Annotated in this window: 44 protein-coding genes and 1 pseudogene (1 of these 45 only partly in view); 20 read left to right on the top strand and 25 right to left on the bottom strand. The window is 52.2% G+C overall.

The window, feature by feature from the left end; translation table 11 throughout:
* The first annotated feature begins 203 nt into the window (after nt 1-203).
* Together J2Y43_RS10345 and J2Y43_RS10340 are read left to right on the top strand one after the other, a co-directional pair.
* Nucleotides 204-1271, top strand: a complete 1068-nt coding sequence (locus J2Y43_RS10345) for a hypothetical protein (RefSeq protein WP_309982113.1) — start codon at nt 204-206, stop codon at nt 1269-1271.
* Between the two features lie 143 nt (nt 1272-1414).
* Nucleotides 1415-1882 carry a hypothetical protein gene (locus J2Y43_RS10340; RefSeq protein ID WP_309982112.1) on the top strand — a complete coding sequence of 156 codons (468 nt, stop codon included), beginning with the start codon at nt 1415-1417 and terminating at the stop codon, nt 1880-1882.
* A gap of 6 nt (nt 1883-1888) precedes the next feature.
* On the opposite strand, the gene J2Y43_RS10335 is transcribed toward J2Y43_RS10340, so the two are convergent.
* Together J2Y43_RS10335 and J2Y43_RS10330 are read right to left on the bottom strand one after the other, a co-directional pair.
* A complete protein-coding gene (locus J2Y43_RS10335; protein ID WP_309982111.1) occupies nt 1889-3346 on the bottom strand; it encodes a DUF1501 domain-containing protein in 1458 nt (485 codons plus the stop codon).
* A gap of 133 nt (nt 3347-3479) precedes the next feature.
* Nucleotides 3480-5798 carry a PSD1 and planctomycete cytochrome C domain-containing protein gene (locus J2Y43_RS10330; protein WP_309982110.1) on the bottom strand — a complete coding sequence of 773 codons (2319 nt, stop codon included), beginning with the start codon at nt 5796-5798 and terminating at the stop codon, nt 3480-3482.
* A 215-nt stretch (nt 5799-6013) separates the two neighbouring features.
* Here J2Y43_RS10330 and J2Y43_RS10325 point away from each other — a divergent pair, with 215 nt between their 5' ends.
* Genes J2Y43_RS10325 through J2Y43_RS10315 form a run of 3 tightly spaced genes read left to right on the top strand, consistent with a single transcriptional unit; the run spans nt 6014 to nt 7807 of the window.
* Complete coding sequence (locus tag J2Y43_RS10325; RefSeq protein ID WP_309982109.1) at nt 6014-6169, top strand: hypothetical protein; 156 nt, start codon at nt 6014-6016, stop codon at nt 6167-6169.
* A 12-nt stretch (nt 6170-6181) separates the two neighbouring features.
* Nucleotides 6182-7315, top strand: coding sequence for a DUF692 family multinuclear iron-containing protein (locus J2Y43_RS10320; protein WP_309982108.1), 1134 nt, complete (start codon nt 6182-6184; stop codon nt 7313-7315).
* A gap of 33 nt (nt 7316-7348) precedes the next feature.
* Nucleotides 7349-7807 carry a VOC family protein gene (locus J2Y43_RS10315; protein ID WP_309982107.1) on the top strand — a complete coding sequence of 153 codons (459 nt, stop codon included), beginning with the start codon at nt 7349-7351 and terminating at the stop codon, nt 7805-7807.
* 89 nt (nt 7808-7896) lie between these two features.
* On the opposite strand, the gene J2Y43_RS10310 is transcribed toward J2Y43_RS10315, so the two are convergent.
* The 4 genes from J2Y43_RS10310 to J2Y43_RS10295 form a co-directional block, all read right to left on the bottom strand.
* Nucleotides 7897-9444: a RagB/SusD family nutrient uptake outer membrane protein gene (locus J2Y43_RS10310; protein ID WP_309982106.1), complete on the bottom strand. Its 1548-nt coding sequence runs from the start codon at nt 9442-9444 to the stop codon at nt 7897-7899.
* 21 nt (nt 9445-9465) lie between these two features.
* Entirely contained in the window at nt 9466-12504 is a 3039-nt protein-coding gene (locus tag J2Y43_RS10305) for a SusC/RagA family TonB-linked outer membrane protein (RefSeq protein WP_309982105.1), read from the bottom strand.
* 515 nt (nt 12505-13019) lie between these two features.
* Nucleotides 13020-14261, bottom strand: a complete 1242-nt coding sequence (locus J2Y43_RS10300) for a HAMP domain-containing sensor histidine kinase (protein ID WP_309982104.1) — start codon at nt 14259-14261, stop codon at nt 13020-13022.
* Nucleotides 14262-14379: 118 nt separating this feature from the next.
* Complete coding sequence (locus tag J2Y43_RS10295; RefSeq protein WP_309982103.1) at nt 14380-16791, bottom strand: ABC transporter permease; 2412 nt, start codon at nt 16789-16791, stop codon at nt 14380-14382.
* A gap of 216 nt (nt 16792-17007) precedes the next feature.
* On the opposite strand from J2Y43_RS10295, the gene J2Y43_RS10290 reads away from it, so the two are divergent.
* From J2Y43_RS10290 to J2Y43_RS10275, 4 genes are all read left to right on the top strand, one after another.
* Entirely contained in the window at nt 17008-17340 is a 333-nt protein-coding gene (locus J2Y43_RS10290; RefSeq protein WP_309982102.1) for a metalloregulator ArsR/SmtB family transcription factor, read from the top strand.
* 31 nt (nt 17341-17371) lie between these two features.
* Entirely contained in the window at nt 17372-17941 is a 570-nt protein-coding gene (locus J2Y43_RS10285) for a PhnA domain-containing protein (RefSeq protein WP_309982101.1), read from the top strand.
* 237 nt (nt 17942-18178) lie between these two features.
* Entirely contained in the window at nt 18179-18997 is an 819-nt protein-coding gene (locus J2Y43_RS10280) for an AraC family transcriptional regulator (RefSeq protein WP_309982100.1), read from the top strand.
* Between the two features lie 15 nt (nt 18998-19012).
* Nucleotides 19013-19666: a hypothetical protein gene (locus tag J2Y43_RS10275; RefSeq protein ID WP_309982099.1), complete on the top strand. Its 654-nt coding sequence runs from the start codon at nt 19013-19015 to the stop codon at nt 19664-19666.
* A gap of 215 nt (nt 19667-19881) precedes the next feature.
* On the opposite strand, the gene J2Y43_RS10270 is transcribed toward J2Y43_RS10275, so the two are convergent.
* The 14 genes and pseudogenes from J2Y43_RS10270 to J2Y43_RS10205 all read right to left on the bottom strand — a co-directional run bounded on the left by J2Y43_RS10270 (nt 19882) and on the right by J2Y43_RS10205 (nt 31585).
* Entirely contained in the window at nt 19882-20319 is a 438-nt protein-coding gene (locus J2Y43_RS10270; protein ID WP_309982098.1) for a GNAT family N-acetyltransferase, read from the bottom strand.
* A 114-nt stretch (nt 20320-20433) separates the two neighbouring features.
* Entirely contained in the window at nt 20434-21318 is an 885-nt protein-coding gene (locus J2Y43_RS10265; protein ID WP_309982097.1) for an AraC family transcriptional regulator, read from the bottom strand.
* A gap of 32 nt (nt 21319-21350) precedes the next feature.
* Nucleotides 21351-23417, bottom strand: coding sequence for a TonB-dependent receptor plug domain-containing protein (locus tag J2Y43_RS10260; RefSeq protein WP_309982096.1), 2067 nt, complete (start codon nt 23415-23417; stop codon nt 21351-21353).
* Between the two features lie 35 nt (nt 23418-23452).
* Complete coding sequence (locus tag J2Y43_RS10255; protein WP_309982095.1) at nt 23453-24361, bottom strand: urea transporter; 909 nt, start codon at nt 24359-24361, stop codon at nt 23453-23455.
* Nucleotides 24362-24393: 32 nt separating this feature from the next.
* On the bottom strand, nt 24394-25092 hold the full coding sequence (locus J2Y43_RS10250; protein WP_309982094.1) for a hypothetical protein: 699 nt from the start codon (nt 25090-25092) through the stop codon (nt 24394-24396).
* Entirely contained in the window at nt 25089-25886 is a 798-nt protein-coding gene (locus J2Y43_RS10245) for an urease accessory protein UreD (RefSeq protein WP_309982093.1), read from the bottom strand. Before J2Y43_RS10245 ends, J2Y43_RS10250 begins: the two co-directional genes overlap by 4 nt.
* Nucleotides 25886-26527 carry an urease accessory protein UreG gene (ureG, locus tag J2Y43_RS10240; RefSeq protein WP_309982092.1) on the bottom strand — a complete coding sequence of 214 codons (642 nt, stop codon included), beginning with the start codon at nt 26525-26527 and terminating at the stop codon, nt 25886-25888. Before ureG ends, J2Y43_RS10245 begins: the two co-directional genes overlap by 1 nt.
* 59 nt (nt 26528-26586) lie before the next feature.
* Entirely contained in the window at nt 26587-27288 is a 702-nt protein-coding gene (locus tag J2Y43_RS10235) for an urease accessory protein UreF (RefSeq protein WP_309982091.1), read from the bottom strand.
* A 5-nt stretch (nt 27289-27293) separates the two neighbouring features.
* The gene (gene ureE / locus J2Y43_RS10230) at nt 27294-27809 is read right to left on the bottom strand and encodes an urease accessory protein UreE (protein ID WP_309982090.1); all 516 of its coding nucleotides are present in this window, start codon (nt 27807-27809) and stop codon (nt 27294-27296) included.
* Nucleotides 27806-28438, bottom strand: a complete 633-nt coding sequence (locus J2Y43_RS10225; protein ID WP_309982089.1) for an outer membrane beta-barrel protein — start codon at nt 28436-28438, stop codon at nt 27806-27808. The genes ureE and J2Y43_RS10225 overlap by 4 nt, the downstream gene beginning before the upstream one ends.
* Before the next feature lie 66 nt (nt 28439-28504).
* Nucleotides 28505-30226, bottom strand: a complete 1722-nt coding sequence (gene ureC / locus J2Y43_RS10220; RefSeq protein ID WP_309982088.1) for an urease subunit alpha — start codon at nt 30224-30226, stop codon at nt 28505-28507.
* 70 nt (nt 30227-30296) lie between these two features.
* Nucleotides 30297-30596 (bottom strand): annotated as a pseudogene (gene ureB, locus J2Y43_RS10215) (urease subunit beta); the annotation flags it as partial.
* Nucleotides 30597-30614: 18 nt separating this feature from the next.
* Entirely contained in the window at nt 30615-30917 is a 303-nt protein-coding gene (gene ureA / locus J2Y43_RS10210) for an urease subunit gamma (RefSeq protein WP_106593510.1), read from the bottom strand.
* A 293-nt stretch (nt 30918-31210) separates the two neighbouring features.
* Entirely contained in the window at nt 31211-31585 is a 375-nt protein-coding gene (locus J2Y43_RS10205) for a hypothetical protein (protein WP_309982086.1), read from the bottom strand.
* Between the two features lie 179 nt (nt 31586-31764).
* Between J2Y43_RS10205 and J2Y43_RS10200 the strand changes: the two genes are divergently transcribed.
* Nucleotides 31765-32688 carry a Dyp-type peroxidase gene (locus tag J2Y43_RS10200; RefSeq protein WP_309982085.1) on the top strand — a complete coding sequence of 308 codons (924 nt, stop codon included), beginning with the start codon at nt 31765-31767 and terminating at the stop codon, nt 32686-32688.
* 46 nt (nt 32689-32734) lie between these two features.
* Nucleotides 32735-35110: an FdhF/YdeP family oxidoreductase gene (locus tag J2Y43_RS10195; RefSeq protein ID WP_309982084.1), complete on the top strand. Its 2376-nt coding sequence runs from the start codon at nt 32735-32737 to the stop codon at nt 35108-35110.
* 114 nt (nt 35111-35224) lie between these two features.
* Here J2Y43_RS10195 and J2Y43_RS10190 read toward each other — a convergent pair whose 3' ends face one another.
* From J2Y43_RS10190 to J2Y43_RS10175, 4 genes are all read right to left on the bottom strand, one after another.
* Complete coding sequence (locus J2Y43_RS10190; protein WP_309982083.1) at nt 35225-35974, bottom strand: glucose 1-dehydrogenase; 750 nt, start codon at nt 35972-35974, stop codon at nt 35225-35227.
* Nucleotides 35975-36082: 108 nt separating this feature from the next.
* Entirely contained in the window at nt 36083-38587 is a 2505-nt protein-coding gene (locus J2Y43_RS10185) for a cation-translocating P-type ATPase (RefSeq protein ID WP_309982082.1), read from the bottom strand.
* 100 nt (nt 38588-38687) lie between these two features.
* Nucleotides 38688-39623 (bottom strand): polysaccharide deacetylase family protein, encoded by a 936-nt coding sequence (locus J2Y43_RS10180; RefSeq protein WP_309982081.1) that lies wholly within the window; start codon nt 39621-39623, stop codon nt 38688-38690.
* Nucleotides 39624-39628: 5 nt separating this feature from the next.
* Nucleotides 39629-40024 carry a DoxX family membrane protein gene (locus J2Y43_RS10175; protein ID WP_309982080.1) on the bottom strand — a complete coding sequence of 132 codons (396 nt, stop codon included), beginning with the start codon at nt 40022-40024 and terminating at the stop codon, nt 39629-39631.
* Nucleotides 40025-40116: 92 nt separating this feature from the next.
* Between J2Y43_RS10175 and J2Y43_RS10170 the strand changes: the two genes are divergently transcribed.
* From J2Y43_RS10170 to J2Y43_RS10140, 7 genes are all read left to right on the top strand, one after another.
* Nucleotides 40117-40950: an AraC family transcriptional regulator gene (locus J2Y43_RS10170; protein WP_309982079.1), complete on the top strand. Its 834-nt coding sequence runs from the start codon at nt 40117-40119 to the stop codon at nt 40948-40950.
* Nucleotides 40951-41110: 160 nt separating this feature from the next.
* A complete protein-coding gene (locus tag J2Y43_RS10165) occupies nt 41111-42358 on the top strand; it encodes an MFS transporter (protein WP_309982078.1) in 1248 nt (415 codons plus the stop codon).
* 103 nt (nt 42359-42461) lie between these two features.
* Entirely contained in the window at nt 42462-43961 is a 1500-nt protein-coding gene (locus tag J2Y43_RS10160; protein WP_309982077.1) for an L-fucose/L-arabinose isomerase family protein, read from the top strand.
* Between the two features lie 108 nt (nt 43962-44069).
* Nucleotides 44070-47258, top strand: a complete 3189-nt coding sequence (locus J2Y43_RS10155) for a TonB-dependent receptor (protein WP_309982076.1) — start codon at nt 44070-44072, stop codon at nt 47256-47258.
* Between the two features lie 11 nt (nt 47259-47269).
* Nucleotides 47270-48703, top strand: coding sequence for a RagB/SusD family nutrient uptake outer membrane protein (locus J2Y43_RS10150; RefSeq protein WP_309982075.1), 1434 nt, complete (start codon nt 47270-47272; stop codon nt 48701-48703).
* Between the two features lie 12 nt (nt 48704-48715).
* Nucleotides 48716-51238: a hypothetical protein gene (locus tag J2Y43_RS10145; protein WP_309982074.1), complete on the top strand. Its 2523-nt coding sequence runs from the start codon at nt 48716-48718 to the stop codon at nt 51236-51238.
* Between the two features lie 161 nt (nt 51239-51399).
* A complete protein-coding gene (locus J2Y43_RS10140; protein WP_309982073.1) occupies nt 51400-52101 on the top strand; it encodes a GDSL-type esterase/lipase family protein in 702 nt (233 codons plus the stop codon).
* A gap of 6 nt (nt 52102-52107) precedes the next feature.
* Here the strand turns inward: J2Y43_RS10140 and J2Y43_RS10135 are convergent, their stop codons facing one another.
* A complete protein-coding gene (locus J2Y43_RS10135) occupies nt 52108-52854 on the bottom strand; it encodes a GntR family transcriptional regulator (RefSeq protein WP_223401072.1) in 747 nt (248 codons plus the stop codon).
* 583 nt (nt 52855-53437) lie between these two features.
* Here J2Y43_RS10135 and J2Y43_RS10130 point away from each other — a divergent pair.
* Both J2Y43_RS10130 and J2Y43_RS10125 read left to right on the top strand, forming a co-directional pair.
* Nucleotides 53438-56602 carry a SusC/RagA family TonB-linked outer membrane protein gene (locus J2Y43_RS10130; protein WP_309982072.1) on the top strand — a complete coding sequence of 1055 codons (3165 nt, stop codon included), beginning with the start codon at nt 53438-53440 and terminating at the stop codon, nt 56600-56602.
* A gap of 22 nt (nt 56603-56624) precedes the next feature.
* A protein-coding gene (locus tag J2Y43_RS10125; protein ID WP_309982071.1) for a SusD/RagB family nutrient-binding outer membrane lipoprotein crosses the window boundary here: on the top strand, nt 56625-57671 show its 5' portion. It continues 471 nt past the right edge of the window; the window shows 1047 of its 1518 coding nt (coding positions 1-1047); its start codon is at nt 56625-56627; its stop codon lies beyond the right edge, outside the window.

The following is a 57671-nucleotide window of genomic DNA, read 5'->3' as shown; positions in this document are numbered from 1 at the left end:
TGCAGCAAGCATTTCCGTTTCGTTCAGCCCCTGAAACCCTTCCGGTATCCGCCAGATCGTTCAAAAAACGAACGACTAATTATTCAATAAAACACCTCTTCAATAAAGACACTTTAATTAAATGCCTGAGTTCTGATCGCAGGATAATGATAACTTCGGTTATCCTATTTGGCATTGTATTACTATTCACCTATCCGAGGTATTTGGAATTGATATTTGACCACAACCTGGAAGTTAACTATGCCTATTTTTTCGATAAAATATCAGATCCTTTGTCAGCAGTACGAGCGGCCCAGGAAACACACGGCGGAAAGATAGATTTCAGATTCACGGTGCCGTTACTTGCCCGACTACTTGGCGTGACGGCTGGCTCAAACGGCCTGAGCGTAGTCATTATTTATTTGATCCAATCGGCGCTATTGGTTCCGTTCCTCTTTATGTTAACGAAGATACTTTTGAGGAGATTATCACCGATGGCAGTCTTGCTATTTATCGCGGGAAGCGCCACTATTTACCTTGCGAAGGCTTTCTTTTGGGACTATGATTTTTGGTTTGATGCCTTCGCCTATTTCTTCCTTACTCTTGGGATGTACCTTAAAAACCGCGTCGGGGTTTTTCTATCATTGACATTGGCATGCTGGACAGACGAGCGGGCTGTTATCGCGCTGGCTTCGATATACCTTTTCCACCTGCTTTCGGAGTCGGATTTTGAGCTGAATTCTTTCCCGCAATTTCATGGCAGGAAAAACTGGCTGCAAAAAACATCTTCGGTCGTCTTGCTTGTTGGCGTATTCTACCTGATAATCAGAATATTATTATCCGCCCAATTCAATCTACACACCCCCACCGGCGCCGGATCAGGCGTTGAGCTCGGACTCGTCCCCTACCAGTTTAAGCACAGGCTTTCCGGAATTTTCCTGACCTTCGAGGGCTTCTGGGTTTTATATCTTTTTGCCGTCGGATTGTTGATCAAAAAGGGAAATACATTTTTATCTTTGTTAATGCTGTTGCTCATGGCCGGCCACATACTGGTAGCATATGCCGTGTTCGATATATCACGCAGCCTTACTTACGCGTTTCCATTATTGATTATCTCAGCATTCATTATTGGTAAGCAAGAAGCTCGGAATACAAAGTATCTTTACCTGGCAGCCACAACAATTTGCGTTTTATTACCGACTCAATATGTGATATTTTATCCACGGCAAATACCCTGGACGATCCTGAGTTTTGAAGAGCTAAAACCCGTGATTAAGTTACTGTTTCTATAATAGTATTTCATTTTCAGTTCATTTCATTTCGTGAATGATAATATTGTCGACAATGGCAATATTATCGTTCATGATTTTGTTTTATAAAAACAAATCATGCATTCAAAATAAAACAGCTCTAAGACTAGCCAATCAAAGCATTGATGCGAAATTTAAAGGCTTTTACAATGTGCATTCTGATCATCCTTATTAACTCATGTAAGGAAGAAGAGCCATATGCATATCAATGCAAAGATGGTGCTGTGAAATTCGAATTGTTGAATGACGACTTAAATCCGATAGCCCGTTTGAAAGACCCCGGAAACTTCGATATAAACTATGAAATAATTCAGAGCGACGATGAATTATTCCAAAAACTTTTTATCCACTATTTAAAGAAAAAGGTTGATTTCAAAACCAAAAGTCTGATCGTAATCAGTGTCAATAATAGTACGCGCGCTTCTGTCATGACTCAAAGTGTAACGGCCAACTGCGCACGCAACAAACTAACCATTACCGCAGACCTTCGGTATTGGTCGGTGCCTGATAGTGGAATAGACTACGTTTTCGCCATCGTACCCAAAATCCCGTACGATACGGGGATTGAGTTTATCCCGAACTACATCAGATAACCGCGCTCAGGCGATGATCCCCTTCACCAGCTTGCCCGCCACGTCCGTCAGACGGTAACGCCGGCCCTGATGCTTGAAAACCAGTTTTTCGTGGTCTAGCCCCAGCTGGTTGAGAATGGTAGCATGCAAATCATGAACATGAACCGGATCTTTAATGATATTGTAGCCGAAATCGTCGGTCTCACCGTATGAAATCCCGGGCTTAATACCACCGCCTGCCATCCAGATCGTGAATGCCCTCGGGTGATGGTCACGGCCATAGTCTTCCCTCGAAAATTTGCCCTGGCAATAGTTAGTCCTTCCAAACTCCCCGCCCCAGATCACCAGGGTTTCGTCGAGTAGTCCCCGTTGTTTCAGGTCCGTTACCAATGCTGCCGACGCCCGGTCCACGTCCATCGACTGCGCCCTGATTTCCTTCGGCAGATTGGAATGCCCGTCCCATCCCTGGTGGTACAACTGAACGAACCGCACGCCTTGCTCGGATAGTTTCCGGGCCAGAAGGCAATTGGCCGCATAAGTGCCGGGCACCAGGCAGTCGGGGCCGTACAATTTGACGATCGACTCCGGCTCCTTGCTCATATCCGTAATTTCGGGAACGGCCGCCTGCATACGGAACGCCATTTCATATTGCTGGATTTTCGTAACAATCTCGGGATCCTGGTATTCGGCGAAGGTCCCTTCGTTCAGTGTGGCGAGCTTATCGAGCATTTCGCGCCGCTCGCTTCGGTCCATTCCGTCGGGATCGCCCAGGTAGAGCACCGGATTTTCACCGCTGCTGAACTGCACGCCCTGGTGCACCGAATCGAGAAAGCCGTTCGTCCACAACTTGGAATACACCCCTTGTCCATTACCAATGCCCCGCGACAGCAGCACGCAAAAGGCCGGCAGGTTCTGATTTTCGCTGCCAAGGCCGTAACTAAGCCAGGCGCCCATGCTTGGGCGGCTCCCTACTTGCGCCCCGCTCTGGAAAAATGTAAGCGCAGGGTCGTGGTTGATCGCATCGGTATTCATCGACTTAATAAAGCAGAGGTCGTCCGCGATCCTGGCCGTGTGCGGGAGCAATTCGCTTACCCACGCGCCCGAGTGACCATGCTGAGCAAAATTGAAAATCGATCCGGCCAACGGGAAACTGGTCTGATTGGCCGTCATGCCCGTCAGCCGCTGCCCTCCCCTCACCGACTCGGGTAGATTCTCCCCAAACATTTTATTGAGTAACGGCTTGTGATCGAACAGTTCATACTGAGAGGGGGCGCCATTTTGAAAGAGATAGATCACCCGTTTCGCTTTGGGCGCAAAATGCGGCAAACCGGATACGATGTCGTTGACGCTCGTTTCCTCACTTCCCTTGAAAATATCAGGTATTAAAAGGGAGCCCAGCGCCGCGCTTCCAAGGCCAAGACTCATCTTGGACAGGAAATGCCTGCGGTTGATATTCATTCCAAAATCAAAAATGGGCTTTTCCATACTTTATTGTTGTAAGCATTAGGCCTTAGGCCGTAAGCTTTTTATAATGTTTCATCTTTATAACCGGCTTTAAGCCCTAGGCTACGCTTACTGAACACCGCTTATAGCCTAGGGCTTACAGCTTAAAGCCTTTTCAACTCTTCGTAATCGTTTCTTCCATGTTGTAAATCGTGCTGATGACCCGCATCAATGCAGCGGCCTGATCCTTTCGTACTCCTTTTTCGTGTACGAAGTCTCCCACATTCAGTACCTTCACGGCCTTTTGCTGATCCTTCGAGAACTTGGCAAGTTCTGAATGGTAGTAGCCTACCAGCAGGTCAACTTCTTTGTCCGTCGGCCTGCGGCACACAATTCGCTGAAACAGCTGCCGTACTTTTTCCTCTACCGGCATTTTCCCGCCAGCGCTCCGCTCGGCTAGCACGCGGGAGGCTTCCAGCACCGCGGGGTCGTTCAGCATGATCAGCGCCTGCAACGGCGTATTGGTTTTTTGCCGTTTTACTTCACAATGGTCACGATTACTGGCGTCGAACACGATCATCGCAGGCGGCGGCAGCGTCACTTTGACAAACGTGTACAAGCCGCGCCGGTAGAGTTGCCCGGCCGTGTCCTGCACATATTTCGTGAGGTCGCCCCGGTTGGCTGTGCTGCCTTCCCAAAGGCCCTTGGGTTGGTATGGCTTCACACTCGGCCCGCCTATTTCAGGATTCAGCAAGCCGCTGGTCGACAACACAATGTCGCGTACCATCTCCGCAGGCACGCGATAGCGCGCCCCGCGCGACAGGTAAATATTATCGGGGTCTTTCTCCTTTTTTGCTTCGGTCAGTCTGGACGATTGCCGGTAGGTGGCGGAGGTAACGATTTGCTTTACCAGGCGCTTCACATTCCAGCCGTGGTTCATAAAATCCACCGCGAGCCAGTCGAGCAGTGCGGGATGCGAGGGCAGATCTCCCTGCATTCCAAAATCGCCGGCACTTTTGACGATCCCCCGCCCGAAAAACTCCTGCCAGATCCGGTTCACAAATACCCTCGCTGTGAGCGGATTATTTTTATTGAACATCCATCCGGCCAGGCCCAGACGGTTTCTTGCATACTTCGTGGTGTCAAACGGCATCACCGATTTCAGGCTACTCGCCGTCACAACCTTTCCCGGCGCATCGTACACACCCCTATTGAGCACGTGCGTGGGGCGGAGCGTATCATTTTCGCTCATTACCGAAAGCCAGATCGTGCTGGTGTCGGCGCTGTTGATGAAATTGAGCACGCTTTTTCGTTCCGCATCGGTCACTTCCAGGATGGGTGCCACGGCTACACCACCCTGGATTTTGTCCTGCCCCTTTTCTCTGGAGTTATTGAAAAAGGCAAACAACCGGTAATAATCTTCCTGGGAAATCGGGTCATACTTGTGGTCGTGGCACTGCGCACATTCCACCGTCAGGCCCATCAGCCCGGAGCTCACTGTCTTGGTTTTGTCGAGGTTGTATTCAATGCGGTACTCTTCGAGAATGATACCGGCTTCCTCGTTGTATTTGTGGTTCCGTAAGAAAGCGGTGGCCAGGATTTGCTCTTTTCCCGCATTCGGCAGCATATCGCCAGCCAGTTGCCAGGTTACAAACTGGTCGTAGGGCATATTCCTGTTGAACGCATTGATCACCCAGTCGCGCCACGGCCATTGCGTTCTGGAATGATCGTTCTGATAACCAAACGAATCCCCGTAACGCGCAATATCGAGCCAATGCACAGCCATTTTCTCTCCATAGGAAGGCTGTTTCAGGAGTTCGTCTACGATTTTTTCGTAACGCTGTTCCGCATCACCATCCCGGAATTTCTTCTGAAGCTCCGGGGACGGTGCCAAACCGGTAAGGTCCAGCGACAACCTCTTGATCAGCTGCTCTTGTCCCGCAGGTTCGTTAGGCTCCAACCCTACCTCCTCCATTCTGGCGAGGGTAAAGTAATCTATTTCATTGCTGGGCCAGCTTTCATCGCCTACTTCCGGTAATGCACTTTGTTTCGGGGCTACAAACGCCCAGTGCTTCTCGTATTTAGCGCCTTGCGAAATCCACTTTCTTAATACTTCGACTTCATCTTTCGTAAGCAGTCCCAAATGGGACTCCGGCGTAGGCATCTGATAATCCGCATCAACCGAAATAATCCTTTTGTAAACTTCCGACGCTTCCGCATTGCCGGGGACGATGGCAAATCCCTTCCCGTCCCGGAGCTTCGCATAGGCGCTTTCCGCAACGTCGAGCCGCAACCCTGCTTCGCGGTGTTTGGCATCGGGCCCGTGACATGCAAAGCACTTGTCGGAAAGAATAGGCCTTACCTGGAAACTGTACGAAACCTCGTCGGAGCGCTTTCCACCCTTTTTCGTATGGATGCACTGAAAGCAGGAAATAGCCGAACCTACCAGTATCGCAACCCCGAAAAAATACTTCGTAAAGTTCTGCAAGCTCATATCCCCTTTTTGTCTGATTAACAGGCCAAAGATGCCATTATTCAACTCAACAAATAAGTAGCGAATTGACATTTTCTAACACCAGATTGGTGTTTTTGATCAGCAGGACGGGGATATTCGGAACAGAAGGATTTTAATCATCAGCGGTTACAACCAAATGCATTTCAATTACATCTTTTCCCTGTATTCCCTGATTCACCTTAACAAACTTCCTTATGAAAATCTCAAAATCAGTATTACAGGCAGTAGCTGTTGCGGTTACCGTTACTGCGCTTGCCACCGCCTGCACAGACAATGCCGTTGGTCCAAACGGCGAAAAAACGACCAAAACCAAAACTGTGGACCCTTGCCCGGCCTGCGGAATGGGGTAATGCCGCTTATCCATGGCTGAAATCTACTCATCGATCGCCTGCAACCTGGATACCCATATTTTGCAGGCGGCCTTGCCTTTGTTTGATCAGGAAAAAGTGGAGGCCATTGAGTGGTCTTTTGACACTCTTTACAAATTCCGGGAAATCCCCGCCTGGTTTACCGATCTCGTGAGCGAGTTCAGCAGCCATCGCCGGCTAATCGGGCATGGTGTATATTTTTCATTGTTTTCAGGCAAATGGTCGCCCGGGCAGGCTGAATGGCTGGCCAGGCTCGAAAAGCTATCCGGCGAATTTAATTTCGATCACATCACCGAGCATTTCGGTTTCATGACGGGCGAAGATTTCCACAAAGGCGCACCCATCAGCATTCCGCTTACTGCCCGGACATTAGCGCTCGGAAAAGACCGCCTGCAAAGGATCCAGGACGCATGCCAATGTCCGGTTGGGCTGGAAAACCTCGCTTTCTCCTATTCTATTGAAGAAGTGAAGAAACACGGAATCTTTTTAGACCAGCTGGTAGAGCGTGTCAACGGCTTCATCATTCTCGACTTGCACAACATTTACTGCCAGGTTCACAATTTCGGCATCAATTTTGCGGATATTTTGAGACTATACCCGCTCAAAAAAGTGCGGGAAATCCACATTTCGGGCGGTAGCTGGGACGATACGCTCACGCCCGCGCGCAAGCCCGTACGCCGCGATACACACGATGAAGCGGTACCCGAGGCGGTGTTTGATTTCCTGGCCGAAGCAATTCCCCAATGCCCCAATCTCAAATTTGTGGTGCTCGAACAAATGGGCACCGCGCTCGAAACGCAAGCCAGTCAGGCCGCTTTTCAGTCTGATTTTCTTCGCATGGACAGCATTGTCAAATCATTGGCACGAAAATCGCTCCCCATCCCTGCACACCTGTTTGCACCATTGGCGGGGCCTGCGCACCCTACGCCGCTGGAAGACCCCGATTTGTACAAACAGCAAATGCAATTATCGCATATCCTGGAAACAGCCGCCAACGTAAGCGAAGCCCACGCAATGCTGCGTTCCTCCGATCTGCACAACACCGCCTGGGAAGTTGAAAACTGGGCTCCGTATATGCTTGAAACCGCCATGGCGATTGCACAAAAGTGGAAAAATGGGTTTGTTTGAAAACCGTATTTCGATCTTTAAGCAGCTACACATATGAGCAACAAGTTATTGAGAATGGATAACATCGGCATCGTTGTGGAATCCCTCGACAATGCCATTTCGTTTTTTACAGAACTGGGTATGACTCTCGAAGGGCGCGCCACCATTGAAGGCGAATGGTCCGGGCGTGTTACCGGGCTGGCCTCGCAGCGCGTCGAGATTGCTATGATGGTTACCCCGGATGGTCATGGCCGGATCGAACTGTCGAGATTCCTCACGCCTCCCATTGCGTCCGACCACCGGAACGCACCGGTGAATGCACTGGGGTACCTGCGGGCGATGTTCGCTGTGGAAGACATTGACGAAATGGTAACCCGGCTTACGAGGCATGGTGCCCAGCTCGTAGGCGAAGTGGTTCAGTACCAGGATTCGTACCGGCTCTGCTACATCCGGGGAGTGGAAGGCATTCTCATCGGCCTGGCGGAAGAAATTGGAAAGAAAACGACGGCGTGATATTAAACGCCGAAGCCCGGCAAACACCAGGTTTGCCGGGCTTCGATGAAATGGGAGCGGGTATCAACGCCGCTCCTTTTTTTACAATATCAATACCCCGGATTTTGTTTGAGGTTATTGTTAACTGCGATTTGCGGGCTCGGGATTGCATAAACAAGCGTTTTCGGATCCGGATCCGCAGGTTTGATTTGCCCCGCCAGCAGGAACTTGCCGAAGCGGATCAGGTCCTGTCTTCTCCAACCTTCCCAGTACAATTCCCTGCCGCGTTCGTCCAGGAGATTATCCAAAGTCAATGCCGTGAGGTTGGCTGCGCCGCGGTTGGTACGGATCGAATTTACGATCGCCAGGGCGTCGGCTGCCCCACCCGGCGTGCCGCCACGCAGAATGGCCTCGGCTTTCATGAGCAGCACATCCGAATACCGGTACACTACCCAGTCGTTGTTACGCTGTCCTTTTGAAGCATAGTCGAACGGATATTTGATCACCCGTATCCCGGCGGTTTCCAAAGTAGCGCCGCTCGTACGGATCGTGATATCCCTTGAAAACACCAAAGGCTGAGTGGCCGGGTTCCTCGCATTAAGCGGCTTGTTGGTCACCCAGCTGTATTGCTGACCTTCCAGAAAACCTACGTTCTGGATCTTGTAATTTTTGGTGCGGTTGGAAGTCGTATCGGCCGGATAGTTGTAGTAGATACCCCTTCTTTCATCACCTGCCGCAAACTTATCGTAGAAGTTGGAAAGCGTCGCCCATCCATTCCATCCACCGGGAGTCATGTTGTAATGCGACACCGTCCAGTAAGCCCGGTCCACGCCGCCGCCACGTACGCCTTCTTCATTATAGAGCGTGAAAATGTTCTCGGTCGATTTCACATTGTTGTCCGGCGCAAAATTGTCAAAATACTTGCCCGGCGCCGAAATGGTATAACCGGTGATCTCGTTGGCGAGGGAGATAACCTTGCTCATATCAGCTGCATCGAACTTGGGGCTTTGTCGGTTCAAAAAAGCGCCCTTGTTCAGATATACTTTCATCAGCAATGTTCTCGCTGCATTCTTGTTGGCCACATACGCCTGACCCGCATCCGGCAGGTCTTTCATAATGGCATTCATTTCCGAAATGATGAAATCGATCGTTTCCTGTGAGGTGAGCGTTTTAGGTAACTCACGGAAATCTTCGAGGCTCTCGCGGTAAGGTACAACACCCCACAAATCCATCACATCGAACATCGCCAACGCACGGATAAATCTCGCCTCGGCCGCCTGCTGAGGCGAAGGAGAATAGCGCAATACGTTGGACGACTGATAGATCGCCGTCAGCAGCCCGCCGAATGTGTTGCTCATGTACGAGTTATCGGCGTTCCAGGTATGCAGGTGAATGGCCCGGTGGGTACCATTATCGTCCCAGTCGCCCCCGCGTGTGGGCGCAACCGCCGCGTCCGTGGAAAGCTCCTGCAAACACCAGCGGTTATCCTGCTGGTAAGGGCCGTTCAGTGAAGAATAGGCGCTGATCAGCAACTCGGCGGGATTGATGTTCCCCGTCGTACCTTTTTCCAATGCGCTGCCCAGTTTTTCGTCCAGATCTGTGCAGGAAAGCAGCATGCTGCAACTGAGAATTGCCGCACAATATGATTTGAGTTTCATAGATTCTTTGTTTTTGATGAATTACAGTGAAAAGTTTACGCCCAACAGGAACGTTCTTGCCGAAGGGTACGGAATGTACTCGATCCCCAGGGAAGGAATGCCTCCGCTGGAACCGTCGGTGTTCACCTCAGGATCGAAACCTTTGTAGCCTGTAAGTACAAAGAGGTTCTGGCCCGTCAACGAAATGTTCAGGTTCTTGAAAGCCTTTCCGATGTTGCCAACCCGGTAGCTGAGCGTAACGTTCGACATTTTCATGTAATCGCCTTTTTCAAGGTACCGGGTGGAAGGCGCCGCCGAGTTGGAAGTGGCTTCCTTGATATCCTTGTTAAAGAAGTCTTTCGCGATGTTTTTGGTAGACAGGTTGTTGATACCCAGCACCGTCGCAAAAGTGTTGTTGAACAGGTAATGCCCGAATGCCCCGTTCATGTTGACAACCGCCGAGAACTTCTTGTAAGTCACGTCCGTGGAGAAACCCAACAGGTATTTAGGATTAGGGCTATGCACGTAGAACTTGTTTTGGGCAGGGTCCACGGAAGTACCCACCTGGCCATCTGCACCTTCGTACATACTGGTGCCCGTGGTAGGGTCCAAACCGGCGAATTTCGCCAGGTACCAAACGTTCAGCGGCTGGCCGCTTACCATTCTTTGTCCCAAAACGCCCGAGAAGCCTTGTCCTCTCAATGCAGCAGTTTCATAGAACCCGGGCAGGCCTGAAACGCTGTTTTTGAGATAAGTAGCATTGGCCGAAATGTTCCAGGTCCAATCTTTGTTTTCCAGCACGGTACCGGTCAGCGCTACTTCCACACCTTTGTTCACTACCTCGCCATCCAGGTTCACCCAGATCTTCCCGCTTGGAGCAGGTTGAGCCAGGGTTCTTTCAAACAAGCCGTCGGTCGTCTTCTTGTTGAACACATCGATCGAACCCACGATTCTCGACTGGAACAGGCCAAAATCGATACCTCCGTTGAAAGTTTCGGAAGTCTCCCATTTCAGGTCGGGGTTTCCGAAGTTAGCCTGGCTGATGCTCTGCGTACCAAACACATACCGGTCACGCGAAGCACCTGAGTCAAACTCGCGGTTACCGGTTTTACCCCAGCCCAGCCGAAGTTTCAGGTTGTTTACAGTGCTGTTACCTTTCAGGAAAGCTTCATTTGAAATGTTCCACGCCAAGGCTACCGCAGGGAAATTGGCATATTTGTTGTTTTCCCCGAATTTGGTAGAGCCGTCCCTCCTCACAGTTCCGGTGAAGAGGTACTTATCCAGGTAATTCAATCCCACCCGTACAAACACCGACTGCAACTGGTTGGTAGGGGATTTAAAGGAATTAATACCGCGGTTGCTCGCTACCGAGTAATTCAGATAATCGTAGAAATCCAGGCCAACATAGGTAAAGCCGCTACCACTCAGGGAATTCCAGCTATTCGCGTAGTCGAGGAACTCGTAACCGGCTACCGCATTCAGGTTCAGCGACGGGCTGATATCCTTGTTGTAGCTCAGGGTTTGGGTCAGTTGCTGGTTGGTTTCGGAATTGTTTCCAATGAATGCAAAACCATTTCTGATTTGCGCCGGATCCACCAATCCTGCAATATACCGGCCCTTCCGGTTACCGGTCTGGCGGGTAATGCTATACACGAGCTTATATTCCAGGTCGTTGGTGATCTTGTAGGAAGGTGCAATGCTCGCCACGGTGGTGTTCACGATCGCAATATCCTTGTAGGCTTTCAGCGACGTCAGCGGGTTGATCGTCGTAGGGCTCACGTACGTGAGTGAGTCCGCATTCACGCGCAACGGGCGGGTGGGATTCCAGGTCAGCGCCTGTGAAATCACGTTACCGGTAAAGCCTACGCCCACGTCGATCGGTGCGAGGTTTTCGTTGGTCTGGGTGAACAGCACATTGAAATCAAGTCCCAGCTTTTTGCTTTCGAGGAATCTGAAACTACTGTTGATGCTCGCCGTATACTTTTTCAGTCTCGAAGTTTCGATGATCCCTTTCTGATCCATATAGCCGGCCGAGACGCGGTATTTACCGTTATCGGTACCGCCGGTGATTGCCATTGAGTAGTTCTGAACCGGGGCAACGCGGGTAATTTCATCGAATGCATTCACATTCCCGCCAAAATCGGCTCCTTTCACGTCATTAGGCGCATAGTATTGAACCGCTTCACGGAATTCGTCGGCATTCAGTACTTCCGGTTTTCTCAGCAGGCTCGATACGCCTGTGGAAGCATTGATGCTCACCGTCGGCGCTCCTGAAGCACCTCTTTTGGTCGTGATGATCACCACCCCATTCGCGCCGCGGGAACCGTAAATAGCCGTTGCCGAAGCGTCTTTCAGAATGTCCATGCTGGCAATGTCATTCGGGTTGAGGTAAGCCAGCGGGTTACCACCATCCGAGCCGAAACCGCCGCTTCCTCCCGGGCGCGCCGAGCTGCCCGAAAGCGGGATACCATCCAATACGAACAACGGGTTGTTACCTGCGCGGATGGAGGAGTTACCCCGGATACGCACCGTGGTTGCACCACCCGGCTGCCCGGTGTTGTTGATCACCATCACCCCCGGCGTGCGGCCCTGAATCAGCTGATCCGGAGCCGTAATCACGCCTTTGTTGAAATCCTTGGGTTGCAGCGAAACGACGGAACCCGTCACATCTTTTTTCTTGACGGCCCCATATCCGATCACCACCACCTCTTCCAGTGCTTTCACATCATCGGCCAGCACCACGTCGATCGTCGTTTGGCTGCCGACGGTAACTTCCTTGGTAGTAAAGCCGATAAAGCTGAACGCCAGCGTAGACGCCGGTGGCGCGGAAATAGCATACCCTCCTTCCATATCAGTGGAAGTACCCTTGCTGGTGCCTTTAATGGTAATGGATACCCCCGGCAGTGCATTGCCTTTGCTGTCGGTCACTTTCCCTTTCAGCGATATATCCTGGGCGTAAGCTTGCCCCAGAAAAAACGAATAAAACAGTATTAAAGCGCCCAAACCTTTCATGCCAAAGGACATCCGCCCTTTCGCGCTTCTTTCACCGGGGCGAAAAAGACGCAGAGAAAAATTCATCATAGATAGATTAGTTAGTGTTTGAAGAAAAAAGTACAATGAAATCAAGGCCTCCGACGGCCCTCAGGTAGCAGTATACATAGCGTTTTCAAGTTTTGGTTTTAGTTAGGTATTTGATAACATCCTACCGATCCCACGCGGGAGGGCAGCGTGCGGGAAGGAGATCGGAAACGGTGCAAAATGCGGAATGCCGTACGTATTTAAGCAAAAACGTCACTCCGCCGGGGCGAAGGAAAAAGTAAATCTACGTCGATAAAAAATAGGATTATTTAAATATGTAATACAATTTACCAAGTCAACCGCTGGTAAATTAATATAAATAGATCTGATAATGCAAAAAGAAAAAGTGAAATATTGGCCCCTGAGGTGACATTTTCAAACTATGCCTATTTTGTCAAACTATTGTACAATATTGACATTAGAGAAGTGCAAAAACTGGTAGCATCCTTTTTTGTCGTTCCAGAAATCAGATGCTCCCGTGCGGGCTGAACTGTCCGGGCAAAGGCTAATGCGTGACGTCAAGAACCGGAAAATTCAGAGAAGACCATCCTCGCGATTACCTTTCCGGCAACCGCTTCAATTGTAAAATCGATATTGAGCAATGCTGCGATGTCCCTTACCAAAATCAGGCCAAGCCCGTTACCGTCTCCCTCCAAACGGGTGACGTACTGCGCCGGACTATCCTGGCGCTCGGTTTGCAGAATTCCAGCCGGTAACGCACTGGTACCCGGGTTTTGAATGTACAAATGCAGCCTGCCGCCGGCAACCTCACCGGATATGGCTATTTCCCCATCCCGGGTATTTTTGGTGGCATTGTCCAGCAGGTTGTGCAGGATCACTCCCAGCAGGTGAGCATTGGTACGAACCGTCAGATTTTCGTTCAATGAAATGCACCATGTGTTGCCGGCCGAGTTCAGAATCTGCTCAAACAGACGGGCCTTTTCACGCATTACTGCCGCAAGGTTTACATCGGCGGAATGCAAAGCTCCCTTGTGGATCTGGCCTCTTGCAAATTCCAGCAGGTTTTGCATCAGCATGGCTGTGTCGGCTAAACTGCGCTCCACTTGCTGATTATATTCAGCCGCCTGCTCCCATTCTTTGCTGCCGATCAGCTTGCCGGTATGCTTCGTGGCGGCGACGATGAATTGCATCGGCGCCTGGACATCATGGGCGATCGATGCGATCACGCGGGTGAGCAGGTATACCTGATGATCCAGCTCCTCCTGCGACTCCCCCAGGAACAGAAGTGTCTCTTCCAAATCTGCCGTCCGCTCCGAAACGAGCTCCTCCAATACATGCTTTTGCCGCTCAGCATCCGCGGTGCGGTCTCTCTCCCTTTTTAATGCTTCCGCCTGCCGTTCGCGCTCGGTTTCCAGCAGGAAAATAATGGGGACCATAATCAGCCCCAGCAGGAGGCCGCGCAGAGATAGACGAATGGTGATGATCCATAGCGGAAGCTCGCGCATGGACTTGAGCGGGTAGTCCTCGAACATGCGGAACGACGCCAGGAAAAACAAATTGGAGATCGCCGCACAGAATAGTAATGCGACAGCGATTTTCTGCCATTTGGGTAAACTAAACTTGTAATAAGTTTGATAGCTGGATAGCCATGTGGCCATACACATCAGCCAGATCACAATTTCCGATCCGATCAGGCTTACAAGATTGGCCCCCTGGCCTTCGGCAAGTCGCACCGGCACGATCGACAAGGTCACTACCGTCGCCATCAACGCGCCGAGTTGCAGATTGTATTTTTTCATCAAGGACTTCATACCACCAAAAATCCCCGCAATATAGGCGGTACTTGCCCTACCCCCGGCAGTAAATCAGGCTCTTTGCGCAAAATTCGTGTAGTATGCCTATTCGGTCAGATTACCATCAATTCGTTTTCAGCGACTTAACCGGATTGGCGGCCGCGGCCTTAAAACCCTGAAAGCTGATGGTCACGACGGCCACGCACAACCCTGCTACCCCGGCCAGCGCAAACACCCACCAGCTGATCGGAATATGGTAAGCGAAATCTTCCAGCCAGCTTTTCATGGCCAGGTACGCAAGTGGCGAGGCGAGTAGAACGGATATGATCACCAGTTTCAGAAAGTCTTTGGAAAGCATGGTCACGATATTCAAAACCGTCGCGCCGAGCACTTTCCGGATGCCGATCTCCTTCCTGCGCTGCTCGGCCGCGAAGGTGGTCAGCCCGAACAACCCGAGGCAAGCGATAACGATCGCCACACCGGTAAACCAATAGACGATCCGGCCGGTTCTTTCCTCGTTCTTATACATGCGATTGTACGTGTCGTCCAGGAATGTGTATTCAAAAGGCCGGTTTGTATTGAACTGGTTATAGATTTTCCCGATAGATGCCAGGGTACTTTTGGCATCCGCGTTTGGGGCGAGCTTAATGTACAGGTAGTCATGAAAAATGCTATCACTACCGATTTCCAACCCCATCGGGGCAATCTTCTCGGTGAGCGAACTGAAATGGAAATCTTTGACAATACCCACCAAATCTCTATGGGTACTCGCGCCTAAATTCAATGTCTGGTTGTAGTTATGAATGTCTATCCCCAGTTCCTTCGCCGCAGTTTCATTTAGCACAACACTGCTTCTCTTTTTTCCCTCCGAACGTGTCGGTGGGCCTGCAACCCACTTGATCTGCATAGTCTCCACAAACTGTTCATCGACCGGGAAATAGTTTACGTATACCGTTTTATCACTATTCATTTTTTTCAACTCCCATCTGTTGCCCAGAGGATAATACATCAGCAATGTGGACGAAGTGACCGACTCCACGCCAGCAATATTGCCCACACTTTGCCGGATTTCCCGGTAGTGTTTATTCAGCCCGTCTTCGTGATCCAGGAACACCGTCACAATTCTGTCCCGGTTAATGCCCAGGTTTTTCTGCTGAAAAAGCTGCATTTGCTTCGTAATCAAAATAGAACCGATAATGAGCGCAATCGAAACGGTGAATTGAAAAACGGTAAAAACCTTGCGCGCCCGCGCGGCGCCACCCATTGTCCCGTAGGCCCCTCTGAAAATCTGGCCGGGAGCAAGCCGCGAAAGAAGAAGCGCAGGATAACCGCCGGAAAGAAGTATGCTCGAAACGTAGAAACCGGCGAGGGAAATAAGGAACCAGGGGTTTTTCAAAAAAGAAGCATCCACAGGCAATTCCAGCGACTTGTAGAGGTAACCCTTTAAACCCAAAAACAGCCCTACCGACAATGCAAACGCAATCGTCACGTAAATGACCGATTCGAGGTAGAACTGGAAAATCAGCGCAATACGCTGCCCTCCAACCACTTTCCTGACCGACACCTCCCCTGCCCGGCTGGATGATGAGGCCGTTGTAAGGTTTACATAATTGCACAAAGCCAGCGAAAGGATCAGCAACCCGATGAACGAAAAGACCGTTGCCTTTTGCTTCGCCGACTTGTTGTCTCTTTCAAAATACATATCAAACAACGGGAAAAGGTCGTAGCTGTCTTTGGCATCTTTTATTTTGGAAGAAGGAGAAAGCAGCGAGGGAATTTTCCGGGTCAGGGCCTCCCGTGAAGCGTTAGGGTGCAGCAGCAGATAGGTATGATACATCCCCATCGCACCCACTAGGCTATTCTGCTCTTTCAGCGTGCTTTTGCTCGTATCACCTACCATTTCCCGTATTTCACGTTTGCGGAACGAAGTGAGGTCGCTCAGAAAATCGAATTTGATGGTGGAATTATATGGCAGGTCTTTTAAGACACCCACCACCTCGAAAACCAGTATTTTGTCGTAAGTGATCGTTTGGCCGATGGGGTCCTGGTCGCCGAAATATTTGGCAGCCATACTTTCCGTCAGCAGAACCGTGTTGGGTTTGGTTAAAGCCGTTTTTTGATCCCCCTTCACAAACTCAAAAGAGAACATTTGCAAGAAGCTGTTATCAGCCGCCAAAAAACCGGCCTCGTAATACTTATGCCCGATATCGCTCTGCACAAGCCGGCTGTAAAAACTCTGGTCCGATATCCTTCCAAACTCCTCCACCTCAGCACATTGGCCCTTCATTGCCTGCCCGAAGCCATATGAAAGCCAGGGTATGGAATACGATTTCTCGCCATCATTATGACTGAATTCCACTTTGACAATCCGGTCCCCTTTCTTGTGAAAACGGTCGTGGCTATACTCATTGGCGACATAGGCGGCAACCAGCAAAGTGGCCGTGAGCCCGATGGCGAGGCCGCCGATATTCACCAAACTGATCACATAATGCCGCTGAATGTGGCGGAAAGCGGTTTTTAGGTAATGAGACAACATGGCTAACAAGGTTACTGGTTTGGAAATGAAGAGGCTTGAAGCCTAAAGATAGAATCTCAAATGCAAATTTCCACTGCGGAACGACTCATTTTCACACCGGTTACATTTATTACCGGTTGCCATCCCGCCGAACGGATGAATGCATCAGCAGCCGTCTGCTGGCAGCTATTCCGGACAAAATCTCATATATTTGAATATTCTAATATAACAAGATCGATGAATAGTCCGCTACATGTCTACAAAGCAGAGTTTTTCAAGACGCTGGGACATTCTGTCCGGCTTGCGATACTGGACGCGCTCAGGGATGGCCCGCTTTCGGTAACGGAATTGCAGGCCGTCATTCAAGCCGACCAATCGATCCTCTCACAGCATCTGGCCAAATTACGCGTCATGAAGTTTGTGAGCAGCCGCAGGGAAAGAACCACCATTTACTACGATGTGCCCGACCGGGAGATTTACCAGTTCCTCGACCTGGCCAGGAACATTTATGTACGCCAGCTGCGGCAAACGGAGGAAATGCTGAAAGAACTCGCCCCGTCGGAGGAATAATGCAATTGAGAAAATAATTTTTGACTACCATATGAATTTGAAACTTGAAAAAAGAAGCGGCAACGCATGCGAACTATGTAAATCCGACCAGCAGATCTCCGTTTATCAGGTCCCGCCGGTTGGTTACTCCGACAACGAGATTGTCGTATGCAAAAATTGCCGCTCGCAGATAGAAAGAGAGCAGGAAATGGACAGCGCTTACTGGGGTTTCCTCTCCGAAGCGATGTGGAGCGAAGTCCCGGCTGTTCAGGTTATGGCCTGGCGTATGCTGAGCCGCCTCAAAAATGAAACCTGGGCCGCCGACAACCTGGATATGATGTACCTGGACGAGGATATGCTTGCATGGGCTCAGTCAAGTTCGGACCACGAGGGAGCCGACGATCTGGCCGTTCACCGCGACAGTAATGGCAATGTCCTGAAAAACGGCGACACCGTTGTGCTCACCCGTACATTGGACGTAAAGGGCAGCTCGCTCAATGCCAGAATGGGCACCGTAGTAAAGAATATCCGCGTTGTAGAAGACAATACCGAACAAATTGAAGGCAAGATCGACGGCCAGCTGATCGTGATCCTGACCAAGTACCTGCGCAAGCAAGCCTGACCGGGCCGGAAGAAGGGGTAAATATGCAAGATAAAACCCCTTCTTCCGCCGCACGCCGGTATCGGCACTCCCTGATAAGCAAATGTCTTCCCGAACGGCCGGTCACCGGTTTTGGAATCAGGTAGTTGGGGATCTGTTTGGCGCAGGTTCCGGCCATTACCATGAGACGCGACAGCAAGAACTGCACATTTTTTGTAAATCAGGCGGTGTACATTTGTGGTATAAATATTCAAAAAAATGACCAGCGAAGTCCTGTTATACATCAATAGCCATCTAGACAGCAAAATTACTCTCGAGACCTTGGCCGATGTGACAGGCTATTCGCCATTCCACCTTCAGAAAAAACTGAGCGCTGAGTTGGGCACAAGCCTGGGCAAATATATTCAGGAGCAGCGTTTGCATACCGCCGCCTATTTCCTGGCTCTGACGCAGTTACCGGTCCATGAGATTAAATACCTGGTCGGCTTCGAAGACGACAGTTCTTTCGGCAGGGCATTTAAGAAGTTATATGAAGTGTCGCCCCTTCAATACCGAAAATCGAAGAAGCACCAGCAAGCTTTTCCGGTGCAGACCTTTAAATACATTTCCGCAAAAGGCGTCATTAACAGCCAATCACCCAAAGCAGCACGGGTTTTTGCATCGCGGGGTGATTATTTTTCCGAAGGCATATTCGCAATATGGAAGGACGTTTCCGAATTCATCAGCTCGATTAACAAATCGCCCCGGGATTTTCACCATTACGCGATCCTGCACGAATGCCCGCACCTGACGGGCAACCGCGACTCGCGCTATGACGCTGCCATCGTCCCGATCGGTTTTGAGCTTCCGGAAGATCCTTTTCTCGAAGCCCGCGTACTGGATGGCCGTTATGTGAGATATGATTTTTGCTGTCAGGTGCGCGACTATGAAACCGTGAGCTCCGAAGTAAACAATACGCTGGCCCTGCAAACGAATATACAGCACCGTCACGGCGTGTCGTATTTCAAATTCGACGCCATGCCCGACTATCAGAACCCCGACAACCTGTTTATCAACTGGTATTTACCCATCGAATAAATAATCAATACGTACATGAAAAAGAGAATAGTAGTATCCCTGCATTGCCTGGGGATAGCAGGACTTGTATTTGCATTCGGCGACCTGCTGATCGAGCAGGAGAATGTCATTTTCAAAGCCCATGAAGCGCCCGCAGCCTTCGCAAAACTGACCACCTCCACCGCCTATCTGTGGTGGGCGGGGCGAGGATTCCTCGGCGTATTCCTGGAAATGATCGGGACTGTCGGGCTGTATCTGTACCTGCAAAAATCACGGGCTGAAAAATGGGCCTTTGCCGGATTGCTCCTTACGCTCACGCATCAGATGCTGGGGATCGGCGTGTTTGCCGTCGCGTACTTTCTTTTCCCCGCGGCAGGACATTTATTTCTGGCCGGGGCGCCTAATGCCCTCTCTTACGCCGCCATGGACGGCGTATTGGCTGGCCTTTTCGGCGTTTCGCTGGCTTGCACCATGGCAGGCTTGTGCTGCATGGCAATCGCTATCCAAAAAAGCGAAAGACTGCCTAAATGGACCGGATGGGTGGCATTGCTGGGATTTGCGCTGATCCCGGTGCCCGGTGTGGTGATCCAGTTCCTGGCTAACACCATTTGGGGCGCCGCTTACTTCCGGATGGCGGTACACGTGAGCAAAACGACGGATGTGCCGGAGGAGGCGCTGGTAGGGATTTAAAAATCTTGGTTTTTACCAAATCCTTCTAAAATCCCGCGTTGCAAATTTGCAGGGTCAGTCGGAATTCCTCTGACCCTGTTTTAAGTCTAAATATCTATTAGCCATGAAGCTTACTTGCCTGGCCGTTTGCGCGGCTATTTGGTCGGTGTGTGCCTATACCAAGGGCTCCGAAGCGCCCAAACAGATGATCCGTAACCTGTGCGAGCCGGCACACCTCAATGCAGCATCATCAGCGAATACGCACCCTCATCGCAACTTCCCTGCGAAACGACCGTCCATTTTTGCCGGGCATAAAATCGGATAGCCGCCTCGTTGGCTACAACGCATTTGAGGCGGGCCGGGCGGCCGATCCTGCCAAGGCAGGCGTTGAGCAGGTGAGTACCGATACCGGCCCCGTGCAACGCCGGATCCACAAAAAGGCAATGAATGAAGTTATCCGGCTCCCACCAGGAAACAAACCCCACCGCGACATCCTCGTGAACGGCGACCAATAGGTGTTCCCCTTCCACCGCGACGTCAAAATCCCCGGGTTGATAGGCCTCGGCCGGCATCCACGGAAATGCATACCGCCGCCCGTCCAGGTAAATCCGACGTAACGCATCGGCGAAGTCAGGGGTGTAGGCTACTATTTTGTATGGATAAGAATCTGTCATTACGATTCGATTGTAAAAGCGGGTGGTTCGCATCGCCTGCTTCGCCGGGATAATTTCGGTGGTGCGACAGGCAATGTGATGGGACAAAAATAATAATCAATGGCCGGGGCTCTCTCAGAATTTGGTCGCTCTTTTTCGAAATTGCGTCGGCGACATGCCCGTAAACTGCTTGAACTGCCGCGTGAAATAAGAAGTGGATTGAAAATTGAGTTCGAAAGCGATGCTGGAAATATCCTTGCTGATGTCCTGAAGAAGGATCTGGCTATGCAATATGCTCAGCTCGCCGATCCACTGCTTGGGCGGCTTGCCGGTTGTTTCCTTAATGCATTTGCAAAGATAATTCTCTGAAATAGAAAGCTTGTTGGCATAAAACAGCACTTTCTTCTCTGTTTGATGGTATCGCTGAACAAGGTCTTTGAATTGCAACGTGATATAGAAAGTCCTTTTGATGGACGCCTCTTCCAGCGATTGATCGGGCCGCATTTTAATTAATGCAGCCTTCAATAACAGCCCGCTGATCTCGATGCTGTCGTTGGAGCCGAGTTCCAGTTCGAGCAACCGCAGCAAATGCGACATCCAGTTCTCGGTCGGCTTGGACAACATGGCGTAGGGTGATGTTTTAAAGAAATGGTAGTCGGTGCTTTTGTCAAGGGATATGTTTTCAAGCAGCTCGTTTTCAAATACGATAAAGAATCCTTCCGTATCTTCCGAAATTTCGAGCGTGCGGGTGATGCTGCCTTGCTTGATTAACAGCACAGAGCCCGGACTGATCTCATATTCAGATATTTCCAGCTGCTGCTTGATTCTTCCGCTGGTCACGAAAATGATAAAATTGAAAGTGGTACGGTACGGAAGGACCGGGATCAATATATTCCGGAGGTAGTTTTCGATCCGGTATAGTTGCAGTTTGGAATTGTTGAAATAGATCTTTTCCGATAACCCGGGCAGGAACAAACTTTTGTACTCAAAGTTTGACAGCATTTTGATCGTATCGCTCATAGCTCCGCAGATATTGGATCGTTTCTCATTGATTAAAACTTGAATGCGACTCCCGCCTTCAAAAAGAACGGAGTTCCCGGTGTGAATGTCAGCTGATCATACCCGCCAGCCGGCTCTCCTTTCAGCCGTGTCGTTGCCGCAAACATCGCTTCGTTCCATTTCGTATCGAAAAGGTTCTGGATCTGGAAGCTCAGTACCATCGCCTTCTTTTGATAACTCATAATCAGGTCATTCACAAAATAGCCATTGGCAATAATGCTTTTATCCTGCGTCGCGGGCCTGTCGTGCATGTACCTGTATCTCAAATTGGCCGTAAACCCATTATTAAACGTAAATGCAATGCCTCCCGTACTCGTCATCGTCGGTGCCAGGTCCACGTAGTCATTGCCCCGCTCTTCGCCTGTCAGCCGCGGCCGGGCCAGGTTTACGTCGGAATCCAGGTACAACCAATGCAATGGCTGGTAGCGGAACGTCAGGTCCACACCCACCCTGCGTGTACTACCAATGGCCGACGTGCCGTAGCTGTCTCCATTCCAAATGTATTCATTCTGCAAGAAGCTGTACCAAAGCGTGGGAATAAATATGAACCCGGGCGCCGGCTGCCAGATCGTCCCCAGGTCGGCACCCACCGAATACGGCAGGACTTCTTTCCCATGCTGCGCCACCACCGCACGAACGTCGTTCGAATGGAAGCCCAGCCCCGATTTGACGAAAAGCTGCATCGTCGGATTCACATTGTAAAAAACATTGAGCTTCGGGCTCACACGTTCCGCCTGGGCTCCCTGCTGACCTTTTTGGGAGATGAGCTTGTCGTAGTAGCTGAAATTGAACCAATCGAACCGCAGACCCGGGTTGAAGTTCCACCGGCCGATCAGCCACGACGCCGAGGCAAATGCATTCAGGTTCGCTTCCGAAGCGGTACCCCAGGCGAGGCGTTCGTTGAGTGTTTCGCGCTGGGTGACGTAGCTTAGCCCCAGCTCATGGATATTGTCGTAGCGAAAGCCGGTCCCGGCCGTGAGCTGCAAGGTACTGTTGACGAAATCGATATGGTGCCCGTATTGAAAGTTGGCACCGTAAATATCCCGGTTGTCGATCTGCCGTATTTCATCGCCGGCGTCGGGGTGGACGAGGTAGAATGTAAAATCGGAGAACAGCTCGAAGTCGTATTGGGCATAATAAAATGTACTCTGCCAGCTGGATTTGTCATTGACCCGGTGGTTCCAGTTCAGGATGAGGTTCGTACGCGAGGTATGCCCGCCCTCGGTAGTATCCACGGAGCCAAACCTGCCGATATCCGAAATAGCCCGGACGGGAATCTGTCCCGAGCCGTTCCAGTTGGAAGAAAAAGTGGAGCCTGTAACGCTGATGCTATCCTGCTCGCTGATTTTACCGTTGACCTTGCCGAAGAGGTTCAGCCGGTTGAGGTTTTGCTTCACGACAAACGGCCCGTCGGTAAAATTGTACTCCGCCGCGACGTACGCGTTACTCTTCTCCGTATTGACCACGTTAAACAAGCCCACCGCCCGCAGGGTATTGAAACTACCGCGTTCCAGCCGGACCATATTGTTTTTCAAACGGCCATAGGTGTGAAAATCCACATAGCCGGAAGTATTGAAATCGCCTTTCTCCGCATAGTAGCTGCCTTTTCCGAAGCTGATATTCTCAACCGTTTCGGGGATCAGGAAATGCAGGTCCGAATAGCCCTGTCCGTGCGCATGCGAAACGATGTTGACGGGCATTCCATCGGCAGAAATGCTGATATCCGTGCCGTGGTCGTTGTCAAACCCGCGCAGGAAAATCTGTTCGGCCTTGCCTCCGCCAGCATGCTGCGCGATGAACAGGCCCGGGACTTTGCGTAACAAATCCTGCGTGGTGTTGAGGGGGATCCTGTTCAAGTCGATCTTCATGATGTGGTCCTCGGGCGATTTGGCCGTCACCACCACCGCCGACAGCAGCATCGCCGTAGAATCGCTCAATTGCACATTTTCATTCGCGGTAACCCGCGTACTATCGATTTTGGTGTCGGCGTGCACCGCTCCTGCCAGCAAGGAAAGACCAACCAGCGCGCCCAGCAGAAACTGGCAATTCAAATCATTCATTAATATAAAGGTTTGTTGATGCTCCGGCCCTGCGCCTACGCTTCGCTTTCGTTACTGAACCGGTAAAAAAGCTTCCTGACAGGCAATGTGAGCCAGGTTCCCAGTACGAAAGGGAATGTCAGTACGCCTCCCGCTTTGGTGAGTATGTCCCAATCCGCTTTCAGGAGGTAGATATCGATCAATACCGCCAATGTACAGGCGATAAATGCGAGCAGCCCGTCCTTCCGCTTCACTCCCGCGAACACAATGGAACACAGCACCGCATTGAAACTGAACAACCCGATATGCACCTGTGTGATAGGCTCGGCGAAAAGCAGGGCAATCCAGGCGCCCAGGATAGATCCCGCCAGGCCGTACAACGCCGCCACGGGACTGGAAATAAAAACAGCGACCATAAAGATCACCCCCGCCAGGAAACTTCCCTGAAAAATCACCTCGCCGAAACCATTAGTAGAGGTCGTAAAATCATTCACCTCGTTGCTGAACATGCTGGTTTCGACCAATGCAACCGGAGCGGGTATGCCCGTAAAATGGTGCAGGCAAAACACGAGTACCCAAGTCACGAGAATGAAGGGTAATGTAAAAACCGGGATTTTCCGCTCGATAAAAAAGTGCTGGATAACCGCCGCCACCGCCGAACCGGCGACGATCATCACCCATACGACCGGTTCCGCGCGAAAGTGGAAGGTAAGCGCAACGCCCACCAGCGCGGCACTGAAACCGTACAGTCCCATGCTGATCTGCGTCGGATCGTACCTCAAAACACGGGCGGTCAGCGTGCCGGTCGCAGCAGCCAGGATGGCGGCCACGCCCATGGTGGCATCGTCGTAGAAGATACCCGCCAGGAATAGCAGGCCCGTCCAGATGTTTTCCTGCAACATGATCTGCCCGACGCCTTTGAGGGTTTCCGAGATAAAGGGGGCTCTTTTTTCTATTAAATCCATTTTGTTGAATATTGTTTGAAAATCCTTTTAACTCACCATCCCAAAAACACCATCCCCGTAGCGCACGTCGTGATCGCAACGCCGCTCACGACGTGGATGTAGCGTTCGAGCCGCTCGGTACGGAAAAAGCCATAGCCATAGCAGCCCAGCAACACCATAAAAAGCATGGTAAGCACCGTACAAGCCGTGAAAACGCAGATCAGCACCACCACTTCGGCCATGGAGCGGTTGGTACCCGAAAAGAACAGCAGCGGCACCAGCGGCTCACTGGGCCCCATCACAAAAATGACAAACAGCACCAGCGGCGTCACCTTCACGCGGTTACCGGGCATTACGGCCTCCCCGTGCCGGTGCTCATACACATACACCTCGTCGCTCATCACGTCGAAATGCTTGTGCGGGCGGTTGAGGTACGCGTGGCGCAGCCCGAAGAGCAGGTAACCCAGCCCGAACAGCAGCAGCGCCCAACCCGAAAGATTTCCGCGGATATCCTGAAACCAGGAGATCTTGTTCAAATGCCAGCCGAGGTACACGCCTACCAAACCGAGGAGCACCGAGCTGAAAATATGCGCGAAGCCGCAGACGATCGTGAGCAGGATGGTCCGGCCCATCGTCCATTTACGGGAACGCGACAGCACAATAAACGGCAGGTAATGATCCGGCCCCGCCGCCGTGTGGATCATGCTGATGGATGCGGCCGTGAGGGCCAGTACAATGAGGGTCGAGTTCATACGAGACTAACTTTACTTTCTTCCCAAATCAGATTTTGGATACTTTGGAAGCGGTCGTACAACTGCTCTCCGCCGTGCCCCAGGCACCGCAGCACAAACCCGTCGTGCCGGATTTTGGAAATACCAAACTGCATTCCCTCCTCGCCTTGCATCATTTCGTAAATGCATTCGATAAGTTCATCCACAGGCCGTTTTTGAGTATTTACATAAATCAAAGTCCCCTGGTGTGTAAACCCTTCGAGCAGGCCAATGGCCGCCAGCGGCATCAGCTCGGGCAACAGCAGCACATTGTCTTTGAGCACCAGCTTCTGGTGGTGCCTTACCTCGATCAGGTTCTGGAAATGGCTGTATTTGAAAACCTCCCCGTGGTACTTGCGCCCGCAGGTGATGATCTCGCTCATCAAAAACTCGCATTCATCACCGAGCGAAACTTTCGTAACGCTTTTGAACGTCGAATTTTCGTGTGGTACCACCGGGTGCGGAACGTAGGAAAATGCCGCACCATCGGCCAGGTTCACCTGCATGAATTGCGAAGCGCCGCGTTCCATGTTAAACAGCCGCTGGTACGATTGCGACTGCAACTGCAAGCGCGCATTCTCCTCGACCTGGATATTCAAATCATAATGGTCGCCGTCCAGAATGCCGGGCGACGAGCTCATCACCATCAGATAGGCAGCGCCATCCGATTTCGTTTGCCCCACCGGCACCACGCGAAAAGGCGCCGACACGAAAACATCTTTCATGTACGACTTCCCTCCCCGCGCACCGGCTGTGATACTCAGTTTACAATCCACTATCTGACGAGGTTGGGTTCTTCAATTTCTTCCAGCAGGGCATACTTCTTGATCCAGTCGATAATGCTGTCGACGCCTTCGCCGGAGCGTAGGTTCGAAAAGATGAACGGCTGTCCCTTGCGCATACGGCGCGCATCCTGCTCCATCACTTCCAGGCTCGCGCCTACGTACGGGGCCAGGTCTATTTTGTTGATCAGCAGGAGGTCGGAGCGCGTAATGCCCGGTCCGCCTTTGCGTGGGATTTTCTCGCCTTCCGCCACGTCGATCACGAAAATGGTCACGTCGGCCAGGTCGGGGCTGAATGTGGCCGAAAGGTTGTCGCCGCCGCTTTCAATGAGGATAATCTCAATGTCGGGAAAGCGGTTTACAAGCTCGTCCACGGCTTCAAGGTTCATGCTTGCGTCCTCGCGGATGGCAGTGTGCGGGCAGCCGCCGGTTTCCACACCGATAATCCGTTCGCGGGGCAGCAGGCTGTTTTTCGCCATAAACTCGGCATCCTCTTTCGTGTAAATGTCGTTGGTGATCACGGCCAGGTTATAGTCGTTCATCATCCTGCGCGACAGGCATTCCAGCAGCGCGGTTTTTCCTGAACCAACCGGTCCGGCCACGCCTATTTTCACATATTCTCTCTCGTTCTTCATCGTTAATTTTCCTTTTTGAAATGATTTCTCCGCCGGTTAAAATGAGTGCACGGCGGGTGTTAAGACATATATAATCTCGAATACAACCGCTCATGCTGCATGCAGCGGATATCGAATGCGATATTGCACAACCCTACCAACTCCCTGTCCACCAACAGCGTATCTTCCGCCAGCTGGTAAAAAACCGGTTGCAGGTCGAGCATCAGGTCCTGCCCGTCGAGCTGGCCGAGCGGGACCAGTTTCACGGCATTGGTAATGAGCCCGGCCGCGGCATTATAGTAGAATGCGAGCAGCGCGTCGTGCAGGGGAATGCAGAGCTGCTGGGCAAGCAGGCCGAATGCGATGCAGTAATGACCCTCCGCCTCTTTTTCCTTAATCTGCCGGTCGAACGCCTCGGCCAGCGCAGAGCTTCTTTTCCGCTGGAAAATTTTCAACAGCCGCACACCGAGCTTCTGGCTCGCCTCGCGGATTTCCCGGGGGCTTTTCAATGCGCTGCATTCCTGGTCCAGCTCCACCAATGCGCCGATATCCGCCGCCCCGGCGGCCTCGTACGCGAGGCGTACGAGGGAGGCGTCGTTGTATTTCACATTGTACGTGAGCATGTTGGTCACAAACTCCTGCGCCGTAGCCGTGGAATGCACAATATCCTGCTGCACGTAAGTTTCCAGGCCATTGGAATGTACATAACCGCCAATCGGCAGCGTCGGGTCCGACAAATGCAGCAATGCGGCGAGAAATGAATGGGGGCTTTCCTTTTGCATAATACCTATTTGGATACGGACGACGCCAGGTTAATAATTTTCGAAAAAAGCGACTGCTCGGAGCCGCCGTGCCCGTGTGGTTCCACATTGGATTTCAACCAGTTGAGCAATTGCCGCACCTGCTTTTCGGGTTTGTAGCCGCTTGCCCGCAGCCACCGGAACATCGGCTCCTCGAAAGGCATCAGCACCTGGTCGTCGTCGATGAAAAGCGGCATATGCTTGTTCCCGATCTCGTAGCAAACCGTGCCCATTTCCAGCATAGTAGCAGGCGAGATCACGATCGCCTCGCAGGGCTTGATATGGACGCTCACAATCCGTTCGGCGTCCGCATACACGATATCGTTCTGCCGCAGGCGCTGGCCCTCGCGCATGAACTTGATCGCGATTTCAACGCCCCCGTTCGTAAACCGTCTGTGGATCTTCTTGGCACTCTCAAACCATTCTATTTCAAGGAGATCAACCGCCTGACCTTCACTCGACCAGGTCGCCAGATTCCCCAGAACATCATTGATAATCCTCATGATTTTTTCTTTTTGAAATTGAAGTTTTTGGAAATGCCCGTACCGAATGTGGCGCCGCTGAGTCCTGCTGTGAAATTGTTGGTGGAAACGCCGCCTTTCGGCTTGGTCATCAGGTTGGAGAGCTCCCCGAACTTGAATTTCAATGCCCATCCTTTTCCGAGCAGCACCCCAAGCATCGGGTAAGCACGCAAACGGTAGCCATTAAACTTCTCCTGCGTGCTGATTCCCTGCTCGCCCCATACGTAGTGCGCATCCACCTGCGCGATAAGCAGGAAATGCTCTCCGATCATCATCGAAGGACTGTACCAGATCCCGGCCTCGCGTTGCTTCATCCGGTAGTCGGTCGCCGATTGCTTTTCGCTGGAAAATGCGAAGTTGACGCCGATGAGATCGTTGTTATTGATAAAATACCCGAGCCCGAGGGGAATACCCGCGCCGGGGCTGGTGCTGAATGTACTGTTGTGGTAGCCGGGGCCATTCGTTTTGGAATAATCCAGCGAACCGTACAGCATAAACTGGCCTTTGGGCCCGTTGTCGGTGGCGCTCAACCGTTGCGCCGAAAGGTTTGCCGCCGCCAGATGGCACAGCAAGCCCGTCATCAAAACCGTCAGGGTTTTTAAGCGAATCATCTTGCAGATTTTTTAAGGGCCATCCCGGAGACAATGCCCCGGAATGGCATGAATGGGTAGTTGCGATTAAAAAAGGAAGTACAACTGGGCCAGCGGCAGTTTCTCGGCAGGCTCGCAGGTCACGTGCACACCGTCCACAGTTACCTTGTAGTTTTCCGGATTTACTTCAATCACCGGCGTTTTGTCGTTGTGGATCAGGTTCTTTTTGGAAACATTCCGGCAACCGATCACCGGCAGCGACGTTTTGCCCAGCCCGTAAGACTGCACCGCGCCATTATCGATCGAAATCTGCGACACGAAATTCACGCAGGTAGCTAACCGTGCCTTGCCGTGCGCCCCGAACATATTCCGGTAAATCACCGGCTGTGGCGTAGGAATGGACGCATTAGGATCGCCCATTTTGCTCGCAATCACAAAGCCGCCTTTCACGATCATTTCAGGTTTTGCTCCAAACAATGCGGGTTTCCAGATCACCAGATCGGCAATTTTACCCGGTTCGATCGACCCTACATATTGCGAAATACCGTGCGCAATGGCCGGGTTGATCGTGTACTTGGCCACGTAGCGCTTCACACGGAAGTTGTCGTTTTCGTGCCCGTTATCCTCTTCCAGCTCGCCGCGTTGCTCGCGCATTTTGCTGGCTGTCTGCCAGGTGCGGGTTACCACCTCACCTACCCGGCCCATGGCCTGGGAATCGGAGCTCATGATGCTGAACACGCCGATATCGTGCAGAATATCCTCGGCCGCAATGGTTTCCGGGCGAATGCGGGAATCTGCGAAGGCCACGTCTTCCGGAATGTTCTTGCTCAAATGGTGGCACACCATGAGCATATCCAGGTGCTCGTCGATGGTGTTTTTGGTGTAGGGCCGTGTCGGGTTGGTCGAGGCGGGCAGTACGTTGGGGTACATCGCCGCTTTGATAATATCGGGCGCGTGGCCCCCACCGGCACCTTCGGTATGGAAAGTGTGGATCACCCGGCCGTTGATCGCGTTCATGGTGTCTTCGAGGAATCCGGCTTCGTTGAGGGTATCCGTGTGAATGGCCACTTGCACGTCTAGCTTATCCGCAATCGTCAGCGATGCGTCGATCACCGCGGGTGTCGCGCCCCAGTCCTCATGAATTTTCAAACCCAATGCACCGGCCTCGATCTGCTCTTCCAATGCTTCCAGCGAGGCCGAATTCCCTTTTCCGAAAAAGCCCAGATTCATCGGGTAATCGTCAGCGGCTTCGAGCATTTTCTGGATATTCCATTTGCCGGGCGTGACGGTGGTGGCATTGGTACCGTCGTTCGGGCCGGTACCGCCGCCAATCATCGTGGTAATGCCGTTGTACAGTGCCGTTTCGATCTGCTGCGGGCTGATGAAGTGAATGTGCGTGTCGATCCCCCCGGCGGTAACAATGTAGCCGTTGCCGCCATGCACTTCGGTGGAGGCTCCGATGATCAGGTCGGGGTGTACGCCGTCCATAATGTCGGGGTTACCGGCTTTGCCTATTCCGACGATCCTGCCGTCCTTGATCCCGATATCCGCCTTCACAATGCCCCAGTGGTCGATGATGATCGCGCCGGTAATGCAAAGATCGAGCACGCCCTGGCTGCGCAATGCCGTGGCCGACTGGCCCATGCCGTCGCGGACCGTTTTACCGCCGCCAAACTTCACCTCGTCGCCATATACGGCGTAGTCTTTTTCAATTTCAATGATCAGTTCGGTATCACCCAGGCGAACTTTGTCCCCGGCAGTCGGGCCGAGCAGGTTCGCATATTTTTCTCTGCTTATTTTAAGGCTCATCTTATTGATTTTTGAAGTCTAACAAACCGGCTTTTTGCAATGCGAGCTTTTTGTTAAGCTCCAAAGTGGTGTCGCCATTGACCAGGTTATTGATGCCGATTACGCGGCGTGCGCCGCCAAGCGCCACCAGTTCCACCGTCTTTTCCTCTCCCGGTTCAAAGCGTACCGCTGTGCCGGCGGCGATGTTCAACCGCATCCCGAATGCGGCATCCCGGTTGAAAGACATGGCTTTATTCACGTCAAAAAAATGGAAATGCGAACCGATCTGAATGGGGCGGTCGCCGGTATTGGTCACTTTCACAGTGGCGGTCGGGCGGCCTTCATTACAGGTTATCTCGCCCTTTTTGATAAAAAACTCTCCTGGTATCATGTTCATCAGGTTTAAGGATTAACGAATAGGCTCGTGAACGGTCACCAGCTTGGTACCATCCGGAAACGTAGCCTCGATTTGGATGTCGTGTATCATCTCAGGTACGCCGGGCATCACGTCGTCGCGGGTGAGCACGGCCGCTCCCGCCTGCATGAGGTCCGCCACGGTACGCCCGTCGCGAGCGCCCTCCATCACGAAACTGCTGATGAGTGCAATGGTTTCAGGATAATTGAGCTTGACGCCCCTCGCCTTCCGTTTGAGCGCTACCTCACCTGCCAGGTGCAGCAGCAGCTTCTCTGTTTCTCTTGGTGTTAAATGCATCTAGATATTCTATTTTGAGTTGATTTGAAGACATTCTTTGCCCGACAGGGCGCCACTCCCGGCGGCCCGAAAGCATACCCGCCAGCAGACCCAAACATGAAATCTGTGGGTAAAAAGGCTCCCTGAACCGGAAGCCAGCTGGCCGGTTAAAAGGGAAAAACCGCGAACTTACATGGATATACGAAGCCTGGAACGGGCAGTTCAAAGCCAGACCGGCACAACACGGCCGCGCGCCCGTTCGGAAACAGTACATACACAGAATACTACACGCACACGGCGGTATCCGGAGACATTCAGAAAGGGATGATCAGGGACCGATACAGGATGTACCGGGGAAGAGACCGCACAAGAATCGGCCTGGGAGCAGCAATGGAAACACCCGGATCGTCCGTGGTGTGAAAAACAAAGGACAGGTACCTGCTGAAAAAGCCAGCGAGGGCGCTAAAATCCTGGTTATCCTTTTTCTCTTTGGAGACCGAAGACGTATTTTCCTGCACTTCGAGCATCGCCGCCTCCTGGTGGTAGTTGTCTTTATCAGGAGATTTTCCCACGGCCGGACGGTCATTCGAATCCTGTACCGACGCGATGGCGGGATGCCCCAAGCTCTGGGTCCCGGTTGTCGTCAGAATGACAAGGAGTATGCCAAAAAGGAATCGAATGCAGCTCATTGGATGCTAGCAGAAATTACATCATCTTTCGGATGATAAATGTAGATATTCCTGCATCGCCCGGTTTTCAATAATCTGGACATTTTTTGCACAAATCTGGAAAATGCATACCATGAACCTGAACAACCGGTGTCCGATAAAATCGCAGTGAATCCCCAACCACAAACCCTCTGAGTACAATGAGCCCCAGGTCACAAAACGTTTTAGATTACCCTAATGAGCATACGGTGTTTCTTGTATGGAAATTCAAAGATGGCCCGGACGCCAGCGAAGCTTTCCGGAAAGTGTCCGCATTGGTCATCAATTTGAACAAATCCGCCGATGTCCGCTTTCCCGACGTCAAGGCCAGCGTGGTAATGGGCATCGGCCACGATGCCTGGCTGAACCTCGGCCTGCCGCAGCCGCTGCCCAAAGAACTGCACCCATTTACCCCCATTGCGGGAGGCAAACACACAGCCGTGGCTACCGACGGGGATCTGCATTTCCACATCCGCAGCGCGAAGCAAAGCTTCTGCATCGATGCGGCTTACAATATATCGGCCATACTTGAATGCGCCGCGGACTGCACGGTGGAGATCCACGGCTTCCGGTATTGGGACAGCCGCAGCATACTGGGCTTTGTGGACGGCACAGAAAACCCGACAGGCGAATCCAGGGCTTACTTTGGCATGGTCGGCGATGAAGACCCCATTTACAAAGGGGGCAGTTATCTGTTTGTTCAGAAATACCTGCATGACCTGAAAGCATGGCGGTCGCTGCCGGAGTCCGAACAGGAAAGAGTGATCGGGCGCTCCAAGGGTTATGATATCGAAATGCCCGACGACGTAAAACCATCCAATTCGCACTCCGCCCTGGCCAATGCAGGCGACGATCGTAAAATCGTGCGTGATAACATGCCTTTCGGAAATGTGACCTCCAACGAAATGGGTACGTACTTCATCGCATATGCCAGTACGTTCAGCACGGTAGCGCTGATGCTCACAAGAATGTTCGTCGGGGAGCCGGAAGGAAACTATGACCGCATTCTGGATTTCAGCACGCCGCACACGGGCACGTTGTTCTTTGTGCCCACTTTTGATATGCTCTCCGATTTCGGAGGGTAAGCAGCGCAAAACAGGTAAATCCCTTCATCCTTCAACCTCAACTACCATGTCCGAAGACCATCACCTGGAAAACGAAGAAGAAAAATTACCGTCGGCCATCCCTCCCTATCAATTACTGGACCTAACAACGACCGGCCCCAAAAGCTGGGCTGCGGGGATCCCGGCCGTAGCGGCATCGCTGAGCGACCTGATTGTCAATAAGACGGTACTCAGAGGCGGAAAAGCGCTGTTTAAGATGAATCAGTTCAATGGGTTCGATTGCCCGAGCTGCGGCTGGCCCGACCCGGACGACGACCGTTCTCCGATCGCCGAATATTGTGAAAACGGAGCCAAGGCCCTGGCGGAAGAAGCCACCACCAAAAAGGTAACTGCGGATTTTTTCGCTAAAAATTCGATTTACGACCTCGCGAAGCTGAACGACTACGAGATCGGGCATTTCGGGCGCCTGACCGAGCCGATGTATCTACCCAAAGGCGGTACACATTACCAGCCCATCGGTTGGGATGAAGCATTTCAAAAAATTGCCGGGCACCTCAATGCCCTGGAATCTCCCGATGAAGCGGCTTTTTATACTTCCGGCAGGCTTAGTAACGAGGCCTCGTTTGTATATCAGCTTTTCGTCCGGGAATTCGGCACCAACAATTTTCCCGATTGCTCCAATATGTGCCACGAAACCTCCGGCTTCGCAATGTGGCCTACGCTGGGCGTGGGCAAAGGCACCGTAAAGCTCCATGATTTTTACGATACGGACGTCATCGTGATCGTCGGGCAAAACCCCGGGACAAATTCGCCCAGAATGATGAGTGCGTTGGAGAAGGGCCGGAAAAACGGCGCAAAGGTGATCGCGATCAATCCATTGCCGGAAGCCGGGCTGATGCATTTCAGAAACCCGCAGGAGATCAGCGGTGTGCTGGGTAACGGGGGCCAACTCGCCGATCTGTACTTGCCGGTAAAGATCAACGGAGATATGGCGTTGATTAAGGCGATCGAATGGCTTTTGCTCGATTTCGAGAAAAAATCCCCCGGGAAAATTATCGATCATGCGTTTATCCAAAACAAAACAGGAGGTTACCAGGCATTTGCCGAACACCTCGCCGGATACGATTTCGACGAACTCGTCGCGCACACCGGTGTAGCCGGAGATGCGATTTACCAGGCAGCCGAAATGATGGCCGCAAAGAAGAGAATCATCATCTGCTGGGGGATGGGGCTCACCCAACAGCCTAACGGGGTGGATATTCTCCGGGAAATAATCAATCTGCTGTTGCTGAAAGGCAGTATCGGCAAGCCAGGTACCGGCGTGTGCCCGGTGCGGGGCCATAGCAATGTGCAGGGGAACCGTACAATGCTTATCAATAACAATCCCACACAGGCCCAGCTCGATAAATTGCAGGAAGTATTCGGCTTCGATCCGCCGCGCAGGGAAGGTTACGATGTGGTCAACTCTATCAAGGCAATGCACGAGGGAAAACTCAAAGTGTTTTTCAGCATGGGCGGTAATTTCCTGTCCGCAACGCCCGACACGATTTACACGGCCCGGGGAATCCGCAAACTCAGGCTGACCGTCAGCATTTCGACCAAACTGAACAGAAGCCACCTGGTACACGGCGAGGAAGCGATCATTCTGCCGACATTGGCCCGCAGCGACCGGGATGTGGTGAATGGCGCGCTGCAACACATAAGCACGGAAAACGCCATGGGCGTAGTGGAATGGTCACGCGGGATGCTTACGCCGGTGAGCGATCAGTTAATGAACGAGACCCGGATCGTCTGCAACCTGGCCAAAGCAACGCTGGCGGGCAGGTCTGTGATAGACTGGAACCGGTACGCCGACAGCTACGACGCCGTGCGCGACGATATTGAAAAATGCATTGCGGGATTTGAGGATTATAATGTTCGTGTGGTGCAAAAAGGCGGCTTCTACCTCCCTAATCCGGCTCGGGACGGCCATTTCAAATCCGAATACGGCGACAAGGCGGCTTTCACAGTGGCTACGCTGCCGGGTGATACGCTTGCCGCCCACGAATACCTGATGGCCACCACGCGTACGCATGACCAGTTCAACACCACCATTTATGGCCTGGACGATCGCTACCGCGGCATTCACAATGAGCGCCGTGTAATATTTATGAATGAAAACGATATTAAAAAAGCCGGATGGAAAGCAGGAGACAAAGTGGATTTGTTCAACTATGACGACGGCGTCGAGCGCATCGCTCCGCTTTTTATCATCGTGTCCTACCCTATCCCGGAAAGAAACACGGTCACCTATTTTCCCGAAACCAATGTCCTCGTATCGATCAACAATGTGGTGAAGGAAAGCAATATGCCAGCCTCCAAGCACGTCAAAATCCGGATAAGGCCGCACGACCCAAGGATTTATGAACGAATTGAAACAGCCCGGCTTCGCACTAACATATAATGGGGTCCGGCGAAAACCTTTCGTGTTCGGAAGGGAATGCGAAGAAGTAATACGTCAAGGGGCCGGTTCTCTGCCACTTGACGTTGCTCAGGCCATTTCGAACAGCCGCTTTATTTATTGCGCCAGGTAACCGCCATCCACCGGATAGTAAGAACCGGTCACGAAAGAAGCCTTGGGGCTGCTGAGCCAAAGTACCAGCTCTGCTACTTCGTCGGCTTCGCCCATTCGCCCGATCGGATGCCGGCCTACCAGCCACTCCATCGTCGCGTCGTCCAGATCTTTCAATAATGGTGTTTTGATAAATGCGGGACCCACTGCATTGGCCCTGATGCCTTTTTCACCGTATTCGAGCGCGATGTTTTTGGTAAGCCCCAGTACGCCGTGCTTAGCCGCCACATACGCGGGACTATTGGCAAAACCTACATGACCGAGAATGGAGGCCATGTTCACAATCACTCCTCCACCGGAGTTGAGCATGGCCGGAATCTGGTACCGAACACCGTAGAATACCCCCGAAAGGTTCACGGCGATCACTTTGTCCCAGGCATCGACCGGATACATTCCCGTGGGCGCCATGGCCCCGCCTATCCCCGCATTGTTGCAGGCAATGTGCAAGGCACCATATTTTTCGATGGCAGCCCAAACCAACGCCTCATTCTCCTCCGGCGACGACACATCGCATTTGAAAAAGAAACTATCGCCACCCTCACCACCAATGAGCCGGACGGTTTCCTGGCCCGACGCTTCGTCCATGTCGGAAACCACTACTTTGGCGCCCTCCCGTGCATACACAAGCGCAACGCTCCGCCCGATACCCGACCCCGCACCTGTGACAATGGCAACTTTATCCTGTAAGATTTTCATAGGCTTTCGGATTAATGTTTTCAAGCCAGCTCTGTTTCTCTGATAATCTGGCAGCACAAAGGTGTTTGTTACCGGAGTCGTAAATTATGACCATAGTCATGGGCAAACCTATTGGTTGTCAGCCGGCACCGCCCGCCAGATCTTGACTAATTCATACCAAATAGTAAACAAAAACCCGGTACCAATGCTGACCAGCAATTGGTTGACACTCACTTGCGCGAGGCTGAAAAAGCGGGTAACATCCGGTATGAGGAAGATGAGCACCGAAAGCACGACGGTAATGCCGATAATCATCGGAACCAGGTTGTTTTTGTACCGGATGGTGGTCCATATCGAGTGGCGGAACGACCGGTTTACGAGCGTCAAACAAACATTTGCGGCGAGCAGCGCTATAAAAACCATCGAGCGGGTAAGTCTTTCATCGTACGATTGCGCCAATGCATACTGGTACAACAGCAGCATGCCCGCCGTAATCACCAGCCCTTGCAGAATGCTTACCGAGAGCTCTTTCAGGCTAAAAAAGGTGGAGGTAAACGGCCGGGGCTTTTGCAGCAGCAAGTCTTTTTCAAGCGGCTCGTTTTCATAAATGATTGAGCACGTCGGCCCCATGATCATTTCAAAGAAGATGATGTGGACCGGGGTGAAAATGTTGGGATAGGTCCAGCTCAGTGCGAGCGGGATAAAAACCGTCAGTATGATCGGGATATGGATTGAAATAATGTAACGGATCGCGTTTTTAAGCGAAACATATATTTTGCGCCCCATCGCTACCGCATCCACCATCCGGGCAAAATCATCATCGACCAGGATCAGCGAAGACGCCTGCTTGGCAATCTCCGTGCCCTTTTTACCCATTGCAATCCCGATATGCGCGGCCTTCAATGCCGGACCGTCGTTGACGCCGTCGCCGGTCATAGCCACAATCTGCCCCTGTGCTTTCAGGGCATTTACCACCCTTAACTTGGCCTCCGGAAACATCCTGGCAAAAATCCCCGTCTGCATCACTTTATCCTGCAAGGCCTTTTCATCCATCCCAACGAGCTCCTCGCCCAATAAAACCCGCTCCGCGCCCTCAAAACCAATCTGCCTTGCGATGTTCTGCGTCGTGGCGGCATTATCTCCGGTGATAATTTTCACCTGGATACCGGCGCGGCTAAACGCTTGAAAAACGGCCTTAATATTGTTTTTGGGAGGATCATAAAAGGCTACCAATCCCAGAAAATGAAATGGCAGTTGCTGCTGCTTTTCAGGAAACACGTCTTCGGCATAGCTGCTCTGCCCTACGCCGAGCACCCGGTAGCCCTTCGCGGCAAGCACATTGACAACCTCCCATATCGTACGTTTTTCATCTTCCGGCAGCCCGGAGACCGCCATAAGCGCTTCCGGCGCACCCTTCGCAGCGACAATGCGTTCCGAATCCCTGTTTTCAAATACATGGGTCATCATCGGGGGCTTTCCTTCCAATGGATACTCGTGTACCAGCTTAAACCCGGAGCGCATGTCGGCAGCCGCACAATTCACGTATGCCTCATGCAATGCTATTTCCATCGGATCGAAAGGCACCGGTTCGCTGGCCCACATCGCCATCGTCAGCAGGTCCTTTGCCTGGTCGCTCAAAGGTGCATCGGGCGCCTGAATCAGGTTTTGGGCATGGATGTATAAACTGGCCAATTGCATTTTATTCTCGGTGATCGTGCCGGTTTTGTCCGTGCAAATGACCGTCGCGCTGCCTAATGTTTCTATCGTCTGGGTCCGCTTCACAATGATGCCCATCTTCATCAACCGCCAGGCTCCCAGTGCCATAAAAGTGGTAAACGCCACCGGAATCTCCTCCGGCAGGATGCTCATCGCCAATGTCAGCGCTTTTAACAGGCTGTCTAAAAGAACTTGTGTGCGAATGTAATTGATCACCCAAACGAGCAGAAACACGGCCCCACCGGCAATTGCCATCTTCTTGACGAAGTTGGTGATCTGTACCTGCAAGGGAGTCGGCTCCTCCTCGATGGATTGCAGACTTGCCCCGATCGCCGCCAATTTGGTTTGCGCACCTACGGCACCCACCCGGGCCACAGCCCTTCCGCTCGCCACGAGCGTCCCCTGGAAAACCTCGCTGCCCGGTTCATTTTTCGCAACGGCCAACGATTCTCCGGTAAGAATGGACTCGTTGACAGAGAAATCATGTGCTTCCAGAACGGCCCCGTCTGCCGGGATCTTATTCCCTTCTTCCATAATCAGCCAGTCGCCGACCACGATATCCTCCCTCAGGATTTCGATTTCAAGCCCGTCCCGGATCACCTTGCATTTGGGCTCGGTAAGCGATTTGAGCTCGCGCAGCGCATTGCGGCTTTTGCCGTCCTGGTAAATCGAAATAATGGAAATGACCAGGATTGCCCCTAGCATGAAGAAACCTTCGCCGCGCGAGCCCGTGACAAAATAAATCGCTGATGCAGCAATCAATAAAATCAGCATTGGCTCTTTGACAAGCCCCGAAACAGCCGCCCAAAAACCGCTTTCGCTCCGGTCCTCCACCTTGTTCTCGCCGTATCTGCTGCGTGATTCCAGCACCTGACTGGTCGAAAGGCCCCGGGGAGTGTTGATCGTGGAGGAAGACATATGATGCCGATGTTTAGGGTCAATGACGAATCCAGGAGAGAGATTGCAAAATACTCGCCCGCAATCACTGCTGTTAAAACCGTGTAAATCGCCGTTTCTACTACGGCTCCGACAGTATGACCTCCGCTATTTCATCCTTCCTTTTGAAAGTGACGCCCTCGTGCTGCTGCATGTACCTGATGAGGTCATGCGTTACTTTTACCATTTGCGGGGTCCCGCCGATCCGGTCGTGAAAGCTGATCGACAGCTGGCGGCGGCGTGTCGCTCCTTCCTTATAAAACTGGTCAAATTCTGCTCTTACCTGCTGTGCAAACTGATCAGCCGAGAAATTTTTTCCCTCGATCAAAAGAATATCGTTGCAGCGCAGGGTGTAAGGTACGACAGCGAAGTTTTGCCCCTCCACGCGTGTGATAAAGGGCTCGTCGCGACTCAGGTCATCGATATGGTATTTAAAACCAAGCTCTTTGAGGATTTTCAATGTGTTGTCGCCCCGCCTGAGCCAGTTGGCATTGTAACCCACTGGATTAAAGCCCGTCACCTTTCTGATCGCATCTGCACCTTCGCGGACGAAGGCTTTTTCTTCCGGATAGGTCATGCTGTACTGCGAGCGCCAGTTCATGCCGTGTGCCGCTGCCTCATGTCCGCGCGTGACGATCTCCTTTGCCAGATCCGGGTTCTTAAGCACGGCGGCGCCGACCATATGGGACGTCACTTTAATACCAAGTTCATCCCAGTTGTCCAGCATCCGGGGAATGCCTTCCTGATAACCATATTCGTACCAGGTAGCGGCCGGCAAGTCACGGAAGCCCGGAAGCATGTTCTGGGGAAACGGGCTTTCGGCATTGTCGGGCTGGCCGCCGGATTCAAATTGCATTGAAACCGATACGACCAGCCGGGAGCCGTCAGGCCATCGGGAGGAGGAGGAGGCGGATTGCGGGGATTCTCGAAAACCGCTCCCGGCCAGGGTCGGCGTACCAAGCATACCCAACGCACCCAATGCGCCGGTTTGCCTGATGAAAGTTCGTCGCGTGCTCATAGGGTTCATGGTCTGTTAAGAATTTTATCGAGGGACCAGGAGTTGCTGGCTATGAACTGGAGTAGTACCGCGAAGAAAATCAGGTGAATGAGTTGCGACGGTATCGCCTCCCAGTTCTCGACCATCGACGTGCCGAAAAGCAATAGCAGGACCAGGATGGCCCCTGAAATGAGCGCCGGTTCCGTAAAAAGGCCGATCAGGAGTAAAAAGCCAATGACAAGCTCCGCGAATGGCAAAACCATACTGAACGGCCTCACCAATTCCGCCGGCAGCATCGACTTGGCAAAACTGCCAACCATCCACTGGCTGAACGCATTCAATTTAGGCAACCGGACAAGGCCGTGCCCGAACATACTGATGCCGATACCAAGGCGCAACAACAAAAAAACAATAGCATTCATGTTTACAGGATTATGTTTCCAATGCTGCAAATGTCCCGGTATTTGCGGCAAAAAATCTGTACATTTATTGGATAAATCAGTAATTAGAAAGGATGCGAGTTAAGAACCTCCATAAACCTTACGAGATCGAGCTGCTCGTGGCAGATCAATACACGGGTAAGCAGCACAAAAACTCTTTTTTCGAAATGGTTTATATTTTGGAAGGAAGCGGTTTGCAGATCATCAACGACCACCAGTTGCCGTACGGTCCCGACAAACTCTTCCTGATGTTCCCGCAGGACAGCCACGGCTTCGAAGTTCGCGAAACGACACATTTTGCATTTATCCGTTTCAACGAGGGCTATCTGAAAGCCCAGTCCAAAGAGTGGCTGGAAAGGCTGGAATATATTTTCCATAACCACAACCACCTGCCCGGGTGTATCCTCAAAACGGTTACAGACAAACCATTGATCCGGTCGCTGACGGAAGCGCTGCTCCGGGAGCAACAGGCCGCAGGGCCACACAGCCAACAGGTAATGCAACAAATGCTCAACACGATCATCACGATCGCGGCCCGGAACATTGCGCTTTTCCAACAGGCAAATGATTATCAATCGGCACAGCCGCTATCCCTGCTGGGCTACATTCACGAACATATTTATGCCCCCGAGGCGCTGCGCGTGGAAAAGCTCGCCGCGTATTTCAACATATCACAAACCTATGTAAGCCAGTTTTTCAAGCGTGAAACGGGCGAAAGCCTTCAAGAATACATCAATAGCTATCGCCTGGCCCTGATAGAATCCCGTTTGCGGCACACCAACCAGCGTCTCGGCGAGATAGCCGCTCAATTTGGGTTTACCGACAGCAGCCATCTCAACAAGGCTTTCCGAAAAGCCAGAGGATTATCGCCCTCGGATTTCCGCAAAGCGGCGAACTCCGCCTCTTAATCGCCGGCGTATCTCTCTCCTCTATTCCGCTTGCAGACAGCTCTTTTGCAAAAATGACCGGCCCGAAACCGGGCCGTGCGAAAATAAACTCACCAAATCTTGCATTTGGTATTTTGCCGGTTTATTTTTGACAAAATTTAAGTTAGTGCGTTAAGTTAATATGAAGAAAAACTACATCCGCTGGTTCGTTGTTTTCCTGGTGTTTATCGCTACGGGGCTTAGCTTCCTGGACCGCCAGGTGCTTTCCATTGCCGTGATCAGGATCCAGAAAGAGTTCGGCTTCACGGATGTGGAATATGGATGGGTAAACACCAGTTTTCTGCTGAGCTATGCATTGATGTTCACCGTCGGCGGGCGATTGATCGATAAAATCGGTGCTAAAAAAGGGCTGGGAATCGCCGTGGGCCTCTGGTCGGTGGCGAATGTATTGCATGGCCTCATGACCAGCCTGCCCCAGTTGCTCACCTTCCGTTTTTTCCTCGGAATGGGTGAAGGGGCCTGCTTCCCGGGCGCGGCGAAAACGGTGTATGAATGGTTTGATGAAAAAGAAAGGGCGTTGGCCAACGGCATTGCGATCGGCGGATCGGCCATTGGAGCGGTGATCGCGCCGCCGCTGACGATATGGATATCTAATGCTTATGGGTGGCGTGCAGGATTTGTAGTACCGGGGCTGATCGGCATTGTGTGGGTGGTCGTGTGGCTGGCCGTTTCATGGCGTTCACAGGTAGCCGTCGCGGCACCACCGACGCAAACAGTAGCCATACCGCTTGCGGCCATTCTACGCCGGCGCGCCACGTGGGTATTCATTCTCATGCGCTTCATGCTCGATCCGGTGATGTATTTCATGATGTTCTGGATCCCCAAATACCTCAGCGAAGTACGCCATGTGCCTTTCGAGGAGATTGGCAACCTATTTTGGATACCATTTCTGGCGCTGGGCATTTCCAATATTCTGGGCGGCTATTTCTCCGACAAACTGATCCGAAGAAACGTCAGTACCGATCGCGCCCGCAAGATCGTGATGGGCTGTGCGGCCGCATTGACGCTCGCTGTGCCGCTCACCGAGTTCACCTCGTCGTTAAGCATTGCGGTGGCGCTGATGGCGCTCTACATGTTTGCGCATGGCTGCTGGATCACCAATTATATCACCGCTATTTCCGACGTTTTCGGCTCCCGCGCCACTTCAACGGTCGTGGGCCTTTCGGGCACCGCTGGGGCATTGTCCAGCCTGATCCTCAATCCGATGATCGGGAAAATCATTGGCGAATACACCTATAAACCGCTCTGGATCGCATCCGGGTTGCTATACCCCATTGCATTTGCAGCATTCATTGTGTTGATACCGAAGCTCGTGCCACTCCTGAACAAAGAGGAAGAACCGGTGCTGGCCGTACCTGCCAACGATTGATTTTTTTACTTAAACAAAAACAGGAAAAACTGCCGCCCAAACAACTTAGTGCGTTAAGATTGAAACTATAAAGAACCTACCAGAATTAACATTTAACCAACTCATGGGAAATACATTACAAAGTGAGAATCACCAGGTAAGAGAAGCGATCATTCAGAAACGCCAGCCCACCCGGCCCAGAATCGGCGTGTTTGGAGTGGGGTATTTCAAATATTGGAGCCAGTTCGACGGCCTGCTCGATGATATGCTGCGCAAACAGGAGGTTTTTATTGAAAAAATCCGTGGCAGTGCGGACGTCGAACTGGTCGATTTCGGGCTGGTTGACGACGTCCAGAAAGCCTACGAGCTGGTACCAAAGCTCCACGCCGCGAACCTCGACCTGATTTTCTGCGATATGCTCACCTACGCGACCTCCAACACATTCGGCACCATTATCCGTAATCTTAACGTACCGATCGTACTCGTAGCCTTGCAGCCCGACAAAGCGATGGATTACACGCGCGCTTCCACCTATATGCAGCTCTACAACGACGATATCTGCTCCCTGCCCGAGTTTGCAGGCGTGGCCGCACGTATGGGCAAGAAAGTGCCGGATATGATCATCGGCACTCTGCACGACGATCCGCAAGCCGACGCCGAAATCCGGGAGTATTGCCGTATCGCGGCCGTGCTGCACGATGTGCGCACCTCGCGGATCGGGCACATCGGACACCCGATCGAGGCCATGCTCGATATGCACTCCGATTCGACGATGTTCACAGCGCATTTCGGCGCACATATTGTCCAGTGTGAGGCCCATGAGATCGTGACGCATTACCAGAACGCGGACCGTGCGGATATTGAGCATATGAAGGAGCGCATTCTCGACTTCTTCGATACCCCGGACCCCGTCTCCGACCCTATTTCGGAAAAGCTCCGCGACAGCGACCTCGAAACCGCCGCCCGGGTGACGGTGGCCCTCGAAAAATTCGTGGAAGCCAAACAACTCGACGGCCTTGCCTATTATTATGAAGGCCCCGATAACAGCGAAACCCGCACCGTGATGTCGAACCTGATCGTCGGAAACTCGCTGCTGACCGGCGCCGGTTTCCCGATGTGCGGCGAGTCGGATCTGAAAACGTGCTTCGCAATGCTCATTATGGAACGTTTAGGCATTGGCGGTAGCTTTGCGGAGTTCCATCCGGTCGATTTCAAGGAAGGTTTTGTGCTCGTAGGCCACGACGGCCCGCATAATGTCGCCATCGCCGAGGGCAAGCCTGTTTTGCGGAGCCTTACCAAATACCACGGCAAGCCCGGTTTCGGGGCGGGTGTGGAGTTCAAGATCAAGGAAGGGCCTATTACCATGCTGAGTATCAACTCCACCTACGACGGGAAGTTCAAATTTGTCATTGCCGAAGGGCAGTCGGTCGAGGGGCCTATACCTCCTACCGGCAACACCAATACCCGGGGTTTCTTCAAGCCCGACGTCCGCACTTTCCTTCAACGCTGGATGAAGGAGGGCCCTACGCACCACTTTGCATTGGGTGTGGGCCACCACGCGAGCGCTATTGCCAAAATAGCCGGATACCTCAACCTGGAAGCCGTCATTATCCGAGAAGACTGACGCACATTTTCACCGATTGACTTACGCATGCAGCCGCTCCCGGCTGAATTAGCGCCTTTTGTCTTTTTCAAACCCTTTTTCGAGTTCAATCCTAAAAAATTGAAGACTATGATTCGTATTCTATTCCCCGGACGCTGGCTATGGTTCGGCTGTCTGCTGTGCTGCCTGGCCCTCGGCAGCACTCCTTCACGCGCCCAATCCGACGGGCGCAGTACCGTTACAGGCAAGATCACCGACGCCGACAAGGCCCCGCTGATCGGCGCTACCATTACCGAAAAAGGTACCAACAATGGAACAGTGGCGGACGTGGACGGCAATTTTAAACTCTCGGTAGCGTCGGGGGCCAGCATCGTCGTGAGCTTTATTGGTTATGTTTCGCAGGAAATACCAGTCGGCAACCGCACCGTGATCGACGTCGCATTGGCGGCCGACCAGCACCAGTTGCAGGATGTGGTAGTGGTGGGTTATGGTACGCAGCGCAAAAAAGACCTGACCGGCTCCATTGCCAAGATTTCCAGCGAACAGCTTATCCAGCCCTCGGCGGGTAGTTTCGATCAGATGCTCCAAGGCAAAGCACCGGGCGTGCAGATCACCCAAACCACCGGCGCGCCGGGCGGGAATGTGAACGTGCTGATCCGCGGCGTGAGCTCCATTACCGGCGGCAACCAGCCGTTGTACGTGATCGACGGCTTTGCGATCGGCTCGGGTGGCGGTGGCTCAGACATGCGTAATTATGGAGGAAACAACTTTTCCTCCGCGGGCATGGCCGCCAACACGGGCAACCGCGTGAACCCGCTGGCCTCCATCAACCCCTCTGATATCGAATCCATCGAAATACTGAAAGATGCCTCCGCCACGGCCATTTACGGTTCGCGAGGGGCCAATGGAGTGGTGATTGTGACTACTAAAAGAGGCGCTTACGGTAAATCGCAAATCAGTGTGGATGCCTCGTACGGCTTCCAGGAAGTGGCGCACAAGCTGAAAATGATGAATGCAAAGCAGTACGCCGACTACGTGGTGGACGGGCGTGATAATGCCTGGGTGTACGCAGGCGGAAAAGCGACCGACCCGAACGAAGTGCGATCCGTGAACACCCGGGTAAGGCCCGATTTCAGGAACCCGGAGTCGCTTACCACCGATACCGACTGGCAGGATGTACTTTTCCGCACGGCGCCGGTCAGGAACTTACAGCTATCGTCGACCGGCGGTACCGAAAAAGCCCGGTACTTCATCTCCGGCGGCTATTTTTCGCAGGAAGGCGTCATTATCAATTCCGACTACACCCGTTTCAACCTGCGGGTGAATGTGGATGCGCAAATCACCAAACGCATTAAAATCGGCACATCCACATTCGGTTCCTACGGTTATGGCCGGTTTGTGAACACGGAGTCGCATTACGGCGCGGGTGGGCTGCTGGCCAATGTGCTGGCCGCCTCCCCAACGATTCCGGTCTACGATGCGAATGGCGGTTATTATTTCAACCAGAACGATGTGAATGACGGCCTCGGGTTTCTGGCGAATGTGCTGGCCGTAGCCGACGGCTCCGGCGACCGCCGCAAGGTGATGGATTTGGTAACCAATAACTTCCTGGAAGTGAATCTGACCGATCACCTCACTTTCAAAAGCTCAATCGGCGTCAATTTCGGCACCAACAACATTCGCTTGTGGCGGTCTTCGGCCGTCCCGAATTTCGGAACGCTGAACTACCCCGCCACCGCCGGAACTTCCCGGGCCGAGAACCTGAACTGGCTGAATGAGAATACATTGACCTACGCCAAAGTTTTTAATAACAAACATTTCGTAAACGGGCTGATCGGCTTCACCGCACAAAAAAACAGCCGTGACCTGGTGTCGACAGGCGCCTCCGATTTCCCGACGGAATATGTGCCGTTTATCACGGCCGGTATCGTCAATGCGGGCACGCAGAGCATTAATGAATGGTCGCTGCTTTCGATGATGGCGCGGGTTACCTATTCTTATGCAGGCAAATATATGTTCACCGCCACCGTACGGCGCGATGGCAGTTCCAGATTTGGCGCCAACAACCGCTGGGGCTCATTCCCTTCGTTTTCAGTAGGCTACAATATTGCCGAAGAAGATTTCATGAAAAACCAGAATGTGGTGAGCAACCTGAAGTTGCGGGCCAGCTATGGTATTTCGGGAAATAACCAGATCGGCGACTACACCAGCATCGGTTTGTTGTCGACTACCCGCTACATCAAAAACCGGGCGCTCAACCCCGGTCTCGTTCCCAGCACATTATCCAACGATAACCTCACCTGGGAAAAATCGAAACAGACCAATATCGGACTGGACGTGAGCTTGTTCAAAGACCGCATTACCCTCACCGCCGACGCCTACCGCGACCGTAAGACCGACCTGCTGCTGGCCGTACAATTGCCCGCCGCATCCGGTTTCAACAGTTCCACCCAGAACATCGGCGACATCGAGAACAAAGGCTTCGAGCTCGGCTTGCAAACAGTCAACATCCGTCACAAGCGATTTGAATGGAGTACCAACCTGACATTCAGCCACAACGAAAATAAGGTCCTGAAACTGGCTACCGAAGGAGGAAGGATTGCGAACTCGGCCTATCAGATCACCCAGGTGGGCTCCCCGATTTCGAGCTTTTACCTGATCAACAAGCTGGGCGTGTTCATGAACAGCGCCGAACTGGACGGGGCCGCATTGCAGCACCCGAAAACCCAGGCCGGCGACCTCAAATTCGAGGATGTCAACAAAGACGGCGTCATTAACCAGAGCGACCGCAAGATCCTCGGCTCGCCATGGCCGGATTACACGTGGGGCATGGACAACAACTTTTCCCTCGGCAACCTGACCCTGAACATCGGGCTCGTAGGCTCGCACGGCGCGTACACGTACCTGGACGCGGGTGCCTCCCTGCTCGGGGACAACGGGGTGCAGAACAACCTCGTGCTCACCGACCGGAGATGGCGGTCCGAAGCCGATCCCGGCGACGGCATCATGCCCCGCTCGATCAGGAGCAACCACGCGCTCGGCTTCGGGACTTCGTCGCATTACCTGTTCGACAATTCGTTTACCCGTATCAAAAACATCAAACTGTCGTACAACCTGCCGAAGGACCTCACCCGCCGCATGGGTGTGAGTAACCTGAATGTGTATGCCAATGTCGCGAACGTGTACACTTTTACGAATTACGTCGGCTACGACCCTGAATCGAGCATTACCGGTGACAATGTGGTGAATGCGGGCATCGATTACCTCAATTACCCGCTGCCGCGCACTTATACGCTTGGGATCAAACTCACTCTTTAAAAGCATTACCCATGAAAAAGTACATTCTATACAGTCTCATCGCGGTGACCGCCAGCTCCTGCTCCGATTTCCTGAATTTACAGCCCGAATATCAGATCAGTGAAAATTCATTCTACAAAAGCCCTAAGGACTTTGAAACTGCACTGGTGGGCAATTACGCCGGCCTGCAAGGCTTGCATAACACGGCGCTGATCGACCTGGGCGACCTCACGACCGACAATACCGACATCAAATCCACCTCCCCGCTGGTGGCCGAAGCCGAATGCGACGAGGTGAACCTCACCGCCTCCAACGATTTTCTCAATACCGTTTGGAGCATCAGTTTCGCGACCATCGCCAGGTCCAACAATATTCTCTCGCGGCTCGATGCCGTGACTATGACCGACGCCCAGAAGAACCAGTACAAGGGAGAAGCGCTGTTTTTACGGGCATATGCTTATTTCTACCTCGTGCGCCTGTTCGGTAATGTGCCTGTCGTGGATGTGTCATTCAGAAGCCCGGACGAGATCATGAAATTCGATATGACGCGGAGGCCGGTCGCCGAGGTGTACAATGTAATTACCCAAGATTTGCTCCAATCGGCCACTTTGCTGAACGGTGTAGCCGGTTTGAGCAAATCGCAGGCATCCACGGGTGCGGCCAAAACGCTTTTGGGGAAAGTATATCTCACTACCCGGCAGTTTGACCTGGCCAAAACAGTTTTGAAAGAAGTAATCGACCTGAAAACCTATTCATTGAATCCCGATTATAAAAAGCTGTTCACGAATGGCAATGACGAATTGCAGGAATCGGTTTTTGAGATAAAATACTTGTCGGGTAATGTGGGCGAGGGCAATTCATTCTCTACGATCTTCATGCCGTCCCGTTTCGACGTGGGCATGTTCCCCGGGAATATGCAGGGTGCCGGCCGGGTTTTGCCGACGCGCCAGATGGCAGGTTCCTACGAGAAAGGCGATTTAAGGCGCGCCGCCTCGATCGGCGATTCGGTGAAGCTGATATCCGGCAAATACGAAAAAGACCTTTTCGGACTCAAATTTGTGGATTTCACAACGGGTATAGTCGGGGACGGTGGCATCAATTTCACCTCATTGCGCTATGCCGACGTGCTGCTTATGTACGCAGAAGCCCTCAACGAAACCAGTAGTACGGCCGAAGCACATACTTACCTGAATACCGTGAGAAGCCGGGCGGGGTTGCCACCGAAAACAGGTTTGGACAAAGCCGCATTGGCATTAGCCCTTGAAAATGAAAGGAAATTCGAATTTTTCCTTGAAGGGCACCGGTGGTTCGATCTCGTACGGACCGGGCGCTACCAGGTGGTGATGAACCAGTATTTCAAAGACAACGGGCTGAATTTCAGCGTCGCCGATCACGAGGTACTGATGCCGATACCGCTGCGGGAAATCGACATCAATCCTAATCTGGGGCAGAATCCGGGATATTAAACATTGAAACCGATGATTGTAAAAAAGAATATACGGGTATGGATCACGCTGCTGCTGGCGCCGCTCGCAGCCTTCGCACAGCCGCAATCTTCCACACTCAAAGGCGTGCCATTTAACAACATAACCCTGGAAGTATCCCTGAAACCCTTCCGGAAGAACGACAAGGCCTACATCCGCGAAACTGCCCGTGAAATGTTCACGCAGTGGCATTCCATGCTGCGGCATGCTGATACGGTGTCCGTCATGCTCTGGACCGGCGACGGCTCCGAAATCCTTGAATACAAGGGCGACCCGGCCCAGCGGCTCGAATGGGCGCGCTACATCGGCAACCCGAATACCGCGCACCCGGTAGGCTCCGGTCCCAAAGAGCTTACGATCCACGAACGGGCCTATTTGTACTTCGAAAACCCGCCGGAATTCACCTATGGCGATCTGCAATTCATTGTATCCGCATTGAAGGAAGAGGGCCGCAGGGTGACGGGCAAGCCTATCCGCGTCGGCGAGACTTTCGATCCCGGGCCGGAGTTTGCCAAATCCGATTTTAAATACAAACGCCACTGCGAAATCCTCGGCGGCAGTGCCATGGGCCACAACACGATGGTGAGCTGCTACTCGGTGCTCAAAGCGGATTCCGAGTCCTATGCGGGTTTCCCGAACGGGATTCCCGAGGGCACACCGTTCGGTACGTTTCTGGGGCGGCAGGTTAGGCACCTGACGAGCGATATGGGCTTCGATTTCATCTGGCTGAGCAATGGGTTTGGTTTCGGCGTGGAAGGCTGGTCGTCCACGGGTGCTATTTTCGACGGCAAGGGGTTTGACCAAGAAAAACTGGCCGCTACCCATTCCAAAATCGCCGAGTTCTGGAAGTACTTCCGTTCCGAATGCCCCGATATCCAGGTGCAGACACGCGGCACCAACCTTTCGGCTGGCGCGGACCTGGCGCGTGACGGCGTGGATTTGAAATCCATTTATAAGGATAAAAACATCCTGCCGCCGCCTAACTCGCCCTGGGCTGCACTGGACGGTGATTTTGGGCTGGAAATGGTGGGTTATATGTCGAGAATGGCCGAGCTGCCCGACGAACGCTACCTATTCCGCTACTACACCCACGACCCATGGTGGATCAACAGCCCCTGGCTCGACCGCTATGGCCGCGAGCCGCACGACATTTACCTGCCGCTGGCCGTGTCGCGCATCAATGCAAAAGGAGAAGTCAAACTACCGAGCCATCTTAATTTCCTGAGCATCGACGATTCGTTCGGAAACATGCCTACCCAGGTGCCCGACGAGGTGACGCCGCACATCCTGAAAGCCCGCTACGACGCGCCTACCGCGCCCGGGCCGCTCGTGTGGGTGTACCCGTTCGACGAGTATTACGATTGGGCATTCCGATACAAGGACCGGCTGCCGGAAATCTATTACGGCGACTGGCTCATTCGCCAGGCAGTGAACAACGGGCTGCCCGTCAATACCGTCATTTCTACGGGTTCTTTTCAAAAGGTAATAGGGCAAAATCCGGCACGTTTCAAAGAATCGGTGTTGCTGAGTGTTGTGCCAGAAGCAGGCTCGCCACTTGAAAAGGCACTGATCGCATTCGTTGAAAACGGCGGAAAGCTCATGGTTTACGGTCCGGCAGACCATGCCGGCAAAGCCTTCCTCGACCTGCTCAACCTGCAAAATGCAGCCCCGCTGGAAGGCGAGTTCAAGATCAGCAGCGTGTACACGGGCGACGAAATGCAGCGCCCCTATCCCGGCAAGATCATCCACAGCGCGTTGTTTTCCGGCGGCGGCGTGGCTACACGGGTTCAAAATCCCAGGGATGCTTTTACCAAAATCCTCTCGCAAATGAGCCAGGGAAGCCAAAAGCGCGACGTGGCATGGGCAAGAGAGCGAAAGGAATGGAACGGCGGAAAAGTGGTCTATATCCGCGGCACCAATTCCAGCAAGTTCACGGGCGGCAAACTGCTCACACCCGACGATCCTTCGCAGCTATTCACCGGCCCGCTGCTGTTTCGCTACGCCTTGCAGGAGTTCGGGATCGACCTCGGCATTGCCAAGGAGGATCCAGGCGTGAAAAACCCGGTACTGACCGTTTCGCGGAGCCACAATGCATTCATTTTTTCCGGATACAATCCCAACACGACCATCCGCAACAAATTCCGCTTTCCGCAGGGGGCACCGTTGCTGAACGGGCTCGATACCAAGCTCGACAAGGGGCGCTCGGTGTATAGCATGCCTACCTCCTGGAACCGCGAATCGCGGGTATTTGTGGAGCAGAATGAGGGCATTGTGTCCCTCAAAGAGCTGCATTCGGGCGAAATGGGTATTACCAAGCGCTACCGCGTCAGCGGCTTGCAAAACGCGACGGTACGCATTTACCCGCACGAAGACATTAGCCCGGAGCAGTTTAATGCTTATCTCAATGCGAACTACCCTTGGCGCGATGGCCGCATTACCTTCAAACCCGGCGATCCGAAATTCGGGATGCATTATGTAATGGAAGGCGTTACGGGGGATTTGGTGGTGTCGTGGTAGGGGTGAGTTCGACCGCCGACCGCCGACCGCCGACCATCGACGTAATGCTTGTGATAAACCCCTGACTATTCCTGACAACACCTGACTATTCCTGACAACACCTGACCATTCCTGACAACTCCTGACCACATCTGACAACTCCTGACCTAACCTAACCGCCCATGCAAAAATGCCTTTCCGTCCTTTTCCTGACCATAATGGTCGTTGCCCACGTCTTTGCACAAGTCGCCGACACTTCTTACCTATCGGGCGTGAAGCGGGAGCTGCGTACCCAATGGCCGAAGAACCGCCGCGTGAATATCGTATTCCACGGGCATTCGGTACCGGCGGGGTACTGGGATAACCATGAGGTCCACACCCTGGAATCGTACCCGAACCTGTTCCTGAAAGCGTTAAAGGGGCATTATCCTTATGCCGTCGTGAATGTGATCGTGACGGCCATCGGCGGGGAAAGCTCCCTCAGCGGCGCCAAACGCTTCGAGGCCGAAGTACTGCCCCACCAGCCAGACGTGGTCTTCATCGATTATGCATTGAACGACCGTTTTCAACCGCTGGATAAAACCCGTGAGGCATTGGAAAAGATGATCCAAACGGCACAGGCCAGGAACGTCAAGGTGATCCTGGTAACGCCTTCTCCCGATCAACGGATCGATATTGCGGCCCCTTCGAACCCGCTGGACCCGTATGCAGCGCAAATCCGTGAGCTGGCCAGGCAATACGGCACCGGCCTGGCGGATCCTTACATTGATTTTCAAAAAATTGTGAGGGAAGGCAGGCTCAAAGAAGTCATGTCGTCGATCAATCATCCCAATGAAAAAGGACATACCATGATCGTGGACAGGATCATGCCTTATTTTTTCTGATGCCGGCTAGTCGTGGTAATCGGGGTTGGCGCTGATGGCGAATTTGTATTTGTCGCCGCGGTAAAACGATCTTTCGATTTCCACGACTTCACCATCCGTGCATATCACGGCACTGTCGAGGATGAACATCGGCGTGGCTGCCGACAAGTCGAAATTATCCAGCTCCGAGCCTGGCTGCACGATCTCCGTGCTCAGCGTTTGCTTTACTTCGTCGATCCTGAGGTGGTAGGTATTTTCGTATACTTTAAAATAAGAGATCTCGGTAGGCATCCGGTTGATCTTCGGGCATAGCGCGAGTGAAATATACTTGATCTCGTCCTTGATAATCTCGTCGTCGGCATACCGCAGCTGGTGGATTTTCAGCACCGGGCCGTCCATAATGAAGTGCTTCCCTCCTATTTCCGACGAAATGCCGTCGTCGAGCACCGTTTTTTCCAGCACTACATTGTGCGGTTCAAAGCCTTCGGCGATCAGGCTCTCGTGAAACCCGCGCCGCGTCGCATTGATCGACCCCAGCGTACGGATCAGGTGATGCCCCACCGTCCGGTTCAGCACGAAAGTGCCCTTTCCCTTGATACGCCTCGCCCAACCCTGGTTCTCGATTTCGAGCAGGCTTTTCCGGGCCGTAGTGTTGCTCACCTTGTAGTTTTTGATAAGATCATTCTCCGACGGAATTTTGTCGCCCGGCTGTAATTCGCCGGATTTGATCCTTTCGATGATTTCGCTGCTAATGCTTTGAAACTTGGGTTTCATTGGGCGTGCGTAATGGATTAATACAAGTTCCAAATTAACTGAACTTTATCAATATATCCGCAACTGGCCTTGTGGAAGAGCATCCGGCGTTCGGGTGAATGAAACGAGATGCAACCTGGCTTCCCGTTCACAACCGGGTTTAAACATAATTTAACTGGCAACAGGCCGGGCCGGCCTCCGCTCAGAAGGTAACCGAATCGGCAGGCGTATATACATAACTGTCAGGAATCCAACCGGGTGCCGCCTGCTGCTTCGGACATTTCCAGAAGTGCAACCAGGTTAAGTAATATTAAATTACTGAAATACAGTGCATACCTGATAACCCATAATGCCTTTAACCAGTATTCGAAAACACACAACTTCCGGATCGGATTGGAAGAATATACGGCCCAGCCTCTCTTCCGAGAGAACAACCATTAACACACTGAAAAACAAACGATACCAGCCATACCACAATGATCCAAGAGAGATAAATCAAAAGAAATTGCAATTTTAACGGGCGCGTTGTAGTATCAAAATGACAATGAACAGTAAATTGCATAGTTGAAATCTCTTAACCTGAATTTAACTTTCCTTAAACTAAATGCGAAACACATTTACCCTCTCTCCCAGCCGTATTGGCTGGCTGTGCCAGCTTTTATGCGCGGCATTTGTGGTTGTGGCAACCACGGGATACGGCGGCACGGCCCGTCCATCCCTTTCGTCGGGCGTTTTACCCAGCCGGGTATTTCCCACGGCCGACAAACCTGTAAAAGGAACCATCAGGGACGAAAACGGCAACACCCTTGCGGGCGTCAGCGTGGTGGAAAAAGGAACGACAAACGGAACGATTACCGATCAGGATGGGAAGTTCAGCCTCACCGTTCAGGGGGAAGGGGCCGTTCTTTCCGTGTCTTTTATCGGTTTCGTCCCTAAGGAAATCACCGTAGGCAACCAAAGCACGATCGATCTGGCGATGTCGCAGGATGTGAAACAGCTGACCGAGGTGGTGGTTACCGCACTCGGGGTGAAGCGTGAGGAAAAGTCCCTCGGCTACTCGGTACAAAAGGTGAGCGGTGCTGCCATTCAGACTGTAAAGGGTACCAACCTGGCGACGTCCCTAACCGGAAAGATTTCGGGTCTTTGGGTTAAAAACAGTACTGAATTCAATGAAGCGCCTACGCTCGATCTTCGTGGTGAAACACCTTTGCTCGTTATCGACGGCGTGCCTTATGTGAACATCTCTTTGAAAAACCTCAACCAGGACGATATTGAAAGTATTGACGTACTGAAAGGCCCCACGGCGGCGGCATTGTACGGTTCGAGAGGCGGCAGCGGAGCGGTTATCGTTACCACCAAACGCGGTGCTGCCGGTAAAGGGCTTTCCGTAACGGTGAACAGCAACAACATGTTCAATGCGGGCTTTTTGATGCTGCCGAAGGTACAGCATTCTTACAGCGCCGGATTGGGTAGCGCATATAGCCCTACCGACTATATCTGGGGAGCGAAACTGGATAACGGCACCATGGCCAACCAATGGAACCCGATCAGCAAGCAAATGGAAGTATCGGAACTGCGGTCGGTAGGAAAGAACAATTTCCGGGACTTTCTGGTACCCGGCCTGATTTCCAACAATAACGTTAGCATTACACAGACTGGCGAGAACGGCAGTTTCCGTGTATCGATGAGCCATATTTACAACAAGGGCCAGTATCCTAACCTCAAATCCAACACCACCAGTTTTAATGTGAGTGGCGAAATGAAGGTCGGCGAGAAGTTCAGGCTGAACAGCCAGGTTGGCTACAACCGCATTACAGCTCCTCAGGTTGCCGGTTCGGGATACGATGCGCAGGGATATATTTACAATATTCTGATCTGGATGGGACCGGAATATGACCTGAGCCTTTACAAAAACAACTACTGGATTACTCCCAATGTAAAACAAAACTGGCACTACAATGCATGGTACGACAACCCATACATGATGGCCTATGAAAAACTGAACGGTATCGAAGAGAACAAAATGAATGCCAGCTTCACCGCAACGCTGGACTTGTTTGAAGGCGCCAAAATACTGGTCCGCCCGGGATTTGACTTGTACCAAAACAACGAAACCCGCAGAAACCCGCCGGGAATCCTCTCCACCCGCGGCTGGGATGCATCCGGGTTGTATTCCATTGCGAAAAGAAACGGTTACAGCTTTAACGGGGATGCTTTCTTTACCTACAACAAAACCTTCGGCAAATTGGGTATCGATGCCTTGGCCGGTGGGACGATCTTTAAATACGACAACAACTATCTCTACAGTGCTACCAGAAGCGGATTGCTGATCCCGGGCTATTACTCGCTCAACAACTCCGTCGAAAGACCGGACGTCAGCGTTGTTGATCCAAACACGGCTGCTTCAAACCCACGCTTCCGCAAACAGGTAAACAGTTTGTTGGGAAAACTCAGTTTGGCTTACAACAACACTTTCTTTTTGGACGTAACCGGTCGAAACGACTGGAGTTCATCCATGCCTACCAACACCAACAGCTATTTTTATCCTTCGGTGGGTGCCAGCGTTGTGGTTAGCGAGTTTTTCCAATCTTTGCCCAGCTGGCTTGATTTCTGGAAAGTACGCGGATCCTGGACGCTTGCCAAGTCCGATTTGGGCGTGTACGCGACCAACAACACGTATTCCACCAGCACCGGCGTGTGGAGCGGCCTGAACTCCGCGGCTTATCCCGGCACGATCATCAACGCCACCAATGTGGTAGCGGAAACCAACCGCACCTGGGAAATCGGAACGGCGGCTTACTTCCTGAAAAAGCGCTTCAAACTGGACGTTGCTTACTTCAACAAGTATAACTACAACATCCAAACCAGCGCAGCAATATCGCAGGCTTCCGGATTTAACAACACCCTGATCAACATCGATCAGACGTACGTTCGCAAGGGTATGGAGATTTCCCTTGATGCCAACGTGCTCAAAAAAGGCGATTGGCAATGGGATGCTACGGCAAACTGGTCGTACAACCACCGCTATTTCAAAGCACTGGACCCGCAATATTCTGCTAAAAACAACTGGACAAAAGTGGGCGGCCGCACGGATACCTACACCGGAGCAACCTGGCTGAGAGACCCGCAAGGCAACCTGATCCACCAGGCTAACGGTCTTACGCAGGCAAGCACCTACAACAGCTTGTATGGCTACACCGATCCGAAATTCATCTGGGGATTGGCGAACACCGTCCGTTACAAGCGATTTACACTTTCTGCCGCATTTGACGGCCGAATCGGCGGGTTCCTGAATAACTACACGTCTTACAAAATGTGGGATACCGGCGCACACCCCGACTCGGATAACCAATGGCGCTATGATGAAGTGGTGAACAAAAACAAATCATATGTTGGCCAGGGCGTTGTGGTAACTTCCGGCGCTGTCGTGTTCGACAATATGGGTAACATCACCAGCGATACCCGCGAGTATGCGCCTAACACCACGAAAGTGTCTTACGAAACCTACGCCCGCCGTTACGGTGACGGAACCCGCGGTGTGACCAATGCTACTTTCTTCAAACTTCGTGAGCTTTCGATCGGCTATTCACTTCCGCCATCTTTCGCGAAATATGTTGGTGCTAAGTCGGCCTCGATATCATTTACCGGACAAAACGTGTGGATGTGGACGAAAGACTTCCGTTTTGCTGATCCCGATAAGGCAAATGACACGCAGCTTACTTCGCCTTCCGTACGCTACGTAGGTGGTAACATCCAACTCACTTTCTGATTAACACAAATTGACCTATATCATGAAGAAATTCATTGCTAAATATATGCTCGCGGTTGGTGGCTTGCTTACGTTAAACGGCTGCTCCGACTTCCAGGAGATCAACACCAATCCCAATGCGGCAACATCGGTGTCGCCCCAGATGCTGGCAACAAACCTGATTTTGAACATTACCTCTGTCAGCTACCTGGACCCGGCGCTGCTTTCGAAGGCCATTAACCACACCGAATTCCCAAATTCGCTGCAATACAACAATTTGGGAAAACAAGAATACAGCGGACTGGTCGTGCTCACGAACGTCGAAAAGATGATCGGCCTGGCGCCGGAAGGGCCATTGAAAAACTCCTTTACCGGGCTCGGCAAGTTTGTACGCGCCTGGCGGTTTTATGATCTCACGATGCGTTTGGGAGATATTCCCTATTCGGATGCTTTGCAGGGCGAGACAGGCACCATCCGCCCGGCGTACTCTACGCAGAAAGAAGTGTTTCTGGGTATTTTGAAAGAGCTCGAAGAAGCCGATCAGGCATTTTCCCAGGGGGCCAATTTCGCGGGCGATCCTATTTACAATGGTGACGTTACAAAATGGCGGAAGGTAGTCAACACTTTTGCATTGAAGGTGCTTCTGACGCTGTCGGCCAAAGAAAGTGATACAGATTTAAATATCAAATCACGCTTCAACACGATCGTGACCACGAAGCCTATCTTCGAAAGCTCGGCCGACAACTTCCAGAGGGTATATTCCGATGTTGCGGGGCAGCGCTACCCGTGGTTCAAACTGAACAACCAGGGCCTTATCTACCCGGTAATGTCGACGATGATTGTCGATAAACTGAAAGACCTGGATGATTACCGGCTATTCTATTATGCTGCTCCTTCACCCGTTAAGGTGGCAGCTGGTGTAAGCCCTTCGAGTTACGATGCCTACCGGGCGGTAAACCCCTCGGCCGTTTATTCGGATCTTACCGCCGTGGCATCGTCGAAAGATTATTCCAACCTGAATGCCCGCTATTCCGAATTGGCGAATTCGGAGCCGATCTACTTGATCAGCTATTCTGTTTTACAATTTATG

This window comes from Dyadobacter sp. BE31, assembly GCF_031457695.1.
In the GTDB taxonomy this organism is placed as follows: Bacteria; Bacteroidota; Bacteroidia; order Cytophagales; family Spirosomataceae; genus Dyadobacter.
The sequence above is the reverse complement of the archived record's forward strand: the minus strand, read 5'-3'. Positions and strand labels throughout refer to the sequence as shown.

Bases quoted from the DNA above. Each gene is read 5' to 3' on its own strand.
- J2Y43_RS10340 (WP_309982112.1), top strand. From the start codon at position 1,415: ATGCGAAATTTAAAGGCTTTTACAATGTGCATTCTGATCATCCTTATT.
- J2Y43_RS10335 (WP_309982111.1), bottom strand. From the start codon at position 3,346: ATGGAAAAGCCCATTTTTGATTTTGGAATGAATATCAACCGCAGGCAT.
- J2Y43_RS10330 (WP_309982110.1), bottom strand. From the start codon at position 5,798: ATGAGCTTGCAGAACTTTACGAAGTATTTTTTCGGGGTTGCGATACTG.
- J2Y43_RS10325 (WP_309982109.1), top strand. From the start codon at position 6,014: ATGAAAATCTCAAAATCAGTATTACAGGCAGTAGCTGTTGCGGTTACC.
- J2Y43_RS10320 (WP_309982108.1), top strand. From the start codon at position 6,182: ATGGCTGAAATCTACTCATCGATCGCCTGCAACCTGGATACCCATATT.
- J2Y43_RS10315 (WP_309982107.1), top strand. From the start codon at position 7,349: ATGAGCAACAAGTTATTGAGAATGGATAACATCGGCATCGTTGTGGAA.
- J2Y43_RS10310 (WP_309982106.1), bottom strand. From the start codon at position 9,444: ATGAAACTCAAATCATATTGTGCGGCAATTCTCAGTTGCAGCATGCTG.
- J2Y43_RS10305 (WP_309982105.1), bottom strand. From the start codon at position 12,504: ATGATGAATTTTTCTCTGCGTCTTTTTCGCCCCGGTGAAAGAAGCGCG.
- J2Y43_RS10300 (WP_309982104.1), bottom strand. From the start codon at position 14,261: ATGAAAAAATACAATCTGCAACTCGGCGCGTTGATGGCGACGGTAGTG.
- J2Y43_RS10295 (WP_309982103.1), bottom strand. From the start codon at position 16,791: ATGTTGTCTCATTACCTAAAAACCGCTTTCCGCCACATTCAGCGGCAT.
- J2Y43_RS10290 (WP_309982102.1), top strand. From the start codon at position 17,008: ATGAATAGTCCGCTACATGTCTACAAAGCAGAGTTTTTCAAGACGCTG.
- J2Y43_RS10285 (WP_309982101.1), top strand. From the start codon at position 17,372: ATGAATTTGAAACTTGAAAAAAGAAGCGGCAACGCATGCGAACTATGT.
- J2Y43_RS10280 (WP_309982100.1), top strand. From the start codon at position 18,179: ATGACCAGCGAAGTCCTGTTATACATCAATAGCCATCTAGACAGCAAA.
- J2Y43_RS10275 (WP_309982099.1), top strand. From the start codon at position 19,013: ATGAAAAAGAGAATAGTAGTATCCCTGCATTGCCTGGGGATAGCAGGA.
- J2Y43_RS10270 (WP_309982098.1), bottom strand. From the start codon at position 20,319: ATGACAGATTCTTATCCATACAAAATAGTAGCCTACACCCCTGACTTC.
- J2Y43_RS10265 (WP_309982097.1), bottom strand. From the start codon at position 21,318: ATGAGCGATACGATCAAAATGCTGTCAAACTTTGAGTACAAAAGTTTG.
- J2Y43_RS10260 (WP_309982096.1), bottom strand. From the start codon at position 23,417: ATGAATGATTTGAATTGCCAGTTTCTGCTGGGCGCGCTGGTTGGTCTT.
- J2Y43_RS10255 (WP_309982095.1), bottom strand. From the start codon at position 24,361: ATGGATTTAATAGAAAAAAGAGCCCCCTTTATCTCGGAAACCCTCAAA.
- J2Y43_RS10250 (WP_309982094.1), bottom strand. From the start codon at position 25,092: ATGAACTCGACCCTCATTGTACTGGCCCTCACGGCCGCATCCATCAGC.
- ureG (WP_309982092.1), bottom strand. From the start codon at position 26,527: ATGAAGAACGAGAGAGAATATGTGAAAATAGGCGTGGCCGGACCGGTT.
- J2Y43_RS10235 (WP_309982091.1), bottom strand. From the start codon at position 27,288: ATGCAAAAGGAAAGCCCCCATTCATTTCTCGCCGCATTGCTGCATTTG.
- ureE (WP_309982090.1), bottom strand. From the start codon at position 27,809: ATGAGGATTATCAATGATGTTCTGGGGAATCTGGCGACCTGGTCGAGT.
- J2Y43_RS10225 (WP_309982089.1), bottom strand. From the start codon at position 28,438: ATGATTCGCTTAAAAACCCTGACGGTTTTGATGACGGGCTTGCTGTGC.
- ureC (WP_309982088.1), bottom strand. From the start codon at position 30,226: ATGAGCCTTAAAATAAGCAGAGAAAAATATGCGAACCTGCTCGGCCCG.
- ureA (WP_106593510.1), bottom strand. From the start codon at position 30,917: ATGCATTTAACACCAAGAGAAACAGAGAAGCTGCTGCTGCACCTGGCA.
- J2Y43_RS10205 (WP_309982086.1), bottom strand. From the start codon at position 31,585: ATGAGCTGCATTCGATTCCTTTTTGGCATACTCCTTGTCATTCTGACG.
- J2Y43_RS10200 (WP_309982085.1), top strand. From the start codon at position 31,765: ATGAGCCCCAGGTCACAAAACGTTTTAGATTACCCTAATGAGCATACG.
- J2Y43_RS10195 (WP_309982084.1), top strand. From the start codon at position 32,735: ATGTCCGAAGACCATCACCTGGAAAACGAAGAAGAAAAATTACCGTCG.
- J2Y43_RS10190 (WP_309982083.1), bottom strand. From the start codon at position 35,974: ATGAAAATCTTACAGGATAAAGTTGCCATTGTCACAGGTGCGGGGTCG.
- J2Y43_RS10185 (WP_309982082.1), bottom strand. From the start codon at position 38,587: ATGTCTTCCTCCACGATCAACACTCCCCGGGGCCTTTCGACCAGTCAG.
- J2Y43_RS10180 (WP_309982081.1), bottom strand. From the start codon at position 39,623: ATGAGCACGCGACGAACTTTCATCAGGCAAACCGGCGCATTGGGTGCG.
- J2Y43_RS10175 (WP_309982080.1), bottom strand. From the start codon at position 40,024: ATGAATGCTATTGTTTTTTTGTTGTTGCGCCTTGGTATCGGCATCAGT.
- J2Y43_RS10170 (WP_309982079.1), top strand. From the start codon at position 40,117: ATGCGAGTTAAGAACCTCCATAAACCTTACGAGATCGAGCTGCTCGTG.
- J2Y43_RS10165 (WP_309982078.1), top strand. From the start codon at position 41,111: ATGAAGAAAAACTACATCCGCTGGTTCGTTGTTTTCCTGGTGTTTATC.
- J2Y43_RS10160 (WP_309982077.1), top strand. From the start codon at position 42,462: ATGGGAAATACATTACAAAGTGAGAATCACCAGGTAAGAGAAGCGATC.
- J2Y43_RS10155 (WP_309982076.1), top strand. From the start codon at position 44,070: ATGATTCGTATTCTATTCCCCGGACGCTGGCTATGGTTCGGCTGTCTG.
- J2Y43_RS10150 (WP_309982075.1), top strand. From the start codon at position 47,270: ATGAAAAAGTACATTCTATACAGTCTCATCGCGGTGACCGCCAGCTCC.
- J2Y43_RS10145 (WP_309982074.1), top strand. From the start codon at position 48,716: ATGATTGTAAAAAAGAATATACGGGTATGGATCACGCTGCTGCTGGCG.
- J2Y43_RS10140 (WP_309982073.1), top strand. From the start codon at position 51,400: ATGCAAAAATGCCTTTCCGTCCTTTTCCTGACCATAATGGTCGTTGCC.
- J2Y43_RS10135 (WP_223401072.1), bottom strand. From the start codon at position 52,854: ATGAAACCCAAGTTTCAAAGCATTAGCAGCGAAATCATCGAAAGGATC.
- J2Y43_RS10130 (WP_309982072.1), top strand. From the start codon at position 53,438: ATGCGAAACACATTTACCCTCTCTCCCAGCCGTATTGGCTGGCTGTGC.